This window comes from Limnohabitans sp. MORI2, assembly GCF_027925025.1.
GTDB lineage: Bacteria > Pseudomonadota > Gammaproteobacteria > Burkholderiales > Burkholderiaceae_C > Limnohabitans.
Genome location: NZ_AP027058.1, coordinates 1,188,261 through 1,245,931, shown reverse-complemented (window position 1 = coordinate 1,245,931; position 57,671 = coordinate 1,188,261). Strand labels below are relative to the sequence as shown.

Annotated in this window: 33 protein-coding genes (2 of these 33 cut by a window edge); 13 read left to right on the top strand and 20 right to left on the bottom strand. The window is 52.1% G+C overall.

The window, feature by feature from the left end; all coding sequences use genetic code 11:
* The 16 genes from QMG27_RS06175 to QMG27_RS06100 all read right to left on the bottom strand — a co-directional run.
* Nucleotides 1-551: the 5' portion of a hypothetical protein gene (locus QMG27_RS06175; protein WP_281814399.1), read on the bottom strand. 31 nt of this gene lie to the left of the window's left edge; 551 of the gene's 582 nt are visible here — the first part of the coding sequence; its start codon is at nt 549-551; the stop codon falls past the left edge of the window.
* On the bottom strand, nt 541-1,815 hold the full coding sequence (locus QMG27_RS06170; protein ID WP_281814397.1) for a glycosyltransferase family 2 protein: 1,275 nt from the start codon (nt 1,813-1,815) through the stop codon (nt 541-543). Before QMG27_RS06170 ends, QMG27_RS06175 begins: the two co-directional genes overlap by 11 nt.
* A 36-nt stretch (nt 1,816-1,851) precedes the next feature.
* Complete coding sequence (gene gmd, locus QMG27_RS06165; RefSeq protein ID WP_281814395.1) at nt 1,852-2,976, bottom strand: GDP-mannose 4,6-dehydratase; 1,125 nt, start codon at nt 2,974-2,976, stop codon at nt 1,852-1,854.
* A 13-nt stretch (nt 2,977-2,989) separates the two neighbouring features.
* The gene (locus tag QMG27_RS06160) at nt 2,990-4,570 is read right to left on the bottom strand and encodes a discoidin domain-containing protein (RefSeq protein ID WP_281814393.1); all 1,581 of its coding nucleotides are present in this window, start codon (nt 4,568-4,570) and stop codon (nt 2,990-2,992) included.
* A 19-nt stretch (nt 4,571-4,589) separates the two neighbouring features.
* Nucleotides 4,590-5,621: a hypothetical protein gene (locus QMG27_RS06155; protein ID WP_281814389.1), complete on the bottom strand. Its 1,032-nt coding sequence runs from the start codon at nt 5,619-5,621 to the stop codon at nt 4,590-4,592.
* Between the two features lie 3 nt (nt 5,622-5,624).
* Nucleotides 5,625-9,839 (bottom strand): glycosyltransferase, encoded by a 4,215-nt coding sequence (locus QMG27_RS06150; protein ID WP_281814387.1) that lies wholly within the window; start codon nt 9,837-9,839, stop codon nt 5,625-5,627.
* Complete coding sequence (locus QMG27_RS06145) at nt 9,836-10,843, bottom strand: hypothetical protein (RefSeq protein WP_281814385.1); 1,008 nt, start codon at nt 10,841-10,843, stop codon at nt 9,836-9,838. The genes QMG27_RS06150 and QMG27_RS06145 overlap by 4 nt, the downstream gene beginning before the upstream one ends.
* 3 nt (nt 10,844-10,846) lie before the next feature.
* Complete coding sequence (locus QMG27_RS06140; protein ID WP_281814383.1) at nt 10,847-12,679, bottom strand: glycosyltransferase family 4 protein; 1,833 nt, start codon at nt 12,677-12,679, stop codon at nt 10,847-10,849.
* 23 nt (nt 12,680-12,702) lie between these two features.
* A complete protein-coding gene (locus QMG27_RS06135; protein WP_281814381.1) occupies nt 12,703-13,674 on the bottom strand; it encodes a class I SAM-dependent methyltransferase in 972 nt (323 codons plus the stop codon).
* Nucleotides 13,671-15,713 (bottom strand): hypothetical protein, encoded by a 2,043-nt coding sequence (locus tag QMG27_RS06130; protein ID WP_281814379.1) that lies wholly within the window; start codon nt 15,711-15,713, stop codon nt 13,671-13,673. The genes QMG27_RS06135 and QMG27_RS06130 overlap by 4 nt, the downstream gene beginning before the upstream one ends.
* Before the next feature lie 19 nt (nt 15,714-15,732).
* A complete protein-coding gene (locus QMG27_RS06125) occupies nt 15,733-16,983 on the bottom strand; it encodes a TolC family protein (protein ID WP_281814378.1) in 1,251 nt (416 codons plus the stop codon).
* 145 nt (nt 16,984-17,128) lie between these two features.
* Entirely contained in the window at nt 17,129-21,295 is a 4,167-nt protein-coding gene (locus QMG27_RS06120) for a hypothetical protein (protein WP_281814376.1), read from the bottom strand.
* Between the two features lie 279 nt (nt 21,296-21,574).
* Nucleotides 21,575-22,006, bottom strand: coding sequence for a DUF2442 domain-containing protein (locus QMG27_RS06115; protein WP_281814373.1), 432 nt, complete (start codon nt 22,004-22,006; stop codon nt 21,575-21,577).
* 378 nt (nt 22,007-22,384) lie between these two features.
* Nucleotides 22,385-23,869, bottom strand: coding sequence for an HlyD family type I secretion periplasmic adaptor subunit (locus QMG27_RS06110; protein ID WP_281814370.1), 1,485 nt, complete (start codon nt 23,867-23,869; stop codon nt 22,385-22,387).
* On the bottom strand, nt 23,866-25,677 hold the full coding sequence (locus tag QMG27_RS06105) for a type I secretion system permease/ATPase (RefSeq protein ID WP_281814368.1): 1,812 nt from the start codon (nt 25,675-25,677) through the stop codon (nt 23,866-23,868). Before QMG27_RS06105 ends, QMG27_RS06110 begins: the two co-directional genes overlap by 4 nt.
* A gap of 23 nt (nt 25,678-25,700) precedes the next feature.
* The gene (locus tag QMG27_RS06100; protein WP_281814366.1) at nt 25,701-44,258 is read right to left on the bottom strand and encodes a VCBS domain-containing protein; all 18,558 of its coding nucleotides are present in this window, start codon (nt 44,256-44,258) and stop codon (nt 25,701-25,703) included.
* A gap of 471 nt (nt 44,259-44,729) precedes the next feature.
* On the opposite strand from QMG27_RS06100, the gene QMG27_RS06095 reads away from it, so the two are divergent.
* From QMG27_RS06095 to QMG27_RS06085, 3 genes are read left to right on the top strand one after another with little or no spacing between them, the layout of a single operon-like run.
* Nucleotides 44,730-45,260, top strand: a complete 531-nt coding sequence (locus QMG27_RS06095) for a hypothetical protein (RefSeq protein WP_281814365.1) — start codon at nt 44,730-44,732, stop codon at nt 45,258-45,260.
* Between the two features lie 19 nt (nt 45,261-45,279).
* Nucleotides 45,280-46,845, top strand: coding sequence for a sensor histidine kinase (locus tag QMG27_RS06090; protein ID WP_281814362.1), 1,566 nt, complete (start codon nt 45,280-45,282; stop codon nt 46,843-46,845).
* A gap of 7 nt (nt 46,846-46,852) precedes the next feature.
* Nucleotides 46,853-47,503, top strand: a complete 651-nt coding sequence (locus tag QMG27_RS06085) for a response regulator (RefSeq protein WP_281814360.1) — start codon at nt 46,853-46,855, stop codon at nt 47,501-47,503.
* 7 nt (nt 47,504-47,510) lie between these two features.
* Here QMG27_RS06085 and icd read toward each other — a convergent pair whose 3' ends face one another.
* Nucleotides 47,511-48,767 (bottom strand): NADP-dependent isocitrate dehydrogenase, encoded by a 1,257-nt coding sequence (gene icd / locus QMG27_RS06080; protein ID WP_281814358.1) that lies wholly within the window; start codon nt 48,765-48,767, stop codon nt 47,511-47,513.
* A gap of 90 nt (nt 48,768-48,857) precedes the next feature.
* Here icd and QMG27_RS06075 point away from each other — a divergent pair, with 90 nt between their 5' ends.
* Nucleotides 48,858-49,301: a DUF192 domain-containing protein gene (locus tag QMG27_RS06075; protein WP_281814356.1), complete on the top strand. Its 444-nt coding sequence runs from the start codon at nt 48,858-48,860 to the stop codon at nt 49,299-49,301.
* Between the two features lie 113 nt (nt 49,302-49,414).
* On the opposite strand, the gene QMG27_RS06070 is transcribed toward QMG27_RS06075, so the two are convergent.
* Nucleotides 49,415-49,996, bottom strand: a complete 582-nt coding sequence (locus QMG27_RS06070; protein WP_281814354.1) for a Fe-Mn family superoxide dismutase — start codon at nt 49,994-49,996, stop codon at nt 49,415-49,417.
* Between the two features lie 46 nt (nt 49,997-50,042).
* Nucleotides 50,043-51,326, bottom strand: a complete 1,284-nt coding sequence (xseA, locus tag QMG27_RS06065; protein WP_281814352.1) for an exodeoxyribonuclease VII large subunit — start codon at nt 51,324-51,326, stop codon at nt 50,043-50,045.
* A 252-nt stretch (nt 51,327-51,578) separates the two neighbouring features.
* Here xseA and QMG27_RS06060 point away from each other — a divergent pair, with 252 nt between their 5' ends.
* From QMG27_RS06060 to adk, 6 genes are all read left to right on the top strand, one after another.
* Nucleotides 51,579-52,205: a MotA/TolQ/ExbB proton channel family protein gene (locus QMG27_RS06060; RefSeq protein WP_281814350.1), complete on the top strand. Its 627-nt coding sequence runs from the start codon at nt 51,579-51,581 to the stop codon at nt 52,203-52,205.
* Nucleotides 52,206-52,223: 18 nt separating this feature from the next.
* Nucleotides 52,224-52,649 carry a biopolymer transporter ExbD gene (locus QMG27_RS06055; protein ID WP_281814348.1) on the top strand — a complete coding sequence of 142 codons (426 nt, stop codon included), beginning with the start codon at nt 52,224-52,226 and terminating at the stop codon, nt 52,647-52,649.
* 11 nt (nt 52,650-52,660) lie between these two features.
* On the top strand, nt 52,661-53,782 hold the full coding sequence (gene lpxK / locus QMG27_RS06050; RefSeq protein ID WP_281814346.1) for a tetraacyldisaccharide 4'-kinase: 1,122 nt from the start codon (nt 52,661-52,663) through the stop codon (nt 53,780-53,782).
* Nucleotides 53,763-53,948 (top strand): Trm112 family protein, encoded by a 186-nt coding sequence (locus QMG27_RS06045; RefSeq protein ID WP_281814344.1) that lies wholly within the window; start codon nt 53,763-53,765, stop codon nt 53,946-53,948. The genes lpxK and QMG27_RS06045 overlap by 20 nt, the downstream gene beginning before the upstream one ends.
* Before the next feature lies 1 nt (nt 53,949).
* Nucleotides 53,950-54,726 carry a 3-deoxy-manno-octulosonate cytidylyltransferase gene (gene kdsB, locus QMG27_RS06040; RefSeq protein WP_281814341.1) on the top strand — a complete coding sequence of 259 codons (777 nt, stop codon included), beginning with the start codon at nt 53,950-53,952 and terminating at the stop codon, nt 54,724-54,726.
* A gap of 68 nt (nt 54,727-54,794) precedes the next feature.
* Nucleotides 54,795-55,451 carry an adenylate kinase gene (adk, locus tag QMG27_RS06035; protein ID WP_281814338.1) on the top strand — a complete coding sequence of 219 codons (657 nt, stop codon included), beginning with the start codon at nt 54,795-54,797 and terminating at the stop codon, nt 55,449-55,451.
* Nucleotides 55,452-55,578: 127 nt separating this feature from the next.
* Here adk and QMG27_RS06030 read toward each other — a convergent pair whose 3' ends face one another.
* Nucleotides 55,579-56,484, bottom strand: a complete 906-nt coding sequence (locus QMG27_RS06030; RefSeq protein ID WP_281814336.1) for an asparaginase — start codon at nt 56,482-56,484, stop codon at nt 55,579-55,581.
* Between the two features lie 95 nt (nt 56,485-56,579).
* On the opposite strand from QMG27_RS06030, the gene lexA reads away from it, so the two are divergent.
* The 3 genes in view from lexA to QMG27_RS06015 are tightly spaced (at most 58 nt apart) and all read left to right on the top strand, a layout consistent with a single transcriptional unit that may run on beyond the window.
* The gene (lexA, locus tag QMG27_RS06025; protein ID WP_281814334.1) at nt 56,580-57,236 is read left to right on the top strand and encodes a transcriptional repressor LexA; all 657 of its coding nucleotides are present in this window, start codon (nt 56,580-56,582) and stop codon (nt 57,234-57,236) included.
* Between the two features lie 13 nt (nt 57,237-57,249).
* The gene (locus QMG27_RS06020; protein ID WP_281814332.1) at nt 57,250-57,486 is read left to right on the top strand and encodes a hypothetical protein; all 237 of its coding nucleotides are present in this window, start codon (nt 57,250-57,252) and stop codon (nt 57,484-57,486) included.
* Between the two features lie 58 nt (nt 57,487-57,544).
* Nucleotides 57,545-57,671: the start of a D-2-hydroxyacid dehydrogenase family protein gene (locus QMG27_RS06015; protein ID WP_281814330.1), read on the top strand. Its footprint extends 881 nt past the window's final position; only the first 127 of its 1,008 coding nucleotides appear in the window; it begins with the start codon at nt 57,545-57,547; its stop codon lies off the right edge, out of view.

Here is a 57,671-nt window from a genome sequence, read left to right as displayed (position 1 = left end):
GCTGCACCCTCGGCAGCTGCTGCTTGCTTGCGCTCATCCAAGATCTTTTTAGCCACTGCCAACACCAGTTGCGCCTTGGGGGCTTGGTCTAAAAACTCTTTCGATGCCAAAAAGTCCACCAGCACCGCAGCCACGGGCTGGCCTACGCGGTGGTCCACCACCTCCATCGACTCGGGCACTCGGCCAAGGAAGATTTTGTAGGCCGCAATCACGTCTTCGCGCGTTGCCTTCATCGTGTCCATCTGGCCCAGCACCTCGGGCTCGGCGGCTGGCGCAGCATCAGCCGCTGGCTCAGTTGGCTCAACTGGCGCAGCCTCTGCAGCCACAGCAACAACCGGCTCAGCCACCACAGGTGCTGGCTCAGGGGCCGGTGCAACTGGCGCAACAGCCTCCGGCTCGGCTTGGCCTTTAGCCGTAGCCTCTTCAGCCGCTTGCGCAGCCAAAGCCTCGTCAAACGTCATTGGTGCAGGCTTAGCCGCTGGCGTGGGTACTTTGGCCTCGACGTCTTCGATGACGGGCTTTTTCTTCAAACCAAAAAAATTAAACACCATCTGCATCCTCGGTTGAAAGCTCTAACACCTGAAACGCCAGCTTGCGCTTGTCGCTCGATGCTTTGTCGTGCTTGGCGGGTACAAAGCCTTGGGTGGTTTCTACCGTCCACACCATGCAGCCGCTTTGCGTGGTTTCGGGCACTTCAAAGCGCAGCACAAAATCGTCGGGCACGTCCAGCACGCTGCGTTGCACTTTGCCGCTTGGGGTTTGCACCTTTAGGCGCAGCTTGCCTGGCACGGGCCACGGGGCGTTGCAGCGCACCAGCACGGCGGCGGCGGGCTTGCCTTGCCAGCGGTATTTGATGGTCAGTTGCTTGTTGGCCCATGCATCGGGCTGCACGGTGACAAACAGCTCGGGCGTGGCTAGGCGCACACGCCAGTCGGCCTTGAGGCGCTCTATCAGCCCCTTCAACACTTCGGGCTTGAGGTAGGCGCTGGCCTCTTTCAAAAACGCTTCTAGCTGCTTGACCAGCGGCAGCGCATCTGGCCCCAGCGGGTAGCTGGCGCACATTTCGTCCACATGCGTCCAAAACCAATGCTCGGGCACTGTGCCTAGTTCTTTGGCCACCACACGCATGCCGTCTAGCGCCACTTGGCGGCGCAGGCGCTGCGTCATGCAGGCGGCATGCAAACGCGAAAACGCCTGCACACGGCGCACCATGCCTATTTGGCGTGGGTAGCGTTTGAAAAAGCGCACAAACAAATCAAAGTCAAACGCGGTTTTGATGCTCGCATCTAGCTCGCCCACTTGGGCCAGCGCCTCGCGACGCATAAACACCGTGGGCTGGCAAATAAAGCTGCCATCGGCAAACACATCCAGCGGTGTAGAGGGCGGCTTGGTGGGGTAATTGGCCAACACCTCACCCGCCACATTGATGTGCTGACCTTCGCCGTACACCATTTGGTGCTTGGGGTGCTTTTCAAAATGTGCCATGGCGCGCGCCACCGCGCCTTGGGTGTACATGTCGTCAGAATTGATCCAGCCCACCACATCGCCATGCGCTTGGGCTATGGCGTGGTTCAGCGCCTCGGCGGCTCCGCCGTCTTGCTGACTGGTCCAGCGCAAGCGCTCGCCGTACTCGGCTTGTAGCTGCATCAGCAGCTCTAGCGAACCATCGGTCGACATGCCATCGGCCACGATCAGCTCGACGTGCGGGTAGTCTTGTTCTAAAACACTACGAACTGCAGCCTCTAAAAACTGCACTTGGTTGAGCGATGGCATTACCACCGAAACCAACGGCGTTGTGGATGTTTTCTCAGTCATTGCAATCAAGCCGTTTCGAACAAATTTTTATTCCGCTTACCGCTCTACCCCCACAGCCACGTTGTAGCCATGTTGCTTGAGCAGCGCGTGTTGCTTGGCTTTGCTCAGGTCGTGGGTCACCATTTCTTTCACCATCTCGTCTAGGGTGATTTCTGGCACCCAGCCTAGGTCTTTTTTGGCTTTGCTGGGGTCGCCCAGCAAGGTTTCTACCTCGGTGGGACGGAAATAGCGGGGGTCTACCTTGACCACCACTTGGCCCACTTTCAGCGCGGGAGCATCGCTGCCGGTAATGCTGGCAACCTTGGCTACTTCGTTCACGCCCTCGCCTTCAAAGGCCAAGGTCACGCCCAATTGCAGGGCTGTTTTGCTGATGAACTCACGCACAGAGTATTGAACGCCTGTGGCAATGACGTAGTCTTGCGGCTTGTCTTGCTGCAGCATCATCCACTGCATGCGCACGTAGTCTTTGGCGTGGCCCCAGTCGCGCAGGGCATCCATATTGCCCATGTACAGGCAATCTTCCAAGCCTTGGGCAATATTGGCCATACCACGGGTGATTTTGCGGGTGACAAAGGTTTCGCCACGGCGTGGGCTTTCGTGGTTAAACAAAATACCGTTGCAGGCATAAATGCCATAGGCCTCGCGGTAGTTGACCGTAATCCAATACGCATACATCTTGGCCACGGCATAGGGGCTGCGTGGGTAGAAAGGTGTGGTTTCTTTTTGCGGTATTTCTTGCACCAAACCATACAGCTCGGATGTGGAGGCTTGGTAGAAACGGGTTTTCTTTTCCAGCCCCAGCATGCGAATGGCTTCTAGCAGACGCAATGTGCCTACAGCATCTACATCGGCTGTGTATTCGGGGGACTCGAAAGACACCGCCACATGGCTTTGGGCGCCTAGGTTGTAGATTTCGTCTGGCTGCACCTCTTGGATGATGCGCGTGAGATTGCTGGTATCAGACAAATCACCATAGTGCAAATGCAAGTTTTTGTTGTTTGCATGTGGGTCTTGGTAAATATGGTCAATACGGTCAGTATTGAACAACGATGCACGGCGCTTGATGCCGTGAACGATATAGCCTTTTTCCAAAAGAAACTCGGCTAGGTAAGAACCATCTTGGCCTGTTATACCTGTAATTAACGCAGTTTTTTTTAACACTCAATCTCCAAAATTAAAAAACTTGAATCTCATCCAAATGAAGAATCTGCTCACCAGGCAAATCAATTTTGATAAAACGCAATGAAAACCCAGAAGGAAATGGAATAACTAAAGGGTTATGACTATTGTTAAATAACCCCCCCACCAAACCTTTCCCTTTATTATTATAAATCTGGAACCATTTTTCACCATCGTCAGAAACAAATAAACGAAGAGAATTAGCGCGCTCGGAAGCTGCGTCCATACGGTTGTATATAACAACCAAACTCACATTAATAATCTTCTCAAAATCCAACATCCACCAAGGATTGAATTGCTTATCAGTATGAAACCCAAAACCTCCAGTAATATTTCCATTACAGCCACCACCAGCACCGTCGGCCGTAGAATGCGGAGATAGACTACTTTGAGATGCATGAGCATTCAAAGCCAAATTTTCCATACCAGATAATCGACCTATTAAAAATTTACTAATAGCAGCATAGTCAGCAGAATAAGCACGACAAGCAATCAAATCAGCATTTAAATGATCAAACTTTGAAAGAAACCATTCTCCCGACTGATCCCCAAACAGTTTTAAATAGTCAACAAAAATAATATAAATAAGTTCAAATGATGGATTACGGCAATACGAATTTAAGCTAGCACAATGCTCCGTTTCCTCAAACGAGGATTCATCAGTTGAATATATTTTATACCCACCCTCTTGCGAGGGCGAAATTAGGCCATGAATAGGACGTGCCCAAACTATATTAGATCCTTCGACAAAGTTATTTAAACCCAAATTTTTTACTAATTCAGTAGCCCCAACAATCTTAAATGCACCTTTAGAGCCCGCAGCGTTAAAGAAAAAACCAAGAGGAAAAAAACCTTTCAATGGCTCAAATGTAATCTCAGAAGATCCACAATCAATAGCAACAACTGGTAAGTCAACTAAACTATTTGTGATTCTTCGAGAAGTAATCTCTGGAAAATTTAAAAACCCCGAGTCTGTTGCAGGACAAAAAACTTGAAATAAATCGACAAGATTAGGATCCGAATTCGCAATTTTAATATTCAAATCAACTAAGTGACTAGCCAAGAATAAACCGAGCGAAAAAGACAATTCAGCCTTCGGATGAGCATCATCAGAATAAGTAGATTCAAAATCACAATTCGTTTGAGAAGCATAGTCATGCAAGAAAACATTTACATCAAAAAAATAAACTCCAAATAACTCACACTCCTCTTCCAACACTTTTTTTAGCAAAAGTTTAGACGAGTCAATATACTTCCCGCCAAAGCACAAATAAACGATCCTAGATTTGAATTTATTAGATAAACTTGAAAATACTGACTTCAGTATTCGCCTATAAAGCAATGGATCAGCGATAAAAAAAATTGAATCATTAATAAATGAATCAACAACAATCAAATCAAAGCCTTGATCAATCGACTCAGAAATAACTCGAATAGAGTTAAATATTCCCGTAGATCCTATACTCTTGTTAACAATAGTCAAATCGGGATTAAATGATGAAAAACCAGAAACCCATCCATTACGCATAACAGAATTAGATTCGCCGATTACTAAAATAGTATTGATATTAGTCATTTAAAAAAACCATGAATTATCAAATGTACAGAATTTCACCCCCAGACAAATCAGCAGCCATACCAGAGAAGGAAGACCCATAAGTAGCAATCAAACTTTTGCATTTAGATAGGGTATAGATATCACACAAAGCAGACTCAATAGAAGTTTGTCGAAAATTTTCAACCTGAAAACTGTGTTCCGCATTAATAATTTCACCGCGGAATTTCATAACAAACTCATGCTTAACAGCAATAGAGTCAGTTGCCAAAAAAACCTTAGAATGTGAACAATCATGCAACAAGGCAATGAAATCATCAACCTCTGCCAACTTCCTATCTGGATAGGTCAATTCATAGTGACGCTGAAAATCTGTTGATCTAATATGTAATCCAATAACATCATCCATAATGTTCTGATTCAACAATTTATTAGCCTTCGCAAGCAATAGAGGGTTTAGGTTATCATTAAAAATTTCATTTAAAAACTTTCTGTATAAAATATAAAAACCACCCCAATCAATAATCTCCTTGCAATATTTATCCCATAAAACCCAAGCAGAAGGATTGCCAACAATTTCAAAACATGACCCATTTAAAGCCAAAATAGATTCTATATAAAAAGATGGTTTTTTCTTTACAAAATTATTCAATAAACCATCAGGAAACATAATATCGAAATCCAAATCACAATGATCATCTGGAACCCATGATATTTCCAGATTCTTATTCGAAATATTAGCAATTACCATCGCGGCACAAAGTGCTCTTAACCGATTTGCCAACCCCCCCTCAAAAGATCGTAACCGAATTTCACCAACCGAAAATCCAGGTTCGTTATTTGAACTAACCATAGAGGCCAATTGCACAAGTGCCAAACGACTTAGTTTGAGGTGTTTAACAACTTCAGGATCGATTGAATGACTTAAATACTCATTGTAAAAATCAATTGCAGATTCATAGGCGTGCATTAGCGGAATAAGATCATCTGAAAGTAGAAGCCTATTTGAGGTCACCCTTTTTAATCGTTCGAAGTTCAGTGAATGTTGATCAAAGTAATGTTTTTTAGACATGAATTAATTCTTTATAAATCCAATTGAATGAGAATTGTTTGGATCAACCTGAAGGATTTTATAATCCAAGAAATTATTAGACCGCAAATTCGATTCAACAACAGATTTAGTTTGCTTAAACTTATCAGCAGATGATTCGGTATTTGTTATACCCGAATTTCTTACTCTATACTTGTATAAAACAGATGAGACTCGGTCGAAATCACAAACCTCAACCAATTTGATGCATAAATCCCAATCTTCGCCATAACGGTAATGAAAGATTTCCTTATCATTCCATTTTCGAGATCTATTCCAGTCTCTTAAGCGAAAAACCCTCATGTGAGTAAATATATTTCCGTAGAAAATCCCTCCCCTATCAAATGCAGAAGGTGACCAACCTTTAGATATTAAATTGCCAGCCTCATCAATTTTTTCATACTCAGTGCAAATTAATCCAATGTTCGAACGCCCTCTAAAATATTTGAGACAAGTTGCTAATGCATCAGGATAAATTAAATCATCAGAGTCAAGAAATGCAACAAACTCACCACGGGCATTTTCAAGCAGCAAATTTCTTGAATAGGTTACGTGACGATTAATTTCACCTTCCAGTATTCGTACTTTGGGATTGCTAGAGAATTTTTCTTTAACCATCTCTAGCGTTCCATCTGATGACGCATCATCATATATCAACACCTCAAAGTCTTGCAGACTCTGATTAAGCACACTCTCAATTGCTTCGATTACAAAGCTACCCGTGTTGTGCATAGGTATACAAACCGAGAATAGAGGTTCATCTCCAGGCTTAATGATATAAGGCTCACCAAACCACCCTCTCATTGCCGGCAACTTTTCTTGAAGCAACTTTCTAGAGATGATCCGATCAGCTTCTCTGTTCGTTTCATTTTTCCCAGATGGTGGTTCTTGGTGCAGGTCAACTGCTTCTAGTACTGGGATGAAATAAAAGCCTTGTTGATATATTCGGTAACCAGCTTCATTATCTTCACAGCCCCAAACATTAAAATCCTCATCATAGTATCCCGCTGCCTCAATAACAGTTCGTCTATATGCTACATGACCAGAGGAAAAAGCACGATACGGAAATTCATCATTCTTTAAAAAATTTGTCTCGTCGTAAAGCTTATATCTCCAATCTCTAGTAATACCATCCGGCGTATCGAGCATAGTAGAGTTTTCAGACTTGATATCTTTAAAGTCTTTCAGACGATTAACATCTTTAAGAATTTCATCATCAGAAATACCGGTTGGATCAACGAAACGCTGATGACCAAGCAAAACCACATTATCAAAATGATGGAGGTATTGCATAAATGACTCAATAAATACAGGAAGAGGAATTAAATCACAATCGATAATTGAAATATTTCGATGTGTTGCAGTTCTAATACCCAAGTTTCGAGCTGCAGACAGCCTGTACCCATCATCATGTTGCTTTGCATACTTTAAATTAAGCAGCTTGCTGTACTTTTTTACTATCTCCATTACCGCATCTGAACTGCCATCATCTACAACAACAACTTCGATTAGCTCGCGGGGATAAGTCTGATGGAAAATACCAGCCAAACATCGCGATAAACGCTCAGCACGGTTGTAAACAGGCACAACAATCGAGATTTTTTCAGAGTATTTTTTAGGGTTATCTTTATAGAAATTTTGAACAAAGTTCTGAATGTATGTGTAGTCGTTGCCTGGCCCCTTCGGATCAGGCAGCCGTAGCTCAGGAAGTTTCGGTTGCTCAAAAATTTTGGACTTCTTTTCAAACTCAAATTTCGACCCCCTTTTTAGTATAAAGTTTCTTTGGGGATGAAATGGATCAAGTCGTAATGCATAGAAATCTGATCGACCAATAGTCTTTAAATAATCATTCACCACATTAATGTGATTAACCACCTGCTCATCTTTTTGCCTAGTGCTGGTTTGAGTGGGGTGTACTCTGTAATTGTAGAGAAATTTATCTAGGAATTTTATTTCTGTATGATCTGACAATTTTAAAAAGAAATCATAGTCAATTGCATTTGTATAGACCTCATTAAAACCAGATGTTTTGTAATACAGAGCCCTACGAAATGACCTGAGATGCGGAACACTCATGCCAATCAAGTTTTCATACCTATCAAAATAGGACGGCGACCACCCATCACCAATGAATTTGCTGTCTGCATCAATAAGCTTGTGCTTGGTATATACACATTCAACAGTTGGATTTTCCTTAAAGAAAACAACTAACTCCTCAAGAGCATTAGGAGTTAAAGTATCATCAGAGTCGAGTTGAACAATATACTCACCTATAGCTGCTCTAATTCCAGTATTTGAGGCACTCCCTATGCCGCCATTTGCTTTAGTAATTATTTTTACACGACTATCATTTTTGTATTTTTCCAAAACTAATGCTGTACCGTCCGTTGAGCCATCATTCACAATGATCACTTCAAAGTCTTGGTAAGTTTGCGCCAAGACGCTATCTATACATTCATTTATATAAGACTCGACATTAAAGGCTGGTACATAAATAGAAAATAGTGGGACTAAAAAGTTTTTGTTTTTGATGCTAGGTGCACGTACAGTAAAGTCTGGACACCTTGAAATAAGCATTTCATTCGTTTTTTTATTATCAGTAAGCTTATATGCTTGATCATCAAGCTTAGATGGCTCTTCTTGATGATAATCGAAAATATCTTTAAGCGGGATAAATTTCTGGCCAGCTGACCATAACCTGTAGGCAAATTCTTGATCTTCATTTCCCCACTCATTAAATGACTCATCGTAGCCACCTATACTGAAAAACCTTGCTCTAGATACACTGGCGTGTCCACCACCGAAGAAACGAAATGGATTTTTAGCATCAAGCAACCAGTTATTTTTGTCAAACTCTGAGAGCCTCCAATCTATTGAATTTCCGTCAACATCATTAACATTTTTATGATGTGGATTAGCTGACTGGCATTTCTCAATATTATCAAAATTGAAATTTAAAGATCTAATATCCTCAACTGTTATAGTTTCGGAATTAATAAACTTACGCACCCCTAAAACAGATATGACATCTGAGACGTGATGATAGTACATGAATGAAGCAACATAATTTCTAGGAAGGATTAAGTCGCTATCTAGAAACAATAATATTTCACCACTGGATACTCGAGCACCTAAATTTCTAGCCCGTGTTAAGCCATATCCGTTTCTCTCTTGACGAGTTAGGTAAAGAGTTAATTTTTTTGAAAATTCATTAAAAACATTTTCAAAGTTATCTACTATACTGCCATCATCTACGATAACAACCTCAATCAATTCTTTAGGATAAGACTGACACTCAATGGACGCTAATGTTTTTCGAAGTAATTCAATGCGTTCATATGCAGGTATAATTATGGATATTTTCTTTGTAAAAACAAAATCTTTATCACTTTTCGCACTCTGCACTGCTTCATCTATTTGCGAATAATCATTCCAGCCTGGAACTAAATTTGGCAATATCAGCTCAGGATCAATATATTCTCTGCAAAATTTATTAATAAATTTATAGTTATTTTCCGGAAGAATAGTCTCATATATACAAAGACCTGTAACGACCAGTTTAGCTTCACCATTTACATTTGTAGTTGTTCCGAGCCCTATCCTAAGAGAAGCTTCAGTGTCATCATAGGCTGTAAATTTCAGTACGATTGAATCATTAGACTTGGCGTTTTTTGCTAAAAACTCCACATCGCCTTCCAAACCATTATGCTTCACAAGTGCAACCAAATGACCGATTTCTCCTTTGATTTCACCGAGCTGCACGGTAACTTCATATGATCGTCCAGATTTAAAATTTAATTCTTTTGAAAGATAAAATCTTTCGCCATTTGAAGATACAGTAAAACTATTATTTTCTATAGTTAATTGACCCGGTCCAAATTCTTTTTTCCATTCTTCCCAAGAAGAGCTTAAAGAATCAAAAATTTTATCTTTCTTAATCTCAATTGAGTTGACGGGAACAATTTCAGTGTTCAAAGTGGCAACAATCGGTTTATTAACTACTGGCGCATGATATAGCGCCTTTGAAGTGCTGGGCGTCTTTTGATCACCTTGCAGGCGTTGAATTTTCATTTTCAGCCATACTGGACTATTCAATTCAGTCAGCAATTCACTATACAGTTGGAATGCTTTTTTTGCATTACCAGATTTTTCATATTCGGCAGCTTGTTTTAGTTTTTCGATTGTTTGATTTGAACTCATGATCGCCCCACTAATTTTTTTAAATTCTGATTCGAATAAAAATTATCAAAAATATTTCTCAGCCATTCACCTGGTTGAATTTCCTTATTTTTTTCACAATGAAATATTAAATCTTTATAGAAAGACATCACTTTTATTTTTTCTTGCTCTTGTATTTCATTTAGAAAATTTTCCAACAAAGCTTCTGGCAAATTTAAACCATCGGAAATATTATTTATATTAGGCGGATCCCACGAATCTGATAATAAAACAGGGACACGACCAAAGGCAATAGCCTCCCAATAGCGAATTGTATTGGGACCCGCACCTGACGGGCACAGTACAAATGCGGTTTTTGACAATGAGTCAATGTACTCATTTAACATGAATTTCTGATTAGAAATTACATCTGAATCAACGCTAGAATTATTTATTTGACACTGATATACATCAACTTCAAAATACCATTTTTCTCTACGGATAATTAAGGAGCTTTCCATTTTATTAAATTTAAAAATTTGCTCTCTAATATCGCTTAGATAACATCCTTCATCGTATGCACCAATAAATGAAACCAGGTAATCAGACTCAACGATACTGCCAGAAACTATTTCTTCTCTTTCAAAATATGCATATGGATATAAAACATAAGGATGCACCCTAATTCCATCTATAAAATCCTCGCCTTTTACTTTATGCGGCCAAAAAATATCAGTTATTTTAATTTTTTTAAAAAGATGGATTATTTCTTTAAGGTTTATATGCTGGCATATGGTTGCGCGAAATAGTTTTTTCTTTGGCGGAATTTTATTTAAGTCAACGAGCAAAGCATTTGCTCGGATATCTTGCTTACGCGCAATTAAGTCTATTAACGTAGCCCATGGAAACGATACGAATTCGATGAAATTTGATTGGTGATGACTTGCATTCAAATACTCCCAAGTCCACTCTTCCGTTTTTGCTGGACGCTGCCAATCATAGGGATATGAAATATTAAAACCATCGATGATCCATTTTTTTTCCATAAATTAAATAATTGAACTGGAAAATATCACGCTTAAGACCTCTGAAGAAAACAATAAATTAATTTTTTCTCTATCAACTTTATCTAGCTTCGCTTTCGAGACTTTCTTAAATGAATGTATTGATTCCAAAAGATTAGCGGTTGCCCACTTCGCTGAATCTTCATTTGAAACCCATTGGTATGAATTTTGTTCAACATTAACCAATTCAAAATCGACAGGATATGCAAGTTCATTTTGCATAAAGTCAACATTACCCGAGTAATTGGTTGCAATCACAGGCTTACCCAGCAGCATCGCTTCCGCCAAAGTCCGCCCAAACCCCTCTGCCCTGTGCAACGACACATAGGCATCGCAGGCGTTGATCAGACCCAGCACCTCAGGACGGTCTAGGGTTTCGGTAATCAGCTGTATGCGCTTGTCGGTTTGGCATTCTTTTAAGAAGGCCTGCCATTCAGGGTTGTTTGGCTTAGTGTTCATGGTTTTCAGCACCAAGCCCACGGTGTTATCAGTGGGTTTAAAGGCCTGTTTAAAGGCCTGCACGGCAGCCATCGGGTTTTTGCGGGCCACGGATGAGTTGAAGTCGAAGATGTACAAAAACAAGAACTTCTTCTCGGGCAGGCCATAGTGCTTGCGTGGGTAGGGCTTCATGCGCTCTACGCTCACGGCTAAGGGTACTAGCTTGACAGGTTTGTCTGTGGCCTGCTGATACATGTCGTACAAAAACTGGCTACTGGCCCACACCTCGTCTACCAGCTCAAAGGCATAGGGCTTCCATGCCTTAGGAAACACGGCCAGCTCCCACGGCCACCAGCCGATGTTGCGATAGCCTTCAAACACGGCAGCGCCTTTTTGCATAAACACGCGGCTGACGGTGTCAAACGCGGGCAGGCAAAACAGGTTGGTGTTGTAAGGGGGCAGCTCAGTGCCGTCGCTCACCTTGCCTTTGAGGTGTAGGTCGGCTTGGCGGGCGTCGCCTGCATCTACGTTCACCACATGGTAAGGAATGCCTGCGGCTTCGCAGCACTCTACGGCCATGCGCAGGTCTTCGCCAATGCCTAGCTCGCCGTAGGCGAAGCCATAGATGTTCAGGCCAAAGGGTTTGTCAGCAGCGGTACTTGGGGCTGCGGCTTGCTGTTTGGTTTGTGGGGCCAGCCACGGCAGCTTGGCTGCGGTGGTTTTTTGGGTGGCTAAGGCGGCTGCACCTTCGGGGCTTTGCACCCACGCTTTCCAGCGGCCAGCCACCAAGGGGGCTATGCCCAGTGTGCCCACCACGTTAAAGAACCAACCCAAAAAGGCCAGCCTGCCCTGCGCGGTGTAAAGGCTGCGGGCTTGTTGGGTTTTGTCGTCCATCAAACGCCACAGCAGGTACATGAGCAGCGTGGCGGCGGGTACGGGGGGCTCGCCCTGTTTGCTGTAGGTGTCGGGCACGGGCTGGTCTAGCGCAGCCACTAGACTGCGGGGGGCGTGCTGGGCCAGTTGGTGTTCGGCCAAGCCGCGCACCACCACCCATGCAAAAAACAGCTCGTTTTGCAGCTTACCGTCTTTGGCAAACTCTTTCACGGCATCGGGGCGGTATTTGGCCAGCAGGCTGGCTAGCTTGGGCACGTCTATCTGCACCCCGGCAACGGTGGCTGCACCTGCGCTAGCAAACAAGGCGTTGAGTTGCTCGGCATCTAGGCTGTCGGCCCAGCCCGGAAACTCTTGCCTGCCCTTGATGAGCCACCACTCGGCAAAGCCTGGGTCGTCTTTGCTGGCAAAGGCTTCTCGCAAGTCTTTGCGTAGCAGCCAAGCAAACTGCTTGGCGAGGTCTACGTTTAAGCGGCTGGCAACTTTCATTAGCACGGCGGCTCTGCTTTGGCTTATTTCTTTTGAATCAAAAAGCTGTTGGACAGCATCTTGTCTTCATCGCCCACCATGCCGTCTTCGCGTATTTCTAGGCAGCGGCAGTTGGATGCTTCAATGATTTTGAACACCTCGGGTTGCGGCAAAAAGTGCATTTCCAGCGTGCTAGGGGGCGTGCTGTGCAGGTAGCGCTCGGCTTCAAACATGTAGCCGTTGCGGTAGGTGGGTAGCTGTATGTAGGCCACACCGCCCGAGCGCAGGTGGCCCAGCAAGGTGCTGAGCATCCACGCCATCACAGGCGGTGGGTTGTGCTGCAGGGTGATGACCGAGAAGATGGCATCAACCTGGGGCAGCTGCTGCATTTGCTGCACGGTGTGCCAGTGGACCAGCTCGACGTTGCCAATGTTTTTGACTTGCAGGTGTTGCTGGGCTAAGTCGAGGTGCGGCTTGGATATATCGCACGCAATGACCTTGCTAAAAGCACCGGCCAAGTAGCCAGTGACGCGGCCAACACCGCAGCCTACCTCTAGGCAAGTGTTTAGGTCGGCAGGGCTAACGCCACTGCGACGCACCGCCGACAAAAACACTTGGCAACTGTGGTTGCCCGATGTGTAAAACTGCTCGCGGTGTGCTTCAAACTCGGCTTGGTAGTACTGTGGCTGGGTAACGACCGACCAAAAGGGCTCGGTTTGCCCAAGATGCTCCCACTCTTTGTGGATGCGCTCAAACATTTGGTCCAAAGCCTCGGCAGAGACCTCGGTTTCTACCGGAATTTTGGGCAGTGTGTAGGGGTGGCGATGGCGCACAGACTGCGGCAGCTTGAGTAGCTCGCCCATGCGTTGCTGAAACTCGGGCGACTTGATAAACACATCGCGCAGCGCGTGGCTGCTGTGGGTGTTTTGGCAAAGGCTATTCACCACGTCGTCATTCTCGGGGTCACGCCCGAGCATGAGGCGATAGGCTAGGACGGCTTCTTCTTTGGTAATCACGCTTTGGCTTTTCGCGCTGTTTTGGCGGCTTGTTTAGCAGTTTTAGCTGTAGGTTTGGCAGGCGCTTTTGCTGCAACTGGCTTTGCTTTGGGCTTTGGTGCGGCTTTAGCCACAGGCTTGGCCGTGATGCTGATGACCTTGCCTGCTTTAGCGCCTGTGCTGGTGAGCTTGGCAGGGGCTGGCAAAGCTTTGGGGGCTTTGGCTTTGCTTGGCGCTTCAGCCTCTGTTGCTTCTTTCTGCTCTTTCACCTCTGTCGCGGGTAATTGCGCTGCAGTTTTGTTGGCCTCTAGCACTTTGACTGCGCCCGTTGCAAAGTCGATCCATGTGGCCCAAGGGCGGTGAATGGCTGTCTTTTGTTTGTCCAAGCGCTTGAGTGCATCGGGCATGGCGTAGATGAGGCGCAAGAGCAAGGCTTTGTCGGCATCGGCTAGTTTGGCCCACACGGCCACATCGAACACGTTTTTATCCAGCGCAAAGCGCAGCTCTAGCTTAGCGCCGCTGTCGTCTTGGCTTTCGGCGTACCAGCTGTCAAAGGGTTTGGTTTTGCCATCAATGAGCGGAATTTCAAACTTGGGGTACTGCGAGAAGCCATCGGCCTGCACCAAGGCTGCGCCCAAGCGGATTTCAAACTTCTTCCACTGCGCTGCACCAAGGCTAAGCCCACGGAACTCAAGCCAGAGGTGTTCGTAGTCGGGGTTGATGAGCTCGCGCTTGAGGCGCACTTCGTCGTAGCGCAGCAAGGCGGGCAGCTGTTTGAGCTGAGCCAAAAGGGTTTGGATAGAGGGGCGCCAAAACGCGAGGTCAAACTGCGCGGGAAACTCAAAGCCCTGCCACTGCCCTGCCTCGAGCTGGCTCAAGATACTGACGGCAGCTGTGAGCTGCTTGAATTCAGTGGTAGCCAGCCCCAAGAATGTGGCAAGGTGGTCTTTGTTGCTGTTGAGCAGCTTGGGCACAAAGGCGTGTGGCTGACCGTCTTTGACCAAACCAATGCCGGGGTGGCCGTCTTGCAGCACGGTGACAAAGCCGAACTCGCTCAGCGCCACGCCTGCTTGCGCAAAGTCTTTGACTTGCCAAGTGATGGATGGCACGTCTGACACGCCATCGACATCGACGATTTCAATTGCACCATAGTCGAGGTAGTTGGGCAGGCGTTTTTCTAAACGCTCCCAACGGGCTTTATAGGCAAGGTAGAGTTTTTCAAACTCGCCTTTTTGCTCGTAGTACTCAACCAGCTCTTCTTGCGCTTGCATGAGCTGCAAGAGCAACAGCTCGTTTTCTTGCGCGCTGTCTTGGTACTTGGCTTCGGTTTGTTGGGCTAGCTTGGCTTGTTTGTCGCGCTCGGCTTTGAGAGTGGTTAGCTCTTTGGCTTTCGCGTCGGTTTGTGCCTTGGCATCGGCAAGGGCTTTGGCACTTGCTGCGTCAGCGTCTTGCTTGGCTTTGGTGGCTGCGGCTGTGGCTGCTTGTGCGGCCGCGAGTTCTTTGCCCTTAGCGTCTAGCTCTTTGGTTTTGGCGTCTAGCTGGGCTTTGGTGTCTGCCAATGTTTTGTTGGCGGCTTGGGTGGCTGCATCACCGTCTTGCTTGGCCTTGGTGGCTGCGGCTTGAGCGGTGGCTAGCTCTTTGGTTTTTGCTTCTAACTCTTTGGCTTTGGCATCCAGCTGCGCTTTGGTGTCTGCCAATGCTTTGTTGGCCGCATCGAGTGCTTGCTTAGTTTTATCTGCGTCGGCTTTAGCAGCTTGGGTAGCCGTATCGCCCTCTTGCTTGGCTTTGGCAGCTGCGGCTTGAGCGGTGGCTAGCTCTTTGGTTTTTGCCTCTAGCTCTTTGGCTTTGGCGTCAAGCTGCGCTTTGGCATCTGCCAATGCTTTGCTGCCATCTGCTTGAACCTTGGCAGCCTCAGTTTGCGCTTTGCTAGCTGAAGCTTCGAGCTTTTTGTGCTCGGCTTTCGCAGTGGCTAACTGCCCTTCTAGCTCAGACACTTTCTTGTGAAGTGTCTCTATTTGAAGCTCAATCTTTTTCTGCTCGGCTTTACCAATGATCTTCAAAACAAAACCTTAACTTGATTTATTTGGCAAACAAAAACTTGTAGGCATTGGTCAATGCCTCATTCACATCCAACGATGTTTGGTTGAGCAACGAAAGAATGGCTTCCGACTGTGTGGTGACCGAGGTGACGTAGTCGCTCTTGACCTGAAACACGGTTTGGGTGGCGTTCAAAATATCGACGGCGCTGCGCACGCCGCCTTCGTAGCTTTTGATGTTGGCTTCTAGGCTCAACTCGGCGGCAGCAATGGCGTTCTTTTGAATGGTCAAGACTTCAAAGCCTGTTTCCACTTGTTCGCGAAGTTTTTCAACTTCCACCCGGGTTTTTTCTTCGCTGTCGCGCGTGGCTTCTTTGGCTTTGAGCCAGTTGGCTTGCACGCTTTGGCGGGCAAAGTAGCTGCCAGCTTGCAAGGGCATGTTGACGAGCACGCCGCTGTAGGTGTTGGTGGTGTTGCCAGCCTTGCTGTTGTTGTAGGTGGCAGAGATGGTGGGCAGCAAGGAGCCGGTGGATTTTTCTACTTCCAGCTCGGCCACGCGTTCGCTAAAGCGAGCGGCTTGCAGCGAGGGGTTGGCTTGCAGGGCTGCGTCTACATAGTCGGTAGCAGGTTTGAGGGGCAGCTTGCGGTCTTTTTGCTCCAACACAAAGTCTTTGACATTGGGGCGCTCGCCGGTGATGGCGGCGTATTGCTTAACGGCCACAGCCAAGGCGGTTTTGTAGCTGAGTTGTTGGGCTTTGGCTTGGGCGGCTTTGACTTCAATGTCACGCAGGTCGGTGACTGTGCCCTGCCCTAGTTCGAGCTTCTTTTTGGCAGCCAAGGCTTGTTGGTCCAACGCGGCCATTTTGGCTTCGTTGAGGCTGATGTTTTCGTTGGCCAAGATGATGGCGTTGGCCCCTTTGAGCAAGCGTGTGGCGAGGTCCTGCGTTTTCACCACAAAGGTGGCTTCGGCAAAGCCATCGCGCGGTGCAGCTTGGCGGAAGGTGGCCATGCGGCCCAGGTCGATGATGGGCATGGTCACACGCGTGGTTTGGCGTGTGGTGGTGTCTGTGTCGAGGCGCTGGTTGCTGAGGGTGGCCTCTGGCAAGTACGCCACACGGGCCTGTGTGGCACTGGCTTGGTTGGCCTGACGCTCGGCAACCGCCGTTTGAAATGTGGGGTCGTAGGTCATGGCTTTTTGGAAATCAGCCATCAAATCAGCAGCTGATGCATGATTCGCCCACGCTACCGCTACAAGCGCACCGATGGTGGCCTGTTTGAAGAATTTTTTAAGCATTTCTAAGAGCTTTCTAGTTACGCAATTAGTCATCTAATCTATCAGATTTTGATGAAAAATCGACTTTTTTGACAGTTTTGATGAACAAAAATGTCAAAGACAAAAAAAAGCCACCACAGCCCTGTGGCTGTGATGGCTTTTGAGATTAAGAAATCTTCTTGTCTTGGATGTCTGTGCTGAAGACGTCGAGCAACGCTTGGGCATCGGTACCCACGATTTGAACGGGGGTGTCCAGAACAGGTGTTTGTGCCGTGACGTTGATGTGGTACGACTCGGAGTCGCTCGCGCCTTTGAGCACATCGATTTCGGTGAAGCCGAGGCTGGAGAGTTTGGACAAGAGATCAGACATTGCAGTTGGGGTGAACTGGCTGAAATGATCGAATGTTGCTTGATCGATGACCAAGCCAGCATCTTTGGCCCCAAACAACCCGTCTTGCGTTGGCGCAACCGAACCGTTTTCAAAGCCAGCAATGATGGCTGCCACATCGGTGTTGTTACCCAATTCAACAAAGAATTTATTGACGGTATCTGCAGACACAACTTCGTCAATGCCCAGTTCTGACATGGCAGACAAGCTAGTATTGAGCGCTTGGTGCGAGGTGTTGAAGGTGGCGTTATGCGTGGTATCGAGCTTGAAGTTGGCGTCTGGCAGTGCGGACAACATACCTGCTTCTTGCAATGCGGCAGCCAGCGAATCTGGCAGCGCAAGGAATGAGTTGCCATCATTGAAGCCATCCACGATGTAATCGTGAATACCTGCTTCTTGCAGTGCACCAATCAATTGCCCAAATGTTGTGTTGGCGTCAGGGTGCAGGCTGCTGAAAGCTAGACCATTAATCTTGTTAAAGCCATCGACGTCCGAACCGATCGCAATGTGCACATTGAAGTCAATGCCATTGTTCTGAATGCTGTCAAGAGTTTGGAGATCAGTCAGCGACTTCAGTGTAGAGCCGAAGATGTCCATGTCAAACGTAGCCAAGCCCGCATCATGCAGAGTTTTTGCCACTGTTTCGATCTCACCAAAGTCGGTTGTGCCTGTGTTGATCTGCACATGGTCAACACCGAGTTTGCTGATTTCAACGGCATGTTGCGCAACATACGTAGAATTGGTGAGGCGCAGTGAAATGTCGTCTTCAGCAGCGAAGTCGATGCCTGCATTGATCAACTGAGTAGCTCCAACATCATTGAGCCAGCCTGCGTTGGACAAGAAGTCAATATGGTCTACGCCCATTTTTTCCAAATCTTGCGCATGCGTCATGGCTGCAACAAATTCAGCGCTGCCTACTGTTGGATCAGCACTGATGTCGAGTGTGATGTCGTCTTCTGCAGAGAACGCGATATTTGCATTGGCCAACGCATTGGCAGCAGCGAGGTTAATTGAGGCAGCATCGGTTGTGATGTCAATCAGATCAACACCTTCGCCTTGCAAGGTCGTGGTGTGGTTCAGCGCAAAGTTGAAGTCTGCACTGTTGCTGATACTCATAGCCACATGATCGACACCGAGTTTTTGCAAATCGCTCAAGCTTGTTCCCATGTGCGTTCCGGCGACACTGAGGGTGATGTCATTCGCCGACACAAAATCCAACTGATGATCAAGCATCAAATGAGCAAACGTTTCATTAATCAACGCAGGGGCATCTACGTTGAAGTGGTCGACGCCAGCGTTATGAAGATTGGTCGCCTTGACTGTATCCAGGCTGAAGCCATTAGCATCCAAAACAATGTCCATGGTGACGCTATCGCTGTCCACAAATTTCACATTGGCATCCACCAAGGCCTGAGCTTGTGCTTGAGAAATTGAGGCGTGATCGTTCGCCATATCAATTTGGTCAACACCCAGGGCTTGCATTGCCGTGATATCGGCAGTCGCAGGAAAAGCGGCATCTGCAGCCACTTGCAATGTGACGTTGGTATGGCTGGCAATGTCCAACCCGGCAGCATCAATGGCGGCAAGTTGCGATTGAGTAAGCGTGATATCGGAACCTAAGTTAAGGTGATCGATGCCTGCTTGCGCCAGTTTGTTGATATCGCTAGCCGAAAGCCCATTCAGCTCTGTTGAGCTGAGGTTAAGGGTGACGTCGCCACCAGTACCGAAGTGCGGGAGTACACCGGCAGTGAAATCAACTGCACCTAGATCAATGTTGTGACCACCGGTCAAAGTGACAGTGTCCACCCCGAGTTTTTGCAGGTCTTTGAGGCTGGTGCTCAGATGCGTGCCACTTGAAGTATCAGCATTGAAAGTGATCGTGTCATTCGCCGCGAAGTGCAAACCATCAGCAATCATGGTTTGCGCTTGCAGGTCGGTCAGTGAAGCTGAAACATTTGCGCTTCCACCAAGATCAATGGTGGCGTCTAAACCTGCAGGTTTAAGACTGTCAAGGCCGCTTGTATAAAGCAATGTGGCGAGTTCATCGCCAAAGCCTGCCGTGCTACCCGATGCGTCTAACAAATTGATGTTGAGATGATCCACACCACCCGTGTGCAATGCTGCTGCAACGCTACTGCTTGCAATCTGACTGACCTGAGTGCTGTCGATGTTTAAGGTAACGTCTAGCGCGCTTGCGAAAGTAGGTAAACCAGCGCTGCTGAATGCACCTGCACCCAAGTCGACCATGAGGTGCTGATCTGCACCTCCAGACAGTGCAACTGCATCAACACCGAGTTTTTGCAAGTCTTTGAGGCTTGTGCTCAGATGTGTGCCATGCGAGGTATCAGCGTTGAGGGTAATGGTGTCACTCGAAGCGAAATGCAACCCATCAGCAACCAAGGTTTGCGCTTGTGCATCGCTCAGTGAAGCTGCAACGTTTGCGCTTCCACCCATATCGATGGTGCTAATGCCCAGTGTGTGAAGGTCGGTAGCCGTATTAACAACACTCGACAACTCCGACGAATTAGCCACATTGAGGGTAATCACATCGGCGCTTGCAAAGGTCAAACCGGCTGCACTCAGTGCTTGTGCCTGCGTCAAGCTAAGGCTTGCAGCGTTGCTACCCACATCGATGGTGTCCACACCCAGCGTGTGCAAGCTGCTCGCAACTGCTGCTGCATCAGACAACCCTGCTGAGTCAGCCACTGTCAGTGTGACTACGTCTGCGCTTGCAATGGTCAAGCCCGCTGCACTCAGCGCTTGCGCCTGCGTCAAGGTAAGGCTTGCAGCGTTGCTACCCACATCGATGGTGTCCACACCCAGCGTGTGCAAGCTGCTCGCAACCGCTGCCGCATCAGACAACCCAGCTGAATCAGCCACTGTCAGTGTCACCACGTCTGCGCTTGCAATGGTGAGGCCCGCTGCACTCAGCACTTGCGCCTGCGTCAAGGTAAGGCTTGCAGCATCATTCAGCATGTCAATGGTTGTCACCGTCAATCCGCTGGCTCGGATTGCAGCCAAATTGGCTGCCAAGTTGGCATCGCTGGCGAGTGCATTGAGCAAGTCTTGGTTTGAGAGGTCGATGCGAACACTGTCAATGCCGTAATCGGTCAGTCGCCCAGTGATGGCAGCCACTTCAGCCAATTGATCTGCATTGGCAATGATCAGGGTGACTTGCAAGGCTGCGTTTTCAGCAGCGGTGACCGTGCCATCGCGGTCTGTGTCGCCAAAGAGTGTGACGCCCGTGGTGCTAGTAAGCGCAGCGCCTGTACCCAGCTCCACGTTGATGACGTTGCTACCCGATGCGGGCTGCACAAAGACAATGCCGTCTGTTTTGAGTTGCTTGAGGGTTCGGCTGAGGGTGGTGCCTGTGGCGGTTTCTGTGTTGGTTGCACCGCCGGTGTTGGCATTCGCTAAACCAATGCCTGCAGCCAAAGTACCCAGCAAAGGAAGCGGGGCCACTGGAACGACCAAGCCAGCAAGTTCGAATGTTTCGGTAGCGCCTGCAGCGGCATGCTCGCCCGCAACGCCAGCTGCACCCGATTCGGCTTCAGCCGCAAAGCCTCGGCCTGCACCTGTTTCTGAGCCTGGCTCTAGCAAGGCTGCTTTTCGCTTAGCTGTAGCACCGCCCTCTTCCTCCAGGATGGCGGCTTTTTCTGTTTCTTCTTCTGCGACGGCAGCGACTTCTTTTTCTGTCACATCATTGGCCGCTAGCTCAACGCCGTCGAGACTTTCTTCAATTTCAGCGTATTGGGCGTCGTCTAAATTTTGTGCATCCACAAACTCGGTGAGGGCTTGTAAATCTTCAAAGACGGCCGATTTACCTTGTGCGGCGCGGACCTCTTCAACAAATAAGGCCAGCAGGGGCAGCGTTAAAGCTAGCTTTTGCAGGTGCTTGGGGCGATCGACGAGTTTTTGTGCTGTTTTTTTAATCAATCCGGCCAATTTGGCGCTTTTTGTCGTCTTGCTCGTCATTGGATTCCCTGCCTGCTGTGAATGTTTAAATGAAACCTAATGGATTAAGTATAAACATTTATTTATATTTTTAAGGCTCATTTAGGAATTCTTAATAACTAATCAAATAAATAAAACGACAAATTTAATAATATTAAAGTACAACTTAAATAATTAGAAAATATCAATAAATATGGAAGCGGAAATAAAAAAAGCCGCACCCAAATGGATGCGGCTTTTATTGCCAATTAAATTAATTAAAACAGCAAGTCACGAATTTACTTTCATAGACTTGGCGCTTGGTCGTCCGCCACGTTTGCCATTTTCTCGAGCAGCCACAGATTTAGCTTGCGTCTTAGCTTTGCCTCCAGTAGCGCCAATGTGCGCCATCCATTGACGTGTGCCAAGTACGCCTTTGAGTACATTCGGCACGTACAAATCAGCATCGAGTGTGGGCCAGTAGAGTCCCAACCCAGCCGCAGTGACCTCTACTTGGCGCAAGTCTGCAGGCTTTGCATTTACCAGCTCTTGCGCATGCGCGACCGGAAATTCAAATGCACAGCCATTGTCTAGCTCCACATGAATGCGCCCTGCCACATATCTGGCAAGCTTGGCCACTGGGCCTCGCGCCAACAAACGCTGCCCGCTTTCTGTGGCTTTTTGATACGCCGCGTCATCTATTAAGTTTTTATCGATATCCATGAATTCTTCCCCAATGCATGCAAAGAATTGCAATGTGCTGCTCCAAGAACAGCTTGATCGTGTTGATCTGTGCTTGCGTGAAGCCGACATTGCTCATCAGCGTCACTCCGCCCAAGTCGCATAACAACTGGAGCCTCGCGTGCTTATCCTTATCGATGACATGTACATGCGGCGGACGATGATCGTTTGGATAGATGACCACACGCCATCCATTCTGGGTTGTTAATACTGTTGGCATTTTAACGAAAACCAAAGCGTGCTTGGGTTTAATTGTGAAATTGCGCAAACGATACCGATGTCGAACGAAATAAACCTGAGTCAAAATAAAAAAGCCGCACCCAAATGGATGCGGCTTTTAATGGCGAATTTAACTAAATATTAGTCTTTGAAGGCGCGTGCCGTCTTGTCGCTGAGTGGCTTGAGCAGGTAGCTCATGAAGGTGCGCTCACCGGCTTTGATGATGACGTCCACAGGCATGCCGGGCTGCACTTTGAGGGAGCCTAAGAGCTCTAGGCCTTCTTTGGTGGTTTCGACTTGGCCCATGTAAAACTCGCCTTCGTTGGGGTTGGCGCCTGGCTCTTTGTCGGCCCCGACCACGCTCATGACGCCCGGGATAACGGGGGTGGTGGCTTGGTTAAAAGCGGTAAAGCGCATGTCGGTGGCCATGCCCACGCGAACTTTGTCGATGATGGTGGCGGGGATTTTGGCTTGGACGATGAGGGTTTCATCTTTGGGCACAACTTCCATGAGCACTTGGCCGCTGGTGATGACGCCACCCACGGTAAACACTTTGAGGCCCACCACGCTGCCGCTGACGGGGGCTTTGACTTCGGCCAAGTCGCGGTCAAATTTGGCCGAGTCGAGGCGTGAGGACATGGCGTCGCGGTTTTTCTGAATTTCTTGCAGCTGGTTGTCGACGTCTTTGAGCAAAGCGCTGCGCAGCTGGCTGATTTGCAAGCGCGCACGGGCAATGTCGGCTTGGGTGCTGGCAATGCTGCTGTCAATGTCGCTCTTTTGGCGCTCGGCTTGGTTGGCTTGGGCCATGGGCACAAAGCCGTCTTTGGCGAGCTTGCGGGTGTTGGTCATTTCCTCGTCAAGGCTGCGTTGCTGCACTTTGCGGGAGTTGAGCATGACGCTTAGGCCGCTGATTTGCTCATTAAGGCTGGCGACTTGGCTGTTGTATTCGGCACGGCGCGAGTTAAAGAGCTGCACTTGCAGGGCTTTGGCTTCGGCCACGCGGGTGTCGTCGTCTTTGAAGTGTTTGCCGAGTTCGTCGGTCCAGGTGATGGTGTTGGCTGCGTCGCGCTCGGCTTTGAGGCGCGATTCGGTGGCGAGCAAGTTGATGTATTGCAGCTCAACGCCGGTCATTTCGGCTTCGCTTTTGAGCGGGTTGATGCGCAAGAGCACTTCACCGGCCTCGACCTGCGCGCCCTCTTTGACCATGATTTCTTGCACCACACCGCCGGTGGGGTGCTGAATGGCTTTGCGGTTGCCCAGTACGCTGACCGAGCCTTGCACCGTCACACCCGCATCAATGGGGGCAAAGAGTGCCCAAGCCAGAAAGACGGCGAAAAAGCCCATAAACCACTTGGCCGCGCCACGGCGAATGTCGGACTCCTCTACTTGCACAGGTTGCAAGCCTTTGTCGGCGAGTTTTTCGGGGGTGTAGGGGTTCCAGGTGTCGATCCAGCTGCTGAGCTTTTGGTCCACCTCTTTGGCTTTCTCGATGGCGCGTGTGGTGTTGGACGGCTGAATGGCCAAGGGTTGGCCTGATTCGTCAAGCACAGGGGGTGGCGTGACGCGCGATTTGAGGCTGTCGCCCAAGGCTTTGCCTTTGGCGACGAGTTCGGTGAGCTTGCTCATGCGGTGCCCCCGGCTGCTGCAGTGGACGGTGTGGGCTCGGTGGGGGCTTCAGCGGCGGGCTGTTGAGCGCCCTCGCCTGCCTCTGTGGCGGGCACGGCTTGCAGGCGACGCACGGCTTCAAGCATGTCTTTGGCAGTGCCAAAGGCGACTTGTCGGCCTTGTTTGAGCACAAGCATCATGTCGACGATGCTGACCAAACGGGGCCTGTGGGTGGTGATGATGACCGTGCCACCGTTGTCTTTGAGAGCTTGCACCGCGGCAATCAGGGCGTTTTCGCCCACTTCGTCGAGGTTGGAGTTGGGTTCGTCCATCACCACATATTTGGGCATGCCATAAATGGCGCGGGCAATGGCAATGCGCTGACGCTGGCCGCCCGACAAGGCAAAACCGGTTTCGCCCAAAGGGGTGTCGTAGCCTTTGGGGAAAGTCAGAATGCTCTCGTGCATGCCAATGAGCTGTGCGGCTTGGACCACTTTGGCGGGGTCGACCTCGCCCAAGCGGGCGATGTTTTCGGCCACTGTGCCTTCGAAGAAGTCAATTTCTTGGGGCACATAGCCCACGAGTGGACCGACTTCGTCGTGGCTCCATTCAGAGATTTCCACACCGTCCAAACGCACACTACCTTGCGCGGGCTTCCACACGCCCAAGAGCATTTTGACGAGCGACGATTTACCGGCCGCACTAGGCCCCACCACCGCCAGAACTTGGCCGGGGGTGAGCGCGAAGTTCATGTCGGCCAACACAGCTTTGTTGTGGCCAGGGGGCACGGCGGTAGCGCCTTTGACATCTAAGCGGCCTTGAGGTGCGGGCAATTGCATGCTTTTGCCGCGCTGTTGGTCTTCGGCCAAGAGTTCGTTGAGGCGCTCATAGGCTTGGCGGGCGGCGACGATGTCTTTCCAGCTACCAATGAGTTTTTGGATGGGCGACACAGCTTTGCTAATGAGCATGGAGGCGACCATGATCATGCCGCCAGTGATGAGGCCTTCCATGGCCAAGAATGTGCCCAAAGCCATTTGCAAGGAAGGCATGGCTTTTTGCAAAAAGCCAGACATGCCGCCCATGAGGCCCGTGGCTTCGCTGGCGTTGACTTGGTTGGTGAGGAAGTGGCGGTGCTGGGCGTACCAGCGGTTGCGCACAGCGCCCAACATGCCTAAAGCCAAGGTGGATTCGGCGTGGCGCAGGCTGTTGGCGGCCACGCGGGAGGCTTCGGTGTTGGCGTCTTGCGCTTCTTTGAGGATGGGGCTAGTAACTTTGACGGTGAAGTAAGACACCGCAATCATCAAGACAGACGACACCGCAGCGAAGATGGCGAGGTATGGGTGGAACAAGGCACCAATGCCAATAAACACAATGGCAAATGGCGCATCCATGAGCGACAAGGCGGACTGGCCCGTGAAGAACTGGCGCAAAGCCAGCAAGTCGGCCAAGAGCTGGTGGACGTTGACGTTTTTGCGGCCCACGTAGCGGCGAAAAGAGGCGTCAAACACATCGGCTGCCAAGTCCCAGTCGATGCGCAAAGACAGGCGCACCATGAGGCGAGAGCGAATCCACTCTAGCGCGGACCAGAACACGTAAAACGCAATGACGATGACGGTGAGCGAAACCAAGGTGACGCCGCTGCGGCTAGACAGCACGCGGTCCATGGTGTTCATCATGTAGAGCAGCGGCGTGACGCTGAGCAAGTCGATGACGAAGGTCAGGCCAAACGCGTACCAAAACGCGTTGCGACACTGCATGAGGATTTTGCGAACCGGGGCCTCGGAAGCGGCAATACCCGTTTTATTTTGTGAACTTAAGGCTTTAAGCATGTGCCAATCTTACTTGACTGACATCATTTATGGTTTTTAAGGATGTCTGGGTCAAACACATGGGCCAAATCGCCGAGGTCAGCAGAGCCCAAGACCTGGACTTGCGACAAGACCGGTGTTTGTGCAGTGACGTTGATTTCGTACACATGTGCGCCGTCGGCTTGGGACTTGCCAACCACATCGAGTTCGGTGAAGCCGAGCTTGCTGAGCTCGCCCACCAACTCTTGTACGCCCACAGCGCCCAAGCTGCTGAAGGTGGTTTGGTCGATGACCAAGCCCGCTTGTTGGTTTTGAGCGAACAAGGAGTGATCTGTGCCATGGTCAAGGCCAAAGGCGCTGAACAAGTCGTGCATGTCGGCCAAGGTGTGGACGTCTTCGGGCTTGATGCCCAATTCAACATAGAGCTTGCCTTCGCCGCTGACGGAGTCAACGCCCAAGTCAGCCATGGCTTTGAGGCTGGTGTTGAGCAGCGCAGTGTTGGCTTGGATGGTGATCGCGGCTTCGGGCAAGGCTTGCAACATGCCAGATTCGTACAAGGCGGCAGACAGGTCGTCGTCGATGGTGACGTTGGCAGACTCTTGAAGCTGCACATGGCCCAAGCCAGAGTCGTGCAGGGTTTGGATGAGGTCGCCCCATGTGGCTTTGCTGTCGAGGTGGAAGCCTGCAAGCAAATCGATGCCGTGGAGTGCGAAGTTGTCGCCCGCCGTCCAAGTTTGTGCTTCGTCGACTTTGAGGGTGATGTCTAAGCCGCTGTCGAGCTTGCCAAACAAGGCGCTGAGAGTGTCTGCACCGCTCACATCAGAGCTGAACACGCCCAAGTGGTCAATGCCGGCTTCGGCCAATGACTTGGACATTACACCGATGTCGGGCAACGAAGCTTTATCAAGGTTAAGCGTGACATCCAAAGCGCTGTTGAACTCAGGGATGTCCGTGGCACTCAACAGGTGTGTGTCTGTGCCATCGACTTGGATGCTCTTGACGTCGTGGTCGAAGCTGACAGCATCCACGCCCAAGCGTTGCAGATCTTTGAGGCTGGTGCTGAGGTGTGTGCCATGGCCACCGGCAGAGGCGTCTAAGGTGATGGTGTCAGCTGCAGCGAAGGAGTGCGCAAAGCTTGCACCGATCAGGTCTGCGGCTTGGTTGAGGTCGATGCCGACGATGGCGTCGAGCGAATCTGCACGCACAGCAGACAGTGCGTTTTCAAGGTTTGTCCACTCTGAGGCTGAGGACAGGTCAAAGGTACTGCCGATGAGGTCAAGGCGCACGGCGTCGATGCCTGCATCGCTCAGCACATGGTTGTCCAATGCGCTGACTTGGCCCATTTGCGTCAGGTCTGCCACGTCGAGGGTGACTTTGAGGGCGTTGTCTTCAGCCAAGCTGAGGGAGCCGTCGGCATTGGTATCGCCAAACACGGGCATGCCGGTTGCAGAGAGTGCGCCCAGAGAGTCAGCACCCAAGCTCACGCTGATTTCGCCAACGCCAGCAGCCACGGTCACGGCATCGATGCCTAACTTTTGCAAGTCTTTGAGGCTGGTGCTCAGGTGCGTGCCGTGTGCGCCTGCAGAGGCGTTGAGCAAGGCAGTGTCGTGGCTGTCAAAGGTGAAGTTCAGACCTGCGCTTAACAGCTCGTGGGCTTGGCTTTGGTCGATGCCGATGACGGTGTCGAGCGCTGTGTTGTCGCGCACGGAAGCCAAGCTGGCTTCGAGATGGCTGAGGTCAGACGACAACAGACCACGACCCAACAAGGTGTCGAGACTGCCCTCACCCGACAGATCCCACTTGACGGCATCGATGCCCGAGGCCAACAAGTCTGTGGCATGCAGGGCGGCAACGGCGTCGAGTTGTGTGGCATCGGCCACATTGAGGGTGACGTGCAGGTCTGTACCGCCGCTGAACACAGGCAGAGATGCATCTTGGAATTGGGCATTGCTCAAGGAGAATGCAGAACCCAAATCCAAGCTGATATCGCTCACGGCCGCGCCCACGGTGATGGCATCGACACCGAGCTTTTGCAGGTCTTTGAGGCTGGTGTTGAGGTGCGTGCCTTGTGAGGCATGGCTCAAGTCGTAGGTGATCTTGTCATCCGCGCTGTTGTAGCTCAGGTCTTTCACATTGATGTGTGAAGAACCAAAGTCAACAGTGGCATCGATGTGGTTGAGCGCGATGTTGTTGAGTGCGTTCAGGTTGCTGCTGCCCAACAGTGACTCAAGATCAGCTTCGTTGTTGAGCGTGAAGCTGATTTCGTCAATACCAGCGGTATTCAATGCGCTGGATGTAGAAGACAGATTTGCCAAATCACCTGACAAGGCATTGAGGGTGACATGCAGGCCATTGTCTTCATCGACGCTGAGTTGGCCATCGTGGTTGGCATCACCAAACAGAGCGATGCCGCCGGTGCTGGTGAAGCCGTCGGCATTGTTGGTATCGAAGCCTGAGCCGAGATCCAAGTTGATGGCGGTTGTGCCTGCCGCGACGCTGACGGCGTCAATGCCGAGCTTTTGCAGATCTTTGAGGCTGGTGCTCAGATGCGTACCGTGAGCGCCTGCAGAGGCGTTGAGGAACACATCGTCCGCACCGTTGAAGTGCAGATTTGCATTCACCAGTTGTTGGGCTTGCGCTTGGTCAATCGCCACGATGGTGTCGAGGTGAACGCTATCGACTCCGTCGCCGCGCAAGGTGGCCAAGTCGGCCTCCAGAGCTGCGAAGTCTGCGCCGAGCTGGCCGCGACCCAACAAGGCGTCGAGACTGCCCTCGCCTGCCAAATCGAGTTTGACGGCATCGATGCCCGCGTTGAAGAGCGAGCCATCGTTCGCGATGAAGTTGGCCAGCTCATCCACTTGACCTGCATCAGCGACGTTGAGTGTGACTTGGATGTCTTGGCTGTCGAAGGCTGGCAAAGATCCAGCTTGGATTTGGAATCCGTGATCGGAACCCAAATCCAAATTGATCTCGCTCACGCCTGCAGCAACGCTCACCGCATCGACACCCAATTTTTGGAGGTCTTTGAGGCTGGTGTTGAGGTGGCTGCCTTGGACATGCATGACCACGTCGGTTACGTCGTCATGCACATTGAGACTGAGGTCATGGACGCTAACGTGGGCAGAGCCGAAGTCAACAGTGACGTCGAGATTGGCTGCGCTCAAGGCGGCCAACTCATCAGCATTGGCTGTGCTGAGCAGAGTTTCGAGGCCTTGTGCGTCAAGCTTGAAGCTCACTTCATCGATGCCGGCCAAGGCAAATTGGCTGGCGTTGTCACCGGCAGACAACGCAGCCAAATCAGCGCCTGTGGCGTTGAGGGTGACGTGCAAGGCATCGGCTTCTTGGGCGGTCAATGTGCCGTCGGCGTTGGTGTCGCCAAACAAGGCGATGCCGCCTACGGCGTCAATGTTGAAGCCTGTGCCCATGTCGACGTTGATGGCGGCTGTACCAGCTGCAACGCTGATGGCGTCAACGCCGAGCTTTTGCAGGTCTTTGAGGCTTGTGCTCAGATGTGTGCCTTGCGATGCATCGACAGAGGCATTGAGCACGATGGTGTCTTGTGCTTGGAAGTTCAAACCATGGGCCAGCAACTCACCGGCTTGAACTTGGTCGATGCCAAGGATGGATTGCAGGCCATCGTTATGCACTTCGAGCAAATCTGCTTCGAGTGCGGCGAAGTCGTGCTTAAGGGTGCCAGCACCCAACAGGGTATCGAGGTTACCTTGACCTGAGAGGTCGAGTTTGACGGCGTCGATACCGATGTTGCTAACTTGGTGGAACGCCAACTCAGCGACATCATGCAGTTGCGATGCATCAGCAACGTTGAGCGTGACGTTGAGGTCTTCATCGCCGGTAATGCGAATGTCAGAACCACCCGTGAACTGGAAGCCCTCAGTGTCAGCACCCAAGTTCAAATTGATGTCATGCACGCCAGCGGCCACGCTGACGGCGTCGATACCCAGCTTTTGCAAGTCTTTGAGGCTGGTGTTGAGGTGGGTACCGTGTGAGGCGCCTGCTGCGTCGAGGGTGATCTTGCCATCGTCCAGGTGCAGCGCATCAACACCCACATGAACGCTGCCGAAGTCAACGGTGACGTCGAGGTTGGGTACATGCAAGGCAGCGAGCTCAGTGGATTGACCCAAGAGTGTTTCGAGGCCAGTCGCATCGAGCTGGAATGTCACCTCATCGATGCCAGCAGCTGCAAATATGTTGCCATCAGCGCTGATGTCGCTGAGGTCTGCATCAGATGTGTTGAGGGTGACATGCAATGCAGCGTCTTCTTGCGCGCTGAGGATGCCGTCGGCATTGGTATCACCAAACAAGGCCACTGTGCCATCGGCCAAAGTGAACGAGTCGTTGCTACCGCCTAAATCGATGTTGATGCCGCTTACGCCTGCAGCGACGCTAACCGCATCAACACCCAGCTTTTGCAGCTCTTTTAGGCTGGTGCTGAGGTGGGTGCCGTGTGTGGCTGCGTCGACGTGTACAGCAGCGGTGATGTCTGCGTCGAAAGTGAAGTCAGCTGCTTTAGCAACCAGTTCTTGCGCTTGGTCGTCGCTGATGCCCACGATGGCTTGGATGCCTGTGTGGTCGAGTGTGTCGAGTTGCTTGTCGAGCAACGCGATTTCGTCCACCAAGTTGCCCGTGCCGAGCAAGCTGTCGAGGCTGCCTTGGCCAGAGAGATCGAGGTTGACGGCATCGATGCCAGCGGTGTGCAAACCAGTTGCGGCAAGTGTGATGTCGTCTAGCTGCCCCACGTCAGTGCTGTTGAGGGTGACACGCAAGTCGGCATCGCCTTCAAAATTGACCACGGAACCGTTGGCCCATGTGAAGTCACCAGCGCCGAGGTTGAGGCTGATTTCACCCACACCGCCTGCCACGCTCACGGCATCAACGCCGAGTTTTTGTAGGTCTTTGAGGCTGGTGCTCAGGTGTGTGCCGTGCGATGCGCCTTCGGCATCGAGGGTGATCTTGCCGCTGTCCAAATGCAGCGCATCAACGCCCACATGCACGCCACCGAAATCAACGGTGACATCCAAGCTAGCGCCTTCCAAGGCTTTCAAAGCTGGCTGATCAGCCAGCAAAGTGGTTAGCCCTGCCTCATCACCCACGTTGAAGAAAATTTCATCTACGCCTGCCAAGGCAAAGTGGCTAGCGTCAGCAGACATGTCGCTCAAATGAACCAAGTCCGCATGGCTTGCATTGAGGGTGACGTGCAGAGCCGCATCTTCTTGCAAGCTGATAGTGCCATCACCGTTGGTATCACCAAACAAGGTGACACCGCCTGTGACTGGGTTGAAGTTAAAGCCTTCGCCCAAATCGATGTTGATACCTGTCACGCCTGCTGCGACGCTGACGGCGTCAACACCCAACTTTTGCAAGTCTTTGAGGCTGGTGCTCAGGTGTGTGCCTTGGGCAGCCGTGTCGGTGTGCATGACGACGGTGTCGTCGGCATTGAAGCTGAAAGTGGCGGCGTCTTTGAGGATTTCTTGGGCTTGGTCTTGGCTGATGCCAACGATGGCTTGAACGCCAGCGTCTTCGAGTTTGCCCAACTCAACATCAAGCGCTTGCATTTCGCTGCTCAAAGTGCCCGTACCCAACAACGCGTTGAGACCACCTTGGCCCGAGAGATCAAGGTTGACAGCATCAATGCCAGCGGCATGCAAGTTACCAGCCACCTTGGCAAGATCGTCAATTTGGCCTGCATCGGTGGTGCTGAGGGTGACGCGCAGGTTGTCGTCACCTTCGAAGCTGACCACGGATGAGCCAGAGAATGAGAAGGCATCGGAGCCTGAACCCAAGTCGAGATTGAGTTCGGTCACGCCACCTGCGACGCTCACGGCATCAACGCCGAGCTTTTGCAGGTCTTTGAGGCTGGTGCTCAGATGTGTGCCTTGTGATGCGCCTTCGGCATCGAGGGTGATCTTGCCGCTGTCCAAGTGCAGCGCATCAACGCCCACATGTACGCCACCGATGTCAACGGTGACGTCAAGGCTGGCATTGTGTAAATCTGCAAGCGCTGTTTGGTTGGTCAGTAAGGATGTGAGGCCGGCTTCGTTGCCGACATCGAAGAAGATTTCGTCGACGCCAGCCAAGGCGAAATCGGCGGCATCGTCAGACAGATGGCCCAAGTCACCGCTGCTGGCGTTGAGAGTGACGTGCAGCGCACCGTCTTCTTGGGCAGTCAGAACGCCATCGGCGTTGGCATCGCCAAACAGGGTGACGCCGCCTGTGGCTGCATTGAAGTCAAAGCCAGAGCCCAAATCCACATTGATGCCAGAAACGCCACCTGCCACGCTCACGGCATCGACGCCGAGTTTTTGCAGGTCTTTGAGGCTGGTGCTGAGGTGTGTGCCTTGGGCCGCTGCAACTTCGAGGGTGACATCACCCTGTGCGTCTATGCCGAGCGATTGCACATTGACGTTGGCACTGCCAAAGTCGACCACAGCGTCGAGCTGACCCACGACCAACTGATTCAGCGCGACATCGTTGTTGAGCAAGTCTTGCAACTGGCCTTCGCTGGTCAGGTCGAAGGCGACTTGGTCGATGCCTGCATTGGCAAAGGTACTGGCGTTATCAGCAATGCCTTCCAGTTGTGAGCCGGTGGCATTGAGGGTGACGTGCAAATCAGCTTGCTCTGTGGCCGTGAGTGTGCCATCGGCATTGGTATCGCCAAACTTTGGCAAGCCGCCCATGCTGCTGAAGTTGAAGTCGCTGCCCAAATCCACATTGATGCCATCGACACCACCTGCCACGCTCACGGCATCAACGCCGAGTTTTTGCAACTGTTTGAGGCTGGTGTTGAGGTTGGTGCCGCTGGCGTCGACATCTAAAACAATGGTGTCATCTGCGGCAAAGTGCAAGCCATCCAACACCAAGTCAGTGGATTGGGTATCTGTGAGGTGCAGTGCATCTTGTGCAGTGCGGTCAATCGTGCCGCTGACATCCACGCCTTCAGTGGCGAGCGCATTGATGCTGAGGTTGAGTGTGGAACCTGCATCAAGCAAGTTGGCCACATCGCCATCCGCAAAGTTGAGATTGACATGGTCAATACCAAGTGCGCCAAGGCTGGCGTTGGCTGGGGCAAACACGCCAGCCAGTTCGTTAACTTGCGTCTGACCTGTCACGTTGAGCGTGACATTCAGGTCATCAGCACTGATTGCTTTGTGGGCAACATCTTTGGCAGTGATGCCTGGCAACGCTCCAGCTGGCGCACCAGCTGCATCGCCTGAGGTGGCGTAGTTGATGCTGACGTCAAAGTCTTTGGTGACTGGGTTGACCGCAACGCCGTCCATTGCGATGGCTGTTTTGCCAGCGAGTGATTTCAAGCTTGCTTGCAGCAAGTTGCCAGAGGTTTGCTTGTAAATGGAATTGGCGTTTGCCAAGTCGGGGTCAGAGACCACAGCGTCCGTAACAGCTTGGCTCACTGCAGCTTGGGTCAATCCAGCTTTCTCAATCACTGCAATGTCATTGGTCTTGGCAACCGATTTAACAGCGCTGATCAGCAAGTCTTGTGAAACACCGGCAGCGGCTTCGGCCTTGGCGATGGCAACTGGATCTTTGCTGATCAAGGCTTTTGACAAGCCGGAGTAGTTGTCGTCGATTTGGGCGTTGACGGTGTTGATGCTGTCGATGATCGCACCAGCCTTAGCCACCGCCACGGGATCACCCTTGAACAAGGTGTTGATGGCTGATGTGCTAACGGCGCTGAGCGTGTCAGACAGATCAGCCGCAGGCTTACCGGTGGTGATGGCGCTGGTCACGGCTTTGGCCATGGTCAACAGCGGGTTGCTCAAAGTTGGTGATGCCTCAACAAGTGCCGTGGTGGCTGCTTGCATGACGGTGAACACCATTTGCTGGGCTTTGAAGACCAATTCGGCTTGAGCAGCAACCGCAGGGTTGGTGCTGGTCATGCTGGCAAATGGATCGTAGTTTTGCAATGACGCTGTCAAGCCCAAACCATTAGCGATGGATTTGGCCAGAACCACTGGGTCTTGACCTTTCTCAACCGTCAAGGCCACCAAGGTGGTTAACGGTGTGATGTAGGTGAAGCCTTCAGGCGCAATCAAATCGCCAGTGAGGATCTTGCCGGTGAACTTGTCAGTGGCGAAGTGTTCAACTTCGCCCTCTTTCCAATCAAGTTCAGCAATCAGGTTGCCTTTGCCGCCTGCAACGAGTTTGTCGTTGTCCACAAAGAGCTTGTAGTTGCCTTCGGCATCGGTGATGGCAAAAGCTTCGCCGACATCGTACTTACCATCGCCGTCTGTGTCATAGAAGACGCGCGCGCCTTGCACATAACCATCGATGACCTTGGCGCTGAAGCTAGTGCCTTCGCTCTTGCCAGCCACAGTGAACGATGCAGTGGCGGTGCTGGACTCACCGCCATCTATGTCTGCAATCTTGTAGCTGACAGAAACCTCAAGTTTTTGACCATCGTTCAAAAACTGGAAGGCTTCGGCAGCAGGGTTAATTTTGAGTTGTGTGCCATCCAGCCAAAGTGCAGCACCCGTTGTTGGGGTGAGCGGCAGCACGCTTGGGAATGTGGCAACGGTGGAAATATGGTTACCAGCTGAATCGACCATGAAGGCCGTGACGGTAGGACCTTGGATAGATAAGGTGGTGGAGTCCACATCTGTGGCGACACCGTTCAACAACTGTAATGATGGGACGCCAACCGTTTGGTCTTCGGTCACATTTTGTGCTTGAGACGAAACTGAAAGTTGAGGTGCGTCATTTGTACCCGTAACGGTGATGACGAAGCTGTTGGTGCTGGTCAGCCCCAGGTCATCGGTGACCAGGTAGTTGACCGTGATGGGCAACTGCGCATCTTTGGACAGGCTGTCGTAGCTCGAAGCATCGAATGTCCATGAACCGTTGGAGTTGATCGTCAGGCCTGTGATCGGATCACCCACCAAGCTGTAGGTGGCCGTATGAGCCGTATCCACATCCGTTGAAGTCAATTGACCGCTGATGGTGGCGTCTTCCAACACGGCTTGAGCAGCTGTGAAAGTCGCTGTCGGCGCATCATTTGTACCCGTGACGGTGATGACGAAGCTGTTGGTGCTGGTCAGCCCCAGGTCATCGGTGACCAGGTAGTTGACCGTGATGGGCAACTGCGCATCTTTGGACAGGCTGTCGTAGCTCGAAGCGTCAAACGTCCATGAACCATCTGCGTTGATCGTCAGGCCTGTGATCGGATCACCCACCAAGCTGTAGGTAGCCGAGTGAACCGTATCCACATCTGTCGAGGTCAATTGACCGCTGATGGTGGCGTCTTCCAACACAGGCTGTGCAGCTGTGAAGGTCGCTGTCGGCGCATCATTTGTACCCGTGACGGTGATGACGAAGCTGTTGGTGCTGGTTGCGCCCTTATCGTCCGTCACAAGGTAGTTGACCGTGATGGGGAATGTCGCATCTTTGGACAGGCTGTCGTAGCTCGAAGCGTCAAATGTCCATGAACCGTTTGAGTTGATCGTCAGACCTGTGATCGGATCACCCACCAAGCTGTAGGTAGCCGAGTGAACCGTATCCACATCCGTTGAAGTCAATTGACCGCTGATGGTGGCGTCTTCCAACACAGGCTGCGCAGCTGTGAAAGTCGCTGTCGGCGCATCATTTGTACCCGTGACGGTGATGACGAAGCTGTTGGTGCTGGTTGCGCCCTTATCGTCCGTCACAAGGTAGTTGACCGTGATGGGCAATGTCGCATCTTTGGACAGGCTGTCGTAGCTCGAAGCGTCAAATGTCCATGAACCGTTTGAGTTGATCGTCAGACCTGTGATCGGATCACCCACCAAGCTGTAGGTAGCCGAGTGAACCGTATCCACATCCGTTGAAGTCAATTGACCGCTGATGGTGGTGTCTTCCAACACAGGCTGCGCAGCTGTGAAAGTCGCTGTCGGCGCATCATTTGTACCCGTGACGGTGATGACGAAGCTGTTGGTGCTGGTTGCGCCCTTATCGTCCGTCACAAGGTAGTTGACCGTGATGGGCAATGTCGCATCTTTGGACAGGCTGTCGTAGCTCGAAGCGTCAAATGTCCATGAACCATCTGCGTTGATCGTTAGACCTGTGATCGGATCACCCACCAAGCTGTAGGTAGCCGAGTGAACCGTATCCACATCCGTTGAAGTCAATTGACCGCTGATGGTGGCGTCTTCCAACACGGCTTGAGCAGCTGTGAAGGTCGCAACTGGTGCGTCGTTGACACCGCTGATACGAACGGTGAGCGCGCTACTTTCGACGGTCGTACCGTTGTTAACGGTATAAGAGAAGATCAAATCTTGCTGCGCATTCGCAACCAATGCATTCGCAGCACCACCCGTTGTGAAACTGTAGCTACCGTCCGCATTGATGAAGAGGTCACCATAAGGCGTGGAAACCTTTGTTGCAACGTCTGCACGAACCTCATAAGAGTCGGAGCCATATTGAATGCTCGCGACCGATTTAGCGAGCGTAGAACTGCCAACAGAAAGGTCGTTTGTAAACAAACTTGCCGAAGCGATGTTGGTATCTTCAGTAACTGAACCAATGTCTTTCAACGCTAAGCTGTTGATCACACTGACAGCTCCACCCGCGTAGTACACCTTAGCCAAGCTGGCTACATCGTCTGCCGTGAGATTGCTCGCATCGAGCTTGAAGCCTGAAGAAGAGGACAGGTACACCTTGTCGACCAATGTCTGGCTGGCAAGACGAATAACTTCAGATTGGGAAGAAACACCGGCAATGGTGACATTTGCGTCTGCGAGCCCAATGACTTTAGGGTTTTGACCTGTAGTCAGTTCAGTCCAACGACCATCCCATTGCGAGGTGCTGGTGATGATGGATTGGCCCGCTTGCAATGCCAACTGCTTGATGATGACGCCCTGCTCTGCCAACAAGGATTCAACTTTTCCGGCTTCGACGCCGGTGATGTTCATGGCTGGTTTGCTGCCGGTGGACAACAGTACTTTGTCAATGATGGCGCGCGCACTTGGGTTGAGCCAATCCGACTGGCTAACCGTCAACTCTGATGCACCAGAAACCAAGGACACTGTTTTAACGCCATCGATGGCAGCCAGCGTAAGCGCCTTGCTGATGGAGACGTTGGTGAGGTCGGGTGTGACCTGCACATTGAAACCAGCGGAGAACAGCTCACCGACTTTTTCTGGCTCGGGTTGTACTTTGAGTGTGGGTGAACCCAACACTGTCACGCCTGACTTAATCAAGTCAGTCACTGCTGCGTTGCTTAAGCCTTTGTCAGCCAAACACACAACACCTGCCACGTTGGCAGCCTTGAGTGTGGCCAGTGTGCTGGCAAGATTCGATGCATCGAGTTGATCTTGCGTTAACGATACGCTGATGGCTACAGTGTTGGCGAACTTAACGCCTGCAGCACCCGCTGCTTGATAAGTCGCAAACTGCTCATTGGTCAGTGTGAGCGATGTACCTGTCGTGACAAGATTAACTTTGCCTTTGAGAGTCACCGCGTTGTTCACCACGTAGGTGATGTCTTCTGGCGATGCAACTGTGAGTTGGATGTTGCCAGAAACTTTTTCAAGCGTGATCTTGCTAGCAACGTAGTCCGCGTACTGCGTGGTGGAAAGCGTCAGTGGTTTGCTGTCGCAGTCGATGACTTTAACTTTGAGGGCTTGAGCAACGCCCAAGATTTCGCTGAAGTTCGAGTTGCTGCTGTCGAGTGTGAGCTTGAGCTCTACGCCGCTTGCGCCCGTGCTGACTAAGCCACCGCCCAAGCTGAAAAGCTGTTTAGCTTGTGACAACGTCAAGCTGTCGCAAGTCAAGAACGAACCCGTTGCAAATTTAGCGCTTGGATCTTGCGCGAGCAACGTGGCTAACTTTGGTAACAGCCCAGGGGTATCAGCACTGCCTGCTTCAACTTTGATGCGCACATCGCCCAAGCCCAACACTTTGGTGAGCTTGAGCGCTTGATCAATGTCGATGGTTTGCTTGGTCGCGGTTGTGGTGAGCGTGTTGCCGCTAAAGAACCCCTTCACCGCAAATGTGGGTGCACTGTTGGTGGAGCTTGGATTGAGCAAAGCCAAGGCATCGTCAACTGAAACATTGCCTGACACCAAGACATTGCTAACAATCAATCCAGCTTTTGACAGCGACAGCGCCGTGCTGGCAGACAAACTGCCATCTTTGATCACCACGCCAGAGAGACCGATGTCTTTGGCCACCAACAATTGCTGAGCAACAGCAGCTGTGAGCGATGGTGCTGACAGAGTGCCATCCACTGCCTTGTCACGCAAGAGCGTGGTGGCATTGAATGTGAAGCCCAAGCCTTTCATGGCTTGGTAGTCATTCAAGTTGACTGTGGCATCTGTGATTTTTGCGCTGTTGACATTGGCAAACTTCAAACCAGCAGATTGAACTGCAGTGACAGTTTTCACATCCCAACCACTGAGAGAGCCAGCATCGACAGATGTGATGCCAACCGCTTTGTAAGCAGTCACAGTCTTGGCTGTGAGACCTGTGGCTTCAGCAACGTCCTTGAGCTGGAGGTTGATGCCGGTGAAGCTGAGCTTGCCGCCCGTCAGGCTAGTGAGTGCCTTGAGTTCAGCAGAGGTGATGGCGTTGTCGCTGTTGGTCGCGATGACTTTGACGGCGACGCCTGTGGGGGAGATGATGGTCTTGGCTTCTGTCCAATCACCTTTGTCAAAGACTTTAAAAACTTTACCGTCAAAGAGCAAATCACCATCGGCTGGTTTCTCGGCTGCTGCACTCACCAAATTCAAGCTTGGCTTGTTGATAAAGCCAGTGTTGTCTTTGAAGCCAAAGTCCGCCAGCTTCTTATCTGCATCGTAAGTCGGAGCCGATGCAAGCTTAGCAAAGGTCGTGTTGACCATGATGCCAGTCACTTCGACGGGCAGTTCACCTGGCTTGTAACCTGCGCCAGTCAGCTTGGCGACAAACGCATCGAGTTGCGCGGATGGGTCAACACTGATGCCACCAAAGTTAAAGGTGACAAAGCCTGCGCTGTTCAACGCGGTGACGTCGGCCTGGGTCAGCTGAGTGGCGGCAGCAAAGTCAAGAGATACCGTGGCAGGTGGCGTCAGGTGATAGCTCTTGGCCAAGAGCTGCGCAGTGGCCAAAGGAATGTTGATGATGGAGGCATCCAGCGAGAGCTCTTTAACTGGCTGCAAGGCCTGAATGTCTGTCGCGCTGCTGGCAAAGTATGCCAAGTCAGCCGCTGTGTTGACACTGACTTTGATGTTGTCAACAAACTTCACACCACCGGTACCCGCAGCCAACAGGCTGCTGAGTTGCTTCATGGTCAAAGATGCTTCACCGCCTGTGACGTGTACTTGCTTCACGCCAGCACCCGCGAGCGAGCCAGAGTTGTCGATGACGTAAGTCAGGTCGGCCGCATCAGTGACCGGAACATCCACCGTGACATTGCTGGTGAAACTGAGTTGGTTGGCCAAAATGGCTTTGACCGCAGACAACGGAACAGATGGGGCGACATTGTTAACCGTCGCAACAGCGAAGTTATCGACGCCCACAGCTTTGAATGCTGCCACCGATCCCGATGTGAGTGCATTGAGCTCAGTGCTGTTAAGCGACACGGTGACCACATCGGTAGGCAACAGCTTGACGGTGTTGGCATCGACAACGCCTTGAGCCGCTGTAGCCGAGATGGTGATCTTGCCGCCTACAGCGCCCACAAAGTCAACACCTGCGGTGTTGTAGCGAGCCAAATCGGAAGAGTTCAAACTGCTGACTTGCACGGTGACCATGTCGGCAGGGACAAACTTCATGCCGTTGGTCACTTTGTCAAAGTCAGCGCTGCTCAGTGTGAGTGATGCACCTGCCGCTTTGATGAAGCCAACGCCAGCGGTGTTGCTGCCGAGTCCACCAATAGCGGTGAACTGCGCAGACAGGTCGCCTGATGTGAGCTGGAGACGAACATCACTGCCAGAGACAAATGACACACCTTCTGTGGTCAGTGTTTGGAGTTGTCCAATGTTGACACTGAGCGCAGCACCTGTGGCAAGCTTGATCGAGATGATGCCTGCATCTTGCAGCTTGCCAGCCAGGGCGACGACAGCGGCGAAGTCTGCGTTTTTGGCAGCCAGTTGGATTGAATTGACACCTGAGAACTCAGCGTTTTGAACTTTGCTCAAAACGGTGGCTGCTTCTGTGTACGTCAGCGCAGTTTTTCCAGTGGCATCAACAGTGACATGGGCAGTCACGGGATTCGAGCCTGTTTTCAGTGCAATCGAACCACCGTTAGACGCCACGGCATAGGCCTGGTCAAAGGTGACGCTGTTGGTACTTGATGAGATGACCGCCGTGGATGGCACAGAAACGCCCAATGCAGCCAAGTTACCCACCACAGCAACGTCAATGGGGGTTGTGCCAGTGAGCAACTGGGTGTTGACGAACTTGATGCCGCCCCAATTCATGAGGGTGGTCGCGTCTTGAACAGAAATACCGCTACCAGACAAGTCAAGCGTGGTCACGCCTTTGGCTTTGAGGATACCAATGGGTTTGCCATCCAAATCACCACCGCTGATCATGCTCGTGAGTGCCGCTGTGTCTTTCAAGATCAAGCTAGCACCGCTGAACACCGCGCCCTTGGCGATGGCAACGAGTGCATCGTTAACGCTGGTGATAGATTTATCTGCCAGCGTGACGGGACCGACGAATTGCAGCGATGAGCCAGAGAGCTTGAGGACTTGCGTCAACGAAGGCGAGTCAATCAGGCTGATGCCGGGCAAACCGGCTTTGGCCAGCTTGGCAACCATGGCTGCGTCTAAGTTACCCAGTTCGGTGGACGACACACGCAGCGATGTGAAGTCTTTGAACACCACATCGGTACCGCCTGCCACTGCGTTAAACAATGACTTGACTTGGTTCAACGACAAGTCAGACAAGTAGGTCTTGGTGGCGGTGTTGGCCTCTTTGTAAATGACGAGGGTTTCGCCCTTCACTTCTGACGTAAAGTGCGCGCCTTTGGCAGCCAGAGACACAGCCTGTGACAACGAGATGTCTTTGGCGGCCAGGGTGTCCATGTTGGTCAAGGTCAGACCCGCCGCACTGTAGATGGCAGCTTTGGCCAGTGTGGTTCCGACCAAGCCTGGGTTGGCGGCATCGCTCAGGTCAATCTTGCTACCAGGTTCAAAGGTGAACTTGGGGTACTCGGCAATGATTTCGTCGAATTGAGCCTTGGTGATGGCCGATGTGGCGGGCACAGACAACTTTGTAAAGCCCATAGCAGCAAGGCTATCGAGATTTGCAAAGTGGCCCGTCGCAGCAGATGCATCCAGCGTGACGACCAAGCCCGCATTGACTTTGGTGATGCCAGCAGCAGACAGTGCCGAAGCTTGCGCGTAAGTCATGCCCGTGGCAGAGACCACCGCCGTGGTGATACCTAAGCCGCTGTAGTAGTTGGCCGCTTTTTGCGCAGCAACAGCCACGGATGTGGCGTCGAGTTGCAAGGAGGCAAACTCGAAGTGCACTGGCGAGCCAGGCTTGACGGTTTGCAGCGCATCAACCTGCGCTGCTGTGAGCGAGCCAGAGATGGGGCGAACGTTGAGGTCGTGGTAGCTGAGTGCTGCAAGTGTGGCTTTGAGGTTGGCAGCAGCCATGTCAGCGCTGGAGAGCTGCAAGGTGATGTCACCAAACACTTGGTCAGCAGCATTGACGTGCGCAGCTTGCAGTTTTTGTGCATTGGCGAGTGTGAGCGAAGCATCGGTGAGCGGTGCAGAGCCCAAGGCCAATTTCAAGCCTGCATTGACAAGCTTGAGCTGGTTGGCCACCGCATCAGAGCCCATGGTGAAGGCTGTGTCGGTGTCTTTGATGAGCACAGAACCAATGCCAGACTGGAAGCGAACGCCTGCAGCAATGAGGTTGACAAAGTCTGTGGGGGTGATGGTGTCGTCCGAGAACGGCACATTCACCGTGATGGTGGATGTGAGCTTGTTGCCATCGACCAAGATGTAGTTTTTGACATAGTCGATGTCAAAGTTCACATTGGTAGGTGTGATGCCGCGTGCGGCGAAGCCCATCGCGATACTGGCGGTCAGAGGCTCGGTGACGGTGGCATGCAACACGACAGAGGAGTCGATGTTGAGTAACTTGGTGGCGATGTCTTTGCTGACGTCACCCGTGACTGTGAAGTCTTTGATGCCAGCCTTAAAGAGGTCTTTGAGTTCAGCAACAAATGCATCCACTTTGCCGGCATACGCGGTGTTGCTGAAGCTGATGGCGGTGTTGCTGAACTTGACCGATTGGCTAATGTCAGCATGCACCAAAGCAGAGGCTTGTGCTTCGGTGAGCGTCAAGCCAGACAGGGCCAACTTGCCCGATGTGAAGGTGACGCCGCTGGCAGGAGAACGGCTGCTGGTGTCAAACACATAGCTCAGGCCGGTGGATGCATCACCCACCCCAACCAAGGACAAGAGTTTGTCGACCACGGCTTGCGCGTTACCGTTCAGGTGACGGGCTTCAAGCAAGAGCGACAGGTTGTCGGCGTTGGTGAACTTCGCACCTGCGGCGATGAGATCGAAAGCGGTGTCGGTGTCGAGCTGAACATCAGCACCCGACAAATCAACGGTGGTGTTGTCGGCCAACTTGAGGCCACCATCGATGACGAGTTTTTGAACATCGGCAAAGCTCAGGCTATCGCCTGGCTTGAGCTGGAATGAACCCGTGGCAAATGACAGGCCCTCGTCGATCAAGCTGATCGCATCGGCTTTGGAAATTTTGAGTGTGCCCGCAATGGGCTTGAGCATGTCGATACCGACGGCATGCAAATCAACGGTTTGCAACTGCTTGAGCAATTGCGCAATGTCACCATCATTGACGCGCAAGGTGACGGTGTACTTCGAGGCAAACAAACCGTCTTGCAGTTTGGTGGCCAGCTCTGCATCGGTGTTGGTAGAGCCATTGCCTTGCATCAACAACTCAACGCGATCGTTGGTGCCCAGCAAGGTGACGTTGCTGACGTTGAGGTCAATCAGCTTGGCCAACGAGATTTGTGTGAACTCACCCGCCAAATCTTTGATTTGCGTAGAGGTAGGCAAACCACCGGTGTACTGCAGGGCTTGCTGCACCAAGAACACGGGGTTGGCAATCGTGGATGTGAGGTCTTGATCAGATGCAGCGAGTGCCGCGACTTCCTTGAAAGCGTTGACTTGCAGTGTCAGCTCAGCTTGGAAAGAACTTTCAAAAGCGGCAACCGCCCCTTCAGTGCCAACCGCCAATGCACTGAGCAAGCTGGACTGTGAAACCGATGCAGCGGCCTTAGCGCCTGCAATAGTGCTTTGCGACTCCACACTCGGTGGGTCTTCACGGAAAGCGTCTGCTAAACCTGTGTAGTACTCGGCAATCTTTTCGTTGGTCAGATTGATGGCATGCGTGACTGCATTGGCATACGTGCCAACAGCAACTTCTTTGATCGCGCCAACAGTCAAGTCATGGAGACTGATGACGCCAAGGTCGGCCGCATAGTTAGCAGCAATGACCTTACCAACCGCAGCAACTGCATCGTTCAAAGATGTGCTGGTGGAAACGCCACCGCCTGCCACTGTGGAGGCCGCTTGCAAGAGTGTGTAAACACCTTGTTGCAACGAAAATACTTTTTCACCCAGTGCGGCGTTGCCGGTCTTCATGGCTTCGACTGGGTCGAAGCTACCGAGGTCGGCCACTTCGCTGATGCCCAATTGCGCCTTGAATTCGTCTTCAGTCAAGCCGCTGAGAGCCAAGATCATGGTCAGCGGTGTGGCCGCTTGATAACCACCCGCCTCTGATGCGGATGCGTTAGAGATGAATTCACCCACTTGCTGACCGGTGTTGGCGTCATAACCACCGCCAGCAATGACCACGCGACCTGTGGCGTATGAAGCGTCCAAGCCTGTGAATGAATAGCCGCCTTTGGCATCGGTGACTGTGGTGGCGACCGTGGTCCAAACACCGTTGACTTTGACTTGGTAGTTAACGGTTGCGCCTTGCACATAACCGTCAATCGCCGCGCCTGAGAATGCGAGCTGAACAGCAGGTGGCAATTGCGATCCACCCGTCACCACGCTCACAGCGGAGCTGACAACGCCACCACCACCGCCACCCAAAGCAGCAACAGCAACTGCAGCCGCGCCCCCCGTTGGGAACGCACCCAAATTGGCGGTCAACCCTTGAGGCAGGCTAACGTCAGGCAGCTTGGCCAAAACCTCTGCGGCTTTGGGCGAAGCGTCTAAAGCTTTTGCAACTTCGTAATTGATTTCATCGTTCAACACAGAACGAATGGCTTGATGCCCAGCATCGGGTGCAGCAGGATCGATCTTGCTCGCACTTGCTGTGGCTTGCGCACTGGCTATCTCATCTTGAAGCACGGCACGCAATGAATCTCGCGCATTTGCTGCCGCGTCTTGGACAGACTGTTCTGCTGATGCCTGCTCTTCAATTGCAGCGCTGTCTAGAACAAGCTCTCCTTGATTGACATCTAACTGGATCTGCTCATTCGCAGACTGTGGTTTCACCGCCTCTGCAGGGGCTTTGCCGCTTTGATTTTTGGCTTGTGCTGCACGAACTTCTTCAACCAAAACTGCGGTCAGTGGTAACGCTGCAGCCAGTTTGTTGAGATCCTTTTTCCCAGACAAAAGCCCGCGAGCGCCCTTCTTGAGGGAGCTCACGAGCTTTGAAGATTTGTTTTTCTTCTCTGTCATGGACAAAAATAGTTTGCTTGCTTTTGTTAAATATTTATCACTTGTGAGGAATTTATCACATTACTTAACAAAATGCTACGTAGTTCCCGAAATATTTTTTTCGGCAGCTACTTACTTGATTCATATCAATATGAGATGCATATACGTCGAGATCAACAGATATGGTTTAGAATAATTTGATCAGAAAGGTAAGTAGTTGTATTTATCTAACTTAAAGAAGCAAAATTGACAAACGTTAATTCTTATAACTGCAAGCAGTTTTTGGTGCCTGGTGTTGGGGCCAAGGATGCGGTGTCGAGAATTGGCGTCATGTGCTTCCTAGCTGTTGTGCTTTACATACAAACAGCAATCGTTACCCACGCATTTGCTCAAGCCCAATCCGTAGGAAATTCAGCGCCTGCGGCGTTGCTGAGTTCAAAAATCAAAGCTTTTTTAGAACCAGAGGCGGGTTTGAATGCCGAAATTCGGGCAGGTTTGGCACGTTTAGAGCAGACATGCACATTCACCAACAAATCCAAGCCAAGCACGCCTGGCCCACTCTTTAGCAAGAGCGCATCAGTCCCCAAGGAAGTCGCCGCCGCTCGAGCTCTGGCTAACGAGCAACAAGCCATTGCGGACAAAGCCATTGCGGAGTTCCGAACCTCGCACGCCCTGAACATGAGCGCGTGCGCAGCACTTCCAAGTTTGCTGCGTGTGAGCGAACAATGCACCCGCTATCAAACCGACACGGCAACGGCTCAGGCGGTGGCGCAAGCGTCTCAACAATATTTTTCAGAGACACTGGCGCGTTTTAAAAGCTATGAAGACGCCGTGGACTTGGAGGCCAAAGGCTGTACACGGCCAGATTTTGCACACAAGCTGTGGGCGGCTGAGCAAGTACACATCGTGCCCAAACTGAAAACATCCGGACAGCAATTGTCTGATTTGCTGAAATAAGCGCTAACCTTGGCGGCACATGCAGGCCCCAAAATTTTTCACCTTTTTTTCTGATCGCTTAGACAGCACAGCCAAGCTGCTGGTGCTTGTTGCGTTCACCATCGCCTTGACAGGTTTGGCCATCGTCTTGTCAGCGGACTTTGTGCAAGAGCGACGGATGAACGAGTTGCACACGAGTGCACAGCGCTACACGGCGCAAATCAAAGCCAAGATCAAAGATGACGAAGACAAACTGCTCAGTGTGGCTGCGCTCGAAAAGGCAACAGATTTTGTGACGTTCAGTCAGCGCGCCAAGCGTTTGATGGAAGAGAACCCAAGCTATATTCGCATCGAACTCAGAGATGAGTCGGGCATGCTGCTCGCGCAACGGGAAGCGGCGCATAGCAAAGAAATATGGTCACCCACTGGGCGTCAGCAACTCCCCCCTTCTGTTTTGCTGAGTTTTTTGCGAGCCAACGAACAGCAAAAAGTGTATTGGGCACACAGCTACTCGCCTTCAGGTCAAAGCACTCCAGAGATGGTGGTACCCGCACGCGGACATGATGTGCTGTGGATTGTGCGTGTTGACAGCAACCACTGGCTTCCTCCCAAGTCTGGGGTTGAAATCAGCCCCAAGATGCAAGTGAGCTTCAGCGAGCAAGCGCCCAAGTTGTTGCCCAATAGCTTGACGGCTGCTGATGCGTTGGACTTGCCTGGTATTCACTCGCATTTGGTATTTACCTATCTGGCGACATCGGATTTGACGCTCGACAGCACATCGGCTCTGTTGGCTGTGCTGGGTCTTGTGTTGTGTATTTTGTTGGTGCGGTATGCCTTGGATCTGAAAAAACACCGCACCGCCCAGGAGACCATCGCACGACAAGAAATGGCCTTGGTCAAACAAAGCCAGTTGAGCACCATGGGAGAAGTGTCAACCGCTTTGGCGCACGAGTTGAACCAACCCTTGGCCACCATTGCCAACTATGTGGCCGCATGCGAAATGCGCATGAAAAGCCAAGGCTATGACGATCCGATACTTTCAGACGCATTGCAAAACGCACGCAAACAAGCCATGCGTGCAGGTGATGTGGTTCAGTCCATTCGCAACTACCTCAAACGTGAACCCAATGTGGTGACGACCGTTGACATTCAGACGATGATGCGCGATTTGGAACCCATCTTGCAGCTGTCAGCCAAAGAGCATCAAGCGCATATGGTGATTGAATGCGAGAAAAATTTGCGCACTCGAATTGACACAGCACTGCTAGAGCAAGTCGTGCTCAACCTCAGCCGCAACGGCCTAGAAGCCATGCATGATGTCAAACCTAACCAACGAGAGCTTCAGATTCGTGCCTACACGCACACATCACGCAATGGCAGTGTGTGGGCGAGGATTGATGTCACGGATGTGGGGCATGGGGTGGCAGACCAGCATGCAGACAATGTGTTTGAGTCATTTTTCACCACCAAAAGCGAAGGCATGGGCATTGGGCTCAGCTTGTGCCGATCGGTGGCTGAGACCTACGGTGGGCGCATTCGGTGGGTGAACAACCCCAGTGCAGGCGCCACGTTTTCGTTGTTCTTACCCAAGCAAGTGACCGCATAATCACGGCATGTCCGCTCAACTCCAACAACATCCGATTCAGCTCATTGAAGATGACATTGCGCTTGCTCAAAGCTTGCTCATGCTCTTGTCTGCGTCCAACTACACCTGCGTGCACTACAAAAGCGCTGAGGACTTCTTGGCCAGCGTGAAAAGCAACCCACAAGCCTTGCATTTGCCCACTTGCGTGGTGTCTGATATTCGCCTGCCCAAGCTCTCGGGCATGGACATGATGGCTGTGCTTCGCAAAGAACACCCCGAATGCGTGTGGCCCATGATTTTGATCACAGGCCATGCCGACGTAGCCATGGCTGTAGAAGCCATGCACATGGGGGCATTCGACTTTCTAACCAAGCCTTTTGACCCGTTCTTGCTCACGCAAAAACTGGCCTTGGCGTTAGAAAAATCGCATCAAATCAAAGCCAACCGCGATTTTGTGGCCACTTATGAAAGCCACGAAGCGTTGCTATCTGAGCAAGAGCGCAAAATTTTCGGCATGATTTTGGACAACCTGACGAGCCGAGAGATTGCAGAAACCTTGGGCAACAGCACACGCACGATTGAGGTTCATCGCGCCTCCATTTTTAAAAAAATGGGCGTCACATCGATTCTAGATTTGGCAAAAAACAGCGAACGTTATGCGCTGACTAAAAACGCCTAAGGACTTGTCAAAGCTGCTCAATCAGCACATCGCCAAAGGCTGAACAGCTCACCTGCTCCGCCCCATCCATCAGACGCGCGAAGTCGTATGTGACGCGTTTGGTGGCGATAGCAGCTTCCATCGCTTTCAATACAGCATCGGCTGCCTCTGTCCAGCCGATGTGGCGCAGCATCATTTCGCCGCACAGAATCATGGATCCAGGGTTGACGTAGTTTTTGCCAGCGTACTTCGGCGCTGTGCCGTGCGTGGCTTCAAAACAAGCCACGGTGTCTGAGAGGTTGGCACCAGGTGCAATGCCAATGCCGCCCACTTGCGCGGCCACGGCGTCGGAGATGTAGTCGCCATTGAGGTTCAAAGTTGCCACCACCGAATACTCAGCAGGACGCATCAAAATTTGTTGCAAGAAGGCGTCAGCAATCACGTCTTTGATGATGATGCTCTTGCCGGTTTTGGGGTTCTTCACGCGACACCAAGGGCCACCGTCAATGAGCGTCGCACCAAACTCTTTTTGCGCCACAGCCAAGGCCCAATCACGGAACCCACCCTCTGTGAACTTCATGATGTTGCCTTTGTGCACGATGGTGACGCTGGGCTTGTCGTGGTCAATCGCGTATTGAATGGCTTTGCGCATGAAACGCTGAGTGCCTTCGATGGACACGGGCTTGATGCCAACCGCTGAAGATGAGGGGAAGCGAATGGTGGTTGCGCCCATTTCGGTTTTGAGAAACTCAATCAGCTTTTGAGCTTCAACACTTTCGGCAGCGTATTCAATGCCAGCGTAGATGTCTTCCGAGTTCTCGCGGAAGATGACCATATTCGTTTTTTCTGGCTCTTTCAAAGGCGAAGGTACACCTTTGAAATATTGCACAGGACGCAGGCACACAAACAAATCGAGGGCTTGGCGCAGTGCCACATTGAGTGAACGAATGCCGCCCCCCACAGGGGTGCTCAAGGGGCCTTTGATGGAGACTTTGTAGTCACGCAAGGTTTGCACAGTTTCTTCGGGCAAACGCACATCTGCACCGTAGAGGCCAGCGGCTTTGTCGCCTGCAAAAACTTCCATCCAGTGAATTTGACGCTTGCCACCATAGGCCTTGGCCACTGCGGCATCCACCACTTTGCGCATCACGGGCGTGACATCACGTCCCACGCCATCGCCTTCAATGAAGGGAATGATGAGCTGGTCGGGCACATTCAACGAGGCATCTGCATTGGCAGTGATTTTTTGACCGGCGGCTGGCACTTGGATGTGCGAGTGAGACATGAATGAAGATTCCTGTGGTGGTGAGCGTTTCTCTTTCGATTCTAGCCAGCGCTTGCAGGCCTATTCTGACCTTGCGCTACAGTCGTCTACATGAAACGTGCACTGCTTACCCTCCTCTTATCGTCTTTGGCTTTCTCAGCTTGGGCCCAAGACACGCCGCAAACCAATCTTCCCCGCATCAAGCTGCAAGCGGGCATGTACCAAATCGACACGCAAGTGGCGCAAACGCCCGAGCAACGCAATATAGGCTTGATGTTTCGCAAAGAAATGCCTCAGCACGAAGGCATGTTGTTTGTGTTTGAGCAACCGGCCACGCAATGCTTTTGGATGAAGAACACCATCTTGCCTCTCACCGCCGCTTTTGTGGCCGATGACGGGACCATCGTCAACTTGGCAGACATGAAGCCCCAAACGACGGACTCACACTGCTCCGAAAAGCCTGTGCGTTTTGTGCTGGAAATGCATCAAGGCTGGTTTGCCAAAAAAGGACTGAAGGCAGGTAGCCGATTGAGTGGCGTAGCGTTTAAACCCTAAGGGTGGCCCCAGCGCCAAAGCCGAGAGCCACTGCACTCACCTACGAAAAAGCCGCCCAGATGGGCGGCTTTTTGCGTTTCAACGAGCCACACAGCCCGAAGTCTTACGGTGAATTAAGCGAAGTTGCTTTCAGCAAAAGACCAGTTCACCAAGTGATCGAGGAAAGTCTCAACAAACTTGGGGCGCAGGTTGCGGTAGTCGATGTAGTAAGCGTGTTCCCACACGTCCACAGTCAACAAGGCTTTGTCGCCAGTGGTCAAAGGTGTGCCAGCGGCGCCCATGTTGACGATGTCGACCGAGCCGTCGGCCTTTTTAACCAACCATGTCCAGCCCGAACCAAAGTTGCCCACGGCGCTTTTGACGAAGGCTTCTTTGAACGAAGCGTAGCTGCCGAATTTGGCGTTGATGGCTGCAGCCAAAGCGCCTGTGGGCTCGCCGCCGCCTTGGGGCTTCATGCAGTTCCAGAAGAAGGTGTGGTTCCAGATTTGGGCGGCGTTGTTGTAGATGCCACCGCTGGACTTCTTGACGATTTCTTCGAGGGCCATGCCTTCGAACTCAGTGCCTTTTTGCAGGTTGTTGAGGTTCACAACGTAGGCGTTGTGGTGCTTGCCGTGGTGGAACTCCAAGGTTTCTTTGGAGTAGTGAGGGGCCAAAGCGTCGATGGCATAAGGCAATGCGGGCAAGGTGTGTTCCATGTGGTCCTCTGTGGTGGTTTTTGAAAAAGTGGCGTGATTGTAGAAACTAAATGTGATGGCTTGGCTTAACCCGCAAATCAACCACACCATCGGCAAGGGTTGCTTGCAGGTCTTGGCCTGCCTGCGTTTGCGCCACTGATGTGACCGCTTGCCCATCGGCATTGCTGAGCCACGCGAAGCCGCGCTGCAGCACAAGTTGAGGGTCGAGCAGCTGTAAGCGCAGTTCAGCACGGTGCAACCGTTCGCGGGCCGTGGCTGGGGTTTGTTGCACACCACGGGCCAAGCCACTGGCCAAGTTGGCCAACTCGTTGTGACAGCGCTGGGTGCGATTTTGCATGGCTTGGCCCAAGCGCTGCTGCAGGCGCAAGAGCTGCATTTTTTCGGTATTAAGCCCTTCAGATGGGCGCCCCAAGCGAGCTTGGGCTCGGTCTAGGCGTTGCTCTTGGGTGTCGAGCTGGCGGTGTGCGATGGTTTGCAAGGCGCTGCCCCACAACTGAAGGTTGGACAACAGTTCAGCTTGCGGCACGGCGCACATTTCGGCGGCGGCGGTGGGCGTGGGGGCGCGCAGATCGGCGCAGAAATCGGCAATGGTGAAGTCGGTTTCATGGCCCACGCCACTGATGATGGGCACGGGACTGTGGACGATGGCGCGGGCGAGGTTTTCGTCGTTGAAAGCCCACAGGTCTTCCATCGAACCGCCGCCACGGACCAACAAGATCACGTCAATGTCGGACTGCTGGCTGAGTTGCTGTAAGGCTTGAACCAAGGTGGGGGGCGCATCTGGCCCTTGCACCAGGGACGGCGCGAGTACCACGGGAATGTGCGGCACACGGCGCTGCAAGGCTGTGGCTACGTCGTGCAAGGCAGCAGCACCGAGTGAGGTGACCACGCCAATGCCACGCGGCATGGTTTTGATGGGGCGCTTGCGCTCGGCATCAAACAGGCCTTCGGCTTCGAGCTTGGCTTTGAGTTGGAGGAACTGCTCAAACCACGCACCCTGCCCTGCACGGCGCATGTGTTCGACCACCATTTGCAGTTCGCCACGCGGCTCATATACACCTAAACGGCCCTTGATTTCGACGAGTTCGCCGTCCACAGGGCGAAAGTCAAGCATTTGCGCAGCGCGCTTGAACATGGCACAACGCAACTGCCCGCTTGCGTCCTTGAGGGTGAAGTAGCAATGACCGCTGGCCGCCCGCGTGAAGCCAGAAATCTCCCCCCGAACGGCGACAGGGTTAAAACGCGCATCCAAACTATCAGCAATGGCGCGGCATAGCGCACCAACTGCCCATATACGGGGCGTCAAACCTAGCGATTCAGGGCTTGTCATTGACGACTCATCCACAAAAAATATTTCTCTATTAAATTAAACAACAAATCAACAAAATCACGAATCCACGTAGCAAGTTATTGATTTATATAAGTTTTTTTGCGCTCAATTTTCGGTCAATTTGTTCAATCGCCCGATTCATGCGGGATCTGGAGGGTGGGAACAAAGCTTATCCCCAAAGTTATCCACAGATGATGTGGATGGGTGGCTGAGCCATAATTGGCTTCACAAAAATTCTCGGGAGTGTTGGCTTTGTTCACCATCATACAAGCGGCAGGTTGGCCGATTTGGCCTTTGTTGATTTGCTCGATTTTGGCTTTGGCGTTGGTCATCGAGCGGTTGATGAGCCTGCGTCCACACTTGGTGGCACCCGAGGGCTTGTTGGACCAAGCACTCAAAGCCTCGCAGAACAATCTCCCCTCTGAGGAGGCCATGCAGCAACTCCACCACAACTCGGTGTTGGGCCGTGTACTGGCGTCAGGCCTGCATGCCATGAAGGATGAGCCGCTCATCAGCGCTGAAGACCTGCGTTCAAGCATGGAGTCTGCTGGCCGTAAAGCGGCGCACGAATTAGAAAAGTACTTGGTGGCCTTGGCCACCATCGCTTCAGCCGCCCCGTTGCTAGGTTTGCTGGGCACGGTGATTGGCATGATTGACATTTTTGGCTCGCAAGCCCCTGGCACCAGCAACCCGGTGCAACTGGCGCAAGGTATTTCAATAGCGCTGTACAACACGGCATTTGGTTTGATCATCGCCATTCCAGCCTTGATGTTTTGGCGCTACCTGCGCGGTCGCGTGGATGCATATGTGCTGGGCTTAGAGCTCGATGCCGAGCGTTTTGCACGTCACTTGCTCGCTATGCGCGCACGTTTGAAATAACAGGCGGCCAAATAAGCCATGAAATTTCATCGCGACAAGAGCCCAGAACCCGAGATCAACCTGATCCCGTTCATCGACATTTTGTTGGTGGTTGTGATATTTTTGATGCTCTCCACCACCTACAGCAAGTTCACAGAAATGCAGCTGAACTTGCCCGTGGCGGATGCAGCAGCGCCTAAAGAATACCCGCATGAGGTGATTGTGTCCATCAGCAGCGAAGGTGCATTCAGCGTGAACCGCAACTTGGTGAACACGCGTGATGTGCAAGGCTTAATCCAAGCGTTGGCACAAGCCACCCAAAGCATTGAAAGTCCCATGATCATCATCAGTGCGGATGCACAAGCCAGCCACCAATCGGTGATGATGGTGATGGAAGCCGCCCGCCGCAACGGTTTGAACCAACTCACCTTCGCAGCGCAGTCGTCTGGCGGCAAGGCCGATTGAGGCTCGCGCCCATGAGCCACGCAAGCAACTTGGGCGACACTCAGACACAGGGTCTGAAGCACAAGCTGACACACGCACTCTTCCAAGCTTGGAACGCGCCATCTAGCTGGAAAAATCAGCCCTTGGGTCAGTTTTTGTCCCTTCTGCTGCGCCCTGTCAGTTGGGTGTTTGCGGGCTTGGTGAGCGTTCGCCGCGCACTCTACCAACACGGTTTTTACAGCACACACACCTTGCCTGTGCCCGTCATCGTGGTGGGCAATGTGATGGTCGGCGGTGTGGGCAAAACGCCCATCACCATCGCGGTGGTTCAGCACTTGAAAGCACAAGGCTGGCGCGTGGGTGTGCTCTCGCGTGGCTACGGCCGCAAAACATCGAGCACCTTAGCCGTCACGCCGAGCAGTAACCCAGACAACGTGGGCGATGAACCTTTGCTGATGGCCCGTCGTTGCCAAGTGCCTGTGTTTGTGGGCGTCAGCCGCGTGGATGCAGGTCAAGCTCTGTTGTCATTGCACCCTGATGTGCAAGTGTTGGTGTGTGACGATGGCTTGCAGCACTTGGCGCTGGATCGCGACTTGGAGCTGTGTGTGTTTGACGAACGCGGCGTTGGTAACGGCCACTTGCTGCCCGCAGGCCCGTTGCGCGAGGCTTGGCCACGCAAGCCTTTGCGTTCGGCTTCATCAGGCCAAGAAGTGCCCTGTTTGGTGGTCAAGCGCTCAGGCGAGGCTGGACCGAACGAGTTTGCCATTGAACGGCACTTGGCTGACCATGCACTGCAAGCCGATGGCAGCCAGCGATCGCTCAGCAGCTGGTGGGATACCCCCGTGCAAGCCTTGGCCGGCATTGCCAAACCTGAGGTGTTTTTTGCCATGCTGCGCGAACAAGGGTTGAATGTGGTGCATACCCAGGCGCTTGCCGATCACGCCAATCTACAAGACCTACACATTGACGCAACACAAGGCGACGTGCTGTGCACCGAAAAAGACGCGGTCAAGCTCTGGGCGCGTCACCCCAAGGCATGGGCTGTCCCACTGCAAACCACCTTACCCAATGCGCTCTTGGCTGCGATTGACCAGCACCTCGCTGACGCACAACGCGCAAAGTTATCATCACCCCATGGACAACAAACTGCTTGAACTCTTGGTCTGCCCCGTGACCAAAGGCCCCTTGGAATTCAAACGCGACACGCAAGAACTCGTCTCGCGCAGTGCCCGCTTGGCTTACCCCATTCGCGATGGCATTCCTGTGTTGCTTGAAAACGAAGCGCGCCCCCTGACCGACGCAGAGTTGGAAGCCGCCTGAGATGGCGTTCACCGTTCTCATTCCGGCGCGTATGGCGTCAAGCCGCCTGCCTGATAAGCCCTTGGCCGACATCGCAGGCTTGCCCATGGTCGTACGCGTAGCGCAGCGCTCCAAACTCTCTGCCGCCTCGCGTGTGGTGGTGGCTGCTGACGATGCACGCATCGTGGCTGCTTGCCAAGCCCATGGCATTGATGCCGTGCTCACCCGCACCGACCACCCTTCTGGCAGCGACCGTTTGGCCGAAGCCTGCGATGCGTTGAAGCTGCAAGACACCGATGTGGTGGTGAATGTGCAAGGCGACGAACCCCTGATTGACCCCGCTTCGATTGACGCTGCCGCCCAACTGCTGCAAGCACGCACCGATTGCAGCATGAGCACCCTCGCCCATGCGATTGACAACGTGCAAGACTTTGCCAACCCTAATGTGGTGAAGGTGGTGCTCGATGCCCGCAACACCGCGCTGTACTTCAGCCGCGCCCCCATTGCTTGGTGGCGCGATGGCTTTGCAAACGGTGGCTTGAACGGCGGCATCACTGCCCTGCCCAACCCCGCGCCGTTGCGCCATGTGGGTTTGTACGGTTACCGTGTCGGCTTTTTGCGCGAGTTCCCAAAACTGGCGCAAGCACCGATTGAGGTGACTGAGTCGCTTGAACAACTGCGTGCCATGTGGCACGGCCACCGCATTGCTGTGCACATCACCGACCATTCGCCAGGCCCCGGCGTGGACACGCCCGAAGACTTGGCGCGCGTTCGTGCGCTGCTGAGCGCCGCCGCGTAAGGCTTTGGAAGGGATGCGCGTGCTATCCTCGCCTAAGTATTAAAACGTATCGTTCTTTAGGACCACACATGAGACTCATTTTGTTGGGCGCCCCCGGTGCCGGTAAAGGCACACAGGCCACCTTCATTTGCCAAAAATACGGCATCCCTCAAATCTCCACCGGCGACATGTTGCGCGCCGCTGTGAAGGCCGGTACGCCGCTGGGCATCGAAGCCAAAAAAGTGATGGATGCCGGTGGTTTGGTGAGCGATGACCTCATCATCAACTTGGTCAAAGAACGCATCGCCCAAGCCGATTGCGCCAACGGTTTCTTGTTTGACGGTTTCCCTCGCACCATCCCTCAAGCCGACGCCATGAAAGCGGCTGGCGTGAAGCTGGACTACGTGCTCGAAATCGACGTGCCTTTTGACGCGATCATCGAACGCATGAGCGGCCGCCGCGCCCACGTGGCCAGCGGTCGCACTTACCACGTCAAGTTCAACCCACCCAAGGTGGAAGGCAAAGACGACGTGACCGGTGAGCCTCTGATTCAGCGCGACGACGACAAAGAAGAAACCGTCAAGAAGCGTCTGGATGTGTACAGCGCCCAAACCCGCCCCTTGGTGGACTACTACTCTGGCTGGGCCAAGGCCGACGCCGCTGCAGCCCCCAAGTACCGCGCCATCAGCGGCACAGGCACTGTGGAAGAAATCAAAGAACGCGCGTTCCAAGCCCTCGCCGCTTAATTCGCGTCAAGCATCACGCTTGCAAAGAAAAGCCGCTCTGTAGAGCGGCTTTTTTTATGGCTGACTTGATGAATGGCTCAGGCTCGTGGCGTTTGTTGAGCCATCTGTGTGCCGTGGCTTGCTTTACTTAAGCTTGCTGAGCAATGAGGTTCAACAGCAACGCCACACGCGCTTGCACAGCGGTCAGCACCCCTGCATGGGGAAATACATCGGCATCACGCGTTTGCACGCCACCCCAGGCGCAGCGCGAGACACGCAGCACTTGTGCGCCCTGCTTTTGCGCCTCTAGCAATGCGGCTTGCAGATCTTGGTGCAAAGTGCCATTGCCAGTGCCAGCCACGACCCAACCTTGAGGTGCATCGTGGGCCATCAAGGCACGCACCGTACGACCATCGGCACCTGCATGGTTGAGCACCAACTCCACGCGCGGCCAAGCTTTGCAGGCTAACACCTGAGCCACGGTTGGCACTTGCAAAGATTGCGGATGGGCACCCAACGCTTGTGAGGTGAATGGGTTGCGCTGATGGCTATGGCTTTTTTGCACTGCATCGCCCGCATGCACTTGGCCTGCACACACCACGGTCACACCTTTGGCTGCTGGCTTTTGCACCCACGCCAATGCGTCTTGCAAGTTGGCAGGGCCATCGCTGTCGGGGGCATTGGCGGGCAGCATGGCGCAGGTCAGTGCCACTGGCTTAGCGGGGTGCAACACCGTTTGCAAAAAATACGCAGTTTCTTCCAGCGTATCGGTGCCGTGGGTAATGACAACGCCCTGCACATCGTCTTGCGCCAACCAGTGCGCCAAGCGGCTAAGCAAGCTTTGCCACACTGCAAACGACATGTCTTTGCTGTCGATTTGGGCCACCTGCTCGCTCAGTACCTCAAAGCCGCTGGGTTGTACACCATGCAACAAATCCTCCACGGCCACTTGGCCCGCCGTGTAGTTTTGGGGCTGTTGCGCATCGCTGGCCAAGCCCGCAATGGTGCCGCCTGTGGCTAAAACAACGATTTTTTTAGTTTTTTTTGCATTCATGGCTTGCAAAACTCAAAAAGCTGGTTAAAAATACAGTTACTGGATGTGCAAACAGGTACATCCCTCAAGACACACATTGTGCAGGAGTCGAACCGATGATTGAAATGCCCAAACTCACCGCCCGTCAGCAACAGATTCTGGAACTCATCCAGTCTGCCATTGCCAACACCGGTTCGCCCCCCACCCGTGCTGAAATTGCCGCCGAGCTGGGTTTCAAGTCGGCTAACGCGGCCGAAGAACACTTACAAGCCTTGGCCCGCAAAGGTGCCATCGAGCTAGTCAGTGGCACTTCTCGTGGCATTCGCCTCAAAGGTGGCAACACACGCAGCTACCAAGACAACACTTTCAGCGCCTCGCCTTCTGGTTTTTCATTGCCCTTGGTGGGTCGCGTCGCGGCTGGCTCCCCCATCTTGGCACAAGAGCATGTCGATCAAACCTACTTTGTCGAAAGCAGCCTGTTTGCCCGCAAGCCTGACTACTTGCTGCGTGTGCGCGGCATGTCCATGCGCGACGCAGGCATCATGGATGGCGACTTGTTGGCCGTGCAATCCACCCGCGACGCCAAGAACGGCCAAATCGTGGTGGCACGTTTGGGCGAAGACGTGACCGTCAAGCGCTTTCGCAAAACCGCCAGCCACATTGAGCTGCTTGCCGAGAACCCCGACTTCAAAACGATTGTGGTCGAGCCTGGTGAGCCTTTTGAAATTGAGGGTTTGGCCGTTGGCCTCATCCGTAACACCATGATGATGTAAAGAAAGAACGACCATGAGCCTCGCACTTTTCGGCGCTTATCGCCTCCTCAACCCTCTGCAAAACGTTGTTCGCGGCTTCATGCCAGCACAAGCCTTGCAAAGCACACCTCGCCCTTTGCCATTGCGCGTGGCACGCGTGATGGAAGCCCAACACCACCGCAGTCAAGCAGGGCGCATGGTCATCTCTGGACGCATGGCCGATGTCTGCGCTGAGCTAGACCGTTTGGCCGAACTCGAAAACCGTCATTGATGCACATCTATGGCCTCACGCCACGTGTGGGGCCTGTGTCACAAGGCACAATTGAGGGATGAATATTGTCATCCTCGACGACTACCAAGATGTCGTGCGCAAGCTCAATTGCGCGTCCAAGTTAGAAGCGTATCCCGCTAAGGTTTATACCAACACCATCAAGGGCGTTGGCCAGTTGTCTGTCA

Excerpts from the sequence above, each read along its gene's own strand:
- QMG27_RS06085 (WP_281814360.1), top strand. The coding sequence starts at position 46,853 with ATGTCCGCTCAACTCCAACAACATCCGATTCAGCTCATTGAAGATGAC.
- QMG27_RS06075 (WP_281814356.1), top strand. The coding sequence starts at position 48,858 with ATGAAACGTGCACTGCTTACCCTCCTCTTATCGTCTTTGGCTTTCTCA.
- lpxK (WP_281814346.1), top strand. The coding sequence starts at position 52,661 with ATGAGCCACGCAAGCAACTTGGGCGACACTCAGACACAGGGTCTGAAG.
- xseA (WP_281814352.1), bottom strand. The coding sequence starts at position 51,326 with ATGACAAGCCCTGAATCGCTAGGTTTGACGCCCCGTATATGGGCAGTT.
- QMG27_RS06090 (WP_281814362.1), top strand. The coding sequence starts at position 45,280 with ATGCAGGCCCCAAAATTTTTCACCTTTTTTTCTGATCGCTTAGACAGC.
- QMG27_RS06125 (WP_281814378.1), bottom strand. The coding sequence starts at position 16,983 with ATGCTTAAAAAATTCTTCAAACAGGCCACCATCGGTGCGCTTGTAGCG.
- QMG27_RS06115 (WP_281814373.1), bottom strand. The coding sequence starts at position 22,006 with ATGGATATCGATAAAAACTTAATAGATGACGCGGCGTATCAAAAAGCC.
- QMG27_RS06105 (WP_281814368.1), bottom strand. The coding sequence starts at position 25,677 with ATGCTTAAAGCCTTAAGTTCACAAAATAAAACGGGTATTGCCGCTTCC.
- icd (WP_281814358.1), bottom strand. The coding sequence starts at position 48,767 with ATGTCTCACTCGCACATCCAAGTGCCAGCCGCCGGTCAAAAAATCACT.
- QMG27_RS06145 (WP_281814385.1), bottom strand. The coding sequence starts at position 10,843 with ATGGAAAAAAAATGGATCATCGATGGTTTTAATATTTCATATCCCTAT.
- QMG27_RS06150 (WP_281814387.1), bottom strand. The coding sequence starts at position 9,839 with ATGAGTTCAAATCAAACAATCGAAAAACTAAAACAAGCTGCCGAATAT.
- QMG27_RS06155 (WP_281814389.1), bottom strand. The coding sequence starts at position 5,621 with ATGTCTAAAAAACATTACTTTGATCAACATTCACTGAACTTCGAACGA.
- QMG27_RS06030 (WP_281814336.1), bottom strand. The coding sequence starts at position 56,484 with ATGAATGCAAAAAAAACTAAAAAAATCGTTGTTTTAGCCACAGGCGGC.
- lexA (WP_281814334.1), top strand. The coding sequence starts at position 56,580 with ATGATTGAAATGCCCAAACTCACCGCCCGTCAGCAACAGATTCTGGAA.
- QMG27_RS06045 (WP_281814344.1), top strand. The coding sequence starts at position 53,763 with ATGGACAACAAACTGCTTGAACTCTTGGTCTGCCCCGTGACCAAAGGC.
- QMG27_RS06170 (WP_281814397.1), bottom strand. The coding sequence starts at position 1,815 with ATGACTGAGAAAACATCCACAACGCCGTTGGTTTCGGTGGTAATGCCA.
- kdsB (WP_281814341.1), top strand. The coding sequence starts at position 53,950 with ATGGCGTTCACCGTTCTCATTCCGGCGCGTATGGCGTCAAGCCGCCTG.
- QMG27_RS06110 (WP_281814370.1), bottom strand. The coding sequence starts at position 23,869 with ATGAGCAAGCTCACCGAACTCGTCGCCAAAGGCAAAGCCTTGGGCGAC.
- QMG27_RS06140 (WP_281814383.1), bottom strand. The coding sequence starts at position 12,679 with ATGAAAGTTGCCAGCCGCTTAAACGTAGACCTCGCCAAGCAGTTTGCT.
- QMG27_RS06160 (WP_281814393.1), bottom strand. The coding sequence starts at position 4,570 with ATGACTAATATCAATACTATTTTAGTAATCGGCGAATCTAATTCTGTT.
- QMG27_RS06070 (WP_281814354.1), bottom strand. The coding sequence starts at position 49,996 with ATGGAACACACCTTGCCCGCATTGCCTTATGCCATCGACGCTTTGGCC.
- QMG27_RS06020 (WP_281814332.1), top strand. The coding sequence starts at position 57,250 with ATGAGCCTCGCACTTTTCGGCGCTTATCGCCTCCTCAACCCTCTGCAA.
- QMG27_RS06055 (WP_281814348.1), top strand. The coding sequence starts at position 52,224 with ATGAAATTTCATCGCGACAAGAGCCCAGAACCCGAGATCAACCTGATC.
- adk (WP_281814338.1), top strand. The coding sequence starts at position 54,795 with ATGAGACTCATTTTGTTGGGCGCCCCCGGTGCCGGTAAAGGCACACAG.